At 39.4% G+C, this 56907-nt stretch carries 60 protein-coding genes and 1 tRNA gene (2 of these 61 cut by a window edge); 24 read left to right on the top strand and 37 right to left on the bottom strand.

The features are described from left to right. Positions 1-328, top strand: partial view of a pyridoxal 5'-phosphate synthase lyase subunit PdxS gene (gene pdxS, locus QXI54_01510; protein ID MEM0301831.1) — the 3' portion only. 680 nt of this gene lie to the left of the window's left edge; only the last 328 of its 1008 coding nucleotides appear in the window; its start codon lies off the left edge, out of view; it ends in the stop codon at positions 326-328. After that, positions 325-906 (top strand): pyridoxal 5'-phosphate synthase glutaminase subunit PdxT, encoded by a 582-nt coding sequence (pdxT, locus tag QXI54_01505; protein MEM0301830.1) that lies wholly within the window; start codon positions 325-327, stop codon positions 904-906. The genes pdxS and pdxT overlap by 4 nt, the downstream gene beginning before the upstream one ends. Before the next feature lie 186 nt (positions 907-1092). Here the strand turns inward: pdxT and QXI54_01500 are convergent, their stop codons facing one another. Next, positions 1093-1473, bottom strand: a complete 381-nt coding sequence (locus QXI54_01500; protein ID MEM0301829.1) for a hypothetical protein — start codon at positions 1471-1473, stop codon at positions 1093-1095. Between the two features lie 95 nt (positions 1474-1568). Here QXI54_01500 and QXI54_01495 point away from each other — a divergent pair, with 95 nt between their 5' ends. After that, positions 1569-2639 (top strand): integrase, encoded by a 1071-nt coding sequence (locus QXI54_01495; protein MEM0301828.1) that lies wholly within the window; start codon positions 1569-1571, stop codon positions 2637-2639. Positions 2640-2768: 129 nt separating this feature from the next. On the opposite strand, the gene QXI54_01490 is transcribed toward QXI54_01495, so the two are convergent. From QXI54_01490 to QXI54_01450, 9 genes are all read right to left on the bottom strand, one after another. Continuing rightward, the gene (locus tag QXI54_01490) at positions 2769-2996 is read right to left on the bottom strand and encodes a hypothetical protein (protein ID MEM0301827.1); all 228 of its coding nucleotides are present in this window, start codon (positions 2994-2996) and stop codon (positions 2769-2771) included. A gap of 117 nt (positions 2997-3113) precedes the next feature. Then, positions 3114-3443 (bottom strand): YgjP-like metallopeptidase domain-containing protein, encoded by a 330-nt coding sequence (locus QXI54_01485; protein ID MEM0301826.1) that lies wholly within the window; start codon positions 3441-3443, stop codon positions 3114-3116. Then, complete coding sequence (locus QXI54_01480; protein MEM0301825.1) at positions 3422-6652, bottom strand: HsdR family type I site-specific deoxyribonuclease; 3231 nt, start codon at positions 6650-6652, stop codon at positions 3422-3424. Before QXI54_01480 ends, QXI54_01485 begins: the two co-directional genes overlap by 22 nt. Before the next feature lie 105 nt (positions 6653-6757). Then, positions 6758-7951 carry a hypothetical protein gene (locus tag QXI54_01475; GenBank protein MEM0301824.1) on the bottom strand — a complete coding sequence of 398 codons (1194 nt, stop codon included), beginning with the start codon at positions 7949-7951 and terminating at the stop codon, positions 6758-6760. A 329-nt stretch (positions 7952-8280) separates the two neighbouring features. Then, positions 8281-8904 carry a DUF3800 domain-containing protein gene (locus QXI54_01470; protein MEM0301823.1) on the bottom strand — a complete coding sequence of 208 codons (624 nt, stop codon included), beginning with the start codon at positions 8902-8904 and terminating at the stop codon, positions 8281-8283. Positions 8905-9088: 184 nt separating this feature from the next. Continuing rightward, positions 9089-10372, bottom strand: coding sequence for a restriction endonuclease subunit S (locus tag QXI54_01465; protein MEM0301822.1), 1284 nt, complete (start codon positions 10370-10372; stop codon positions 9089-9091). Continuing rightward, the gene (locus QXI54_01460) at positions 10369-11859 is read right to left on the bottom strand and encodes an N-6 DNA methylase (GenBank protein MEM0301821.1); all 1491 of its coding nucleotides are present in this window, start codon (positions 11857-11859) and stop codon (positions 10369-10371) included. The genes QXI54_01465 and QXI54_01460 overlap by 4 nt, the downstream gene beginning before the upstream one ends. A gap of 58 nt (positions 11860-11917) precedes the next feature. Then, positions 11918-13411 carry an N-6 DNA methylase gene (locus QXI54_01455; protein MEM0301820.1) on the bottom strand — a complete coding sequence of 498 codons (1494 nt, stop codon included), beginning with the start codon at positions 13409-13411 and terminating at the stop codon, positions 11918-11920. A gap of 61 nt (positions 13412-13472) precedes the next feature. Further along, on the bottom strand, positions 13473-14132 hold the full coding sequence (locus QXI54_01450; GenBank protein MEM0301819.1) for a hypothetical protein: 660 nt from the start codon (positions 14130-14132) through the stop codon (positions 13473-13475). A 405-nt stretch (positions 14133-14537) separates the two neighbouring features. Here QXI54_01450 and QXI54_01445 point away from each other — a divergent pair, with 405 nt between their 5' ends. Then, positions 14538-15221 (top strand): winged helix-turn-helix transcriptional regulator, encoded by a 684-nt coding sequence (locus QXI54_01445; GenBank protein MEM0301818.1) that lies wholly within the window; start codon positions 14538-14540, stop codon positions 15219-15221. A gap of 258 nt (positions 15222-15479) precedes the next feature. Here the strand turns inward: QXI54_01445 and QXI54_01440 are convergent, their stop codons facing one another. The 6 genes from QXI54_01440 to moaC all read right to left on the bottom strand — a co-directional run bounded on the left by QXI54_01440 (position 15480) and on the right by moaC (position 19095). Beyond that, positions 15480-15638, bottom strand: a complete 159-nt coding sequence (locus tag QXI54_01440) for a hypothetical protein (GenBank protein MEM0301817.1) — start codon at positions 15636-15638, stop codon at positions 15480-15482. A gap of 456 nt (positions 15639-16094) precedes the next feature. Then, positions 16095-16217 (bottom strand): hypothetical protein, encoded by a 123-nt coding sequence (locus QXI54_01435; protein ID MEM0301816.1) that lies wholly within the window; start codon positions 16215-16217, stop codon positions 16095-16097. Between the two features lie 53 nt (positions 16218-16270). Continuing rightward, positions 16271-16447: a hypothetical protein gene (locus QXI54_01430; GenBank protein ID MEM0301815.1), complete on the bottom strand. Its 177-nt coding sequence runs from the start codon at positions 16445-16447 to the stop codon at positions 16271-16273. A 510-nt stretch (positions 16448-16957) separates the two neighbouring features. Further along, positions 16958-17032 (bottom strand) — tRNA-Gly (locus tag QXI54_01425). Between the two features lie 57 nt (positions 17033-17089). Beyond that, entirely contained in the window at positions 17090-18532 is a 1443-nt protein-coding gene (locus tag QXI54_01420) for an ABC transporter substrate-binding protein (protein MEM0301814.1), read from the bottom strand. 77 nt (positions 18533-18609) lie between these two features. Then, the gene (gene moaC / locus QXI54_01415; protein MEM0301813.1) at positions 18610-19095 is read right to left on the bottom strand and encodes a cyclic pyranopterin monophosphate synthase MoaC; all 486 of its coding nucleotides are present in this window, start codon (positions 19093-19095) and stop codon (positions 18610-18612) included. A 50-nt stretch (positions 19096-19145) separates the two neighbouring features. On the opposite strand from moaC, the gene QXI54_01410 reads away from it, so the two are divergent. From QXI54_01410 to thiC, 3 genes are read left to right on the top strand one after another with little or no spacing between them, the layout of a single operon-like run. Then, on the top strand, positions 19146-19682 hold the full coding sequence (locus QXI54_01410) for an isochorismatase family cysteine hydrolase (GenBank protein MEM0301812.1): 537 nt from the start codon (positions 19146-19148) through the stop codon (positions 19680-19682). A 39-nt stretch (positions 19683-19721) separates the two neighbouring features. Then, positions 19722-20066: a CGGC domain-containing protein gene (locus QXI54_01405; GenBank protein MEM0301811.1), complete on the top strand. Its 345-nt coding sequence runs from the start codon at positions 19722-19724 to the stop codon at positions 20064-20066. Positions 20067-20109: 43 nt separating this feature from the next. Then, a complete protein-coding gene (gene thiC, locus QXI54_01400; GenBank protein ID MEM0301810.1) occupies positions 20110-21384 on the top strand; it encodes a phosphomethylpyrimidine synthase in 1275 nt (424 codons plus the stop codon). Positions 21385-21394: 10 nt separating this feature from the next. Here the strand turns inward: thiC and QXI54_01395 are convergent, their stop codons facing one another. Then, positions 21395-22783: a hypothetical protein gene (locus QXI54_01395; GenBank protein ID MEM0301809.1), complete on the bottom strand. Its 1389-nt coding sequence runs from the start codon at positions 22781-22783 to the stop codon at positions 21395-21397. A 125-nt stretch (positions 22784-22908) separates the two neighbouring features. Between QXI54_01395 and QXI54_01390 the strand changes: the two genes are divergently transcribed. Next, positions 22909-24162, top strand: a complete 1254-nt coding sequence (locus QXI54_01390) for a 3-isopropylmalate dehydratase large subunit (GenBank protein ID MEM0301808.1) — start codon at positions 22909-22911, stop codon at positions 24160-24162. 5 nt (positions 24163-24167) lie between these two features. Here the strand turns inward: QXI54_01390 and ilvD are convergent, their stop codons facing one another. The 6 genes from ilvD to QXI54_01360 form a co-directional block, all read right to left on the bottom strand. Beyond that, a complete protein-coding gene (gene ilvD / locus QXI54_01385; GenBank protein ID MEM0301807.1) occupies positions 24168-25835 on the bottom strand; it encodes a dihydroxy-acid dehydratase in 1668 nt (555 codons plus the stop codon). 29 nt (positions 25836-25864) lie between these two features. Beyond that, a complete protein-coding gene (locus QXI54_01380; GenBank protein ID MEM0301806.1) occupies positions 25865-27109 on the bottom strand; it encodes a zinc-binding dehydrogenase in 1245 nt (414 codons plus the stop codon). Continuing rightward, positions 27066-28808, bottom strand: a complete 1743-nt coding sequence (locus QXI54_01375; GenBank protein MEM0301805.1) for a thiamine pyrophosphate-binding protein — start codon at positions 28806-28808, stop codon at positions 27066-27068. Before QXI54_01375 ends, QXI54_01380 begins: the two co-directional genes overlap by 44 nt. 106 nt (positions 28809-28914) lie before the next feature. Continuing rightward, positions 28915-29499, bottom strand: a complete 585-nt coding sequence (locus QXI54_01370; protein MEM0301804.1) for a pyruvate kinase alpha/beta domain-containing protein — start codon at positions 29497-29499, stop codon at positions 28915-28917. Further along, the gene (locus QXI54_01365) at positions 29487-29747 is read right to left on the bottom strand and encodes a TIGR00304 family protein (protein ID MEM0301803.1); all 261 of its coding nucleotides are present in this window, start codon (positions 29745-29747) and stop codon (positions 29487-29489) included. The genes QXI54_01370 and QXI54_01365 overlap by 13 nt, the downstream gene beginning before the upstream one ends. After that, positions 29744-29959, bottom strand: a complete 216-nt coding sequence (locus QXI54_01360) for a DUF131 domain-containing protein (GenBank protein MEM0301802.1) — start codon at positions 29957-29959, stop codon at positions 29744-29746. Before QXI54_01360 ends, QXI54_01365 begins: the two co-directional genes overlap by 4 nt. An 88-nt stretch (positions 29960-30047) precedes the next feature. Here QXI54_01360 and QXI54_01355 point away from each other — a divergent pair, with 88 nt between their 5' ends. Together QXI54_01355 and tsaA are read left to right on the top strand one after the other, a co-directional pair. Beyond that, positions 30048-31142 (top strand): LLM class flavin-dependent oxidoreductase, encoded by a 1095-nt coding sequence (locus tag QXI54_01355; protein ID MEM0301801.1) that lies wholly within the window; start codon positions 30048-30050, stop codon positions 31140-31142. 6 nt (positions 31143-31148) lie between these two features. Continuing rightward, a complete protein-coding gene (gene tsaA / locus QXI54_01350; GenBank protein ID MEM0301800.1) occupies positions 31149-31586 on the top strand; it encodes a tRNA (N6-threonylcarbamoyladenosine(37)-N6)-methyltransferase TrmO in 438 nt (145 codons plus the stop codon). 5 nt (positions 31587-31591) lie between these two features. Here the strand turns inward: tsaA and QXI54_01345 are convergent, their stop codons facing one another. Genes QXI54_01345 through purQ form a run of 4 tightly spaced genes read right to left on the bottom strand, consistent with a single transcriptional unit; the run spans position 31592 to position 34426 of the window. After that, the gene (locus QXI54_01345) at positions 31592-32545 is read right to left on the bottom strand and encodes a methyltransferase domain-containing protein (GenBank protein ID MEM0301799.1); all 954 of its coding nucleotides are present in this window, start codon (positions 32543-32545) and stop codon (positions 31592-31594) included. Then, entirely contained in the window at positions 32542-32826 is a 285-nt protein-coding gene (locus QXI54_01340) for a signal recognition particle subunit SRP19/SEC65 family protein (protein MEM0301798.1), read from the bottom strand. Before QXI54_01340 ends, QXI54_01345 begins: the two co-directional genes overlap by 4 nt. Before the next feature lie 2 nt (positions 32827-32828). Then, positions 32829-33623, bottom strand: a complete 795-nt coding sequence (locus QXI54_01335; GenBank protein MEM0301797.1) for a CBS domain-containing protein — start codon at positions 33621-33623, stop codon at positions 32829-32831. After that, positions 33620-34426 (bottom strand): phosphoribosylformylglycinamidine synthase subunit PurQ, encoded by an 807-nt coding sequence (gene purQ / locus QXI54_01330; GenBank protein ID MEM0301796.1) that lies wholly within the window; start codon positions 34424-34426, stop codon positions 33620-33622. Before purQ ends, QXI54_01335 begins: the two co-directional genes overlap by 4 nt. Before the next feature lie 89 nt (positions 34427-34515). Between purQ and glyS the strand changes: the two genes are divergently transcribed. Genes glyS through QXI54_01315 form a run of 3 tightly spaced genes read left to right on the top strand, consistent with a single transcriptional unit; the run spans position 34516 to position 37915 of the window. Beyond that, positions 34516-36210, top strand: coding sequence for a glycine--tRNA ligase (gene glyS / locus QXI54_01325; GenBank protein MEM0301795.1), 1695 nt, complete (start codon positions 34516-34518; stop codon positions 36208-36210). Next, positions 36207-37100 (top strand): 2-phospho-L-lactate transferase, encoded by an 894-nt coding sequence (cofD, locus tag QXI54_01320; GenBank protein ID MEM0301794.1) that lies wholly within the window; start codon positions 36207-36209, stop codon positions 37098-37100. The genes glyS and cofD overlap by 4 nt, the downstream gene beginning before the upstream one ends. Beyond that, positions 37097-37915, top strand: a complete 819-nt coding sequence (locus QXI54_01315) for a radical SAM protein (protein ID MEM0301793.1) — start codon at positions 37097-37099, stop codon at positions 37913-37915. The genes cofD and QXI54_01315 overlap by 4 nt, the downstream gene beginning before the upstream one ends. A 7-nt stretch (positions 37916-37922) precedes the next feature. Here the strand turns inward: QXI54_01315 and QXI54_01310 are convergent, their stop codons facing one another. Both QXI54_01310 and QXI54_01305 read right to left on the bottom strand, forming a co-directional pair. After that, positions 37923-39173 (bottom strand): TM1812 family CRISPR-associated protein, encoded by a 1251-nt coding sequence (locus QXI54_01310; protein MEM0301792.1) that lies wholly within the window; start codon positions 39171-39173, stop codon positions 37923-37925. Beyond that, positions 39170-39916: a CRISPR-associated protein Csx14 gene (locus tag QXI54_01305; protein ID MEM0301791.1), complete on the bottom strand. Its 747-nt coding sequence runs from the start codon at positions 39914-39916 to the stop codon at positions 39170-39172. The genes QXI54_01310 and QXI54_01305 overlap by 4 nt, the downstream gene beginning before the upstream one ends. A 132-nt stretch (positions 39917-40048) precedes the next feature. Between QXI54_01305 and QXI54_01300 the strand changes: the two genes are divergently transcribed. The 9 genes from QXI54_01300 (at position 40049) to QXI54_01260 (ending at position 48285) form a co-directional block, all read left to right on the top strand. After that, a complete protein-coding gene (locus QXI54_01300; GenBank protein ID MEM0301790.1) occupies positions 40049-42655 on the top strand; it encodes an HD domain-containing protein in 2607 nt (868 codons plus the stop codon). A gap of 1 nt (position 42656) precedes the next feature. Next, positions 42657-43190, top strand: coding sequence for an RAMP superfamily CRISPR-associated protein (locus QXI54_01295; GenBank protein MEM0301789.1), 534 nt, complete (start codon positions 42657-42659; stop codon positions 43188-43190). Continuing rightward, positions 43187-44308 (top strand): RAMP superfamily CRISPR-associated protein, encoded by a 1122-nt coding sequence (locus QXI54_01290; protein MEM0301788.1) that lies wholly within the window; start codon positions 43187-43189, stop codon positions 44306-44308. The genes QXI54_01295 and QXI54_01290 overlap by 4 nt, the downstream gene beginning before the upstream one ends. After that, positions 44305-44646, top strand: coding sequence for a hypothetical protein (locus QXI54_01285; protein ID MEM0301787.1), 342 nt, complete (start codon positions 44305-44307; stop codon positions 44644-44646). The genes QXI54_01290 and QXI54_01285 overlap by 4 nt, the downstream gene beginning before the upstream one ends. Next, entirely contained in the window at positions 44631-45356 is a 726-nt protein-coding gene (locus QXI54_01280) for an RAMP superfamily CRISPR-associated protein (protein MEM0301786.1), read from the top strand. The genes QXI54_01285 and QXI54_01280 overlap by 16 nt, the downstream gene beginning before the upstream one ends. Beyond that, positions 45357-46169: an RAMP superfamily CRISPR-associated protein gene (locus tag QXI54_01275; protein MEM0301785.1), complete on the top strand. Its 813-nt coding sequence runs from the start codon at positions 45357-45359 to the stop codon at positions 46167-46169. Continuing rightward, positions 46166-46951: an RAMP superfamily CRISPR-associated protein gene (locus QXI54_01270; protein ID MEM0301784.1), complete on the top strand. Its 786-nt coding sequence runs from the start codon at positions 46166-46168 to the stop codon at positions 46949-46951. The genes QXI54_01275 and QXI54_01270 overlap by 4 nt, the downstream gene beginning before the upstream one ends. Before the next feature lies 1 nt (position 46952). Further along, complete coding sequence (locus QXI54_01265; protein MEM0301783.1) at positions 46953-47285, top strand: hypothetical protein; 333 nt, start codon at positions 46953-46955, stop codon at positions 47283-47285. A gap of 343 nt (positions 47286-47628) precedes the next feature. Further along, positions 47629-48285 (top strand): hypothetical protein, encoded by a 657-nt coding sequence (locus QXI54_01260; protein MEM0301782.1) that lies wholly within the window; start codon positions 47629-47631, stop codon positions 48283-48285. 667 nt (positions 48286-48952) lie between these two features. On the opposite strand, the gene QXI54_01255 is transcribed toward QXI54_01260, so the two are convergent. Genes QXI54_01255 through QXI54_01220 form a run of 8 tightly spaced genes read right to left on the bottom strand, consistent with a single transcriptional unit; the run spans position 48953 to position 55357 of the window. Then, a complete protein-coding gene (locus tag QXI54_01255) occupies positions 48953-49468 on the bottom strand; it encodes a DUF1254 domain-containing protein (protein ID MEM0301781.1) in 516 nt (171 codons plus the stop codon). After that, a complete protein-coding gene (locus tag QXI54_01250) occupies positions 49465-50022 on the bottom strand; it encodes a DUF1214 domain-containing protein (GenBank protein MEM0301780.1) in 558 nt (185 codons plus the stop codon). The genes QXI54_01255 and QXI54_01250 overlap by 4 nt, the downstream gene beginning before the upstream one ends. A 42-nt stretch (positions 50023-50064) precedes the next feature. Beyond that, the gene (locus tag QXI54_01245; protein MEM0301779.1) at positions 50065-50394 is read right to left on the bottom strand and encodes a succinate dehydrogenase; all 330 of its coding nucleotides are present in this window, start codon (positions 50392-50394) and stop codon (positions 50065-50067) included. Between the two features lies 1 nt (position 50395). Further along, positions 50396-50758 carry a succinate dehydrogenase gene (locus QXI54_01240; GenBank protein ID MEM0301778.1) on the bottom strand — a complete coding sequence of 121 codons (363 nt, stop codon included), beginning with the start codon at positions 50756-50758 and terminating at the stop codon, positions 50396-50398. A gap of 5 nt (positions 50759-50763) precedes the next feature. Beyond that, positions 50764-51444, bottom strand: a complete 681-nt coding sequence (locus tag QXI54_01235; GenBank protein MEM0301777.1) for a succinate dehydrogenase iron-sulfur subunit — start codon at positions 51442-51444, stop codon at positions 50764-50766. Between the two features lie 9 nt (positions 51445-51453). Further along, positions 51454-53142 (bottom strand): succinate dehydrogenase/fumarate reductase flavoprotein subunit, encoded by a 1689-nt coding sequence (locus QXI54_01230; GenBank protein MEM0301776.1) that lies wholly within the window; start codon positions 53140-53142, stop codon positions 51454-51456. A 47-nt stretch (positions 53143-53189) separates the two neighbouring features. After that, a complete protein-coding gene (locus tag QXI54_01225; GenBank protein ID MEM0301775.1) occupies positions 53190-54566 on the bottom strand; it encodes a hypothetical protein in 1377 nt (458 codons plus the stop codon). 44 nt (positions 54567-54610) lie between these two features. Beyond that, positions 54611-55357: an ABC transporter ATP-binding protein gene (locus QXI54_01220; GenBank protein ID MEM0301774.1), complete on the bottom strand. Its 747-nt coding sequence runs from the start codon at positions 55355-55357 to the stop codon at positions 54611-54613. Between the two features lie 108 nt (positions 55358-55465). Between QXI54_01220 and QXI54_01215 the strand changes: the two genes are divergently transcribed. Further along, positions 55466-56215 (top strand): DUF333 domain-containing protein, encoded by a 750-nt coding sequence (locus QXI54_01215; GenBank protein ID MEM0301773.1) that lies wholly within the window; start codon positions 55466-55468, stop codon positions 56213-56215. Positions 56216-56237: 22 nt separating this feature from the next. Then, a protein-coding gene (locus QXI54_01210) for a thymidylate synthase (GenBank protein ID MEM0301772.1) crosses the window boundary here: on the top strand, positions 56238-56907 show its 5' portion. It continues 593 nt past the right edge of the window; 670 of the gene's 1263 nt are visible here — the first part of the coding sequence; it begins with the start codon at positions 56238-56240; its stop codon lies off the right edge, out of view.

Genomic DNA, 56907 nt, shown 5'->3' with positions numbered 1-56907 from the left:
TGAAATAGTTGACGGTATTCATGAGATTTTGCTCGAAATTCGCGATCTTGGAAGATTACCCGTAGTAAACTTTGCGGCAGGTGGAATCGCCACTCCGGCTGATGCTGCGCTGATGATGAGACTTGGAGCAGATGGTGTTTTTGTTGGCTCTGGCATTTTCAAATCTTCAAATCCCGAAAAATTTGCAAGAGCCATAGTTGAAGCTGTTGAACATTATGATCGGCCAGAGATCGTCGCTGAAGTATCAAAAGAACTTGGAGATGCGATGAAAGGACTTGAAGTCTCAAAATTAAGCGAAGGAGAGCTTCTACAGACGCGTGGAGCATGAAGGTCGCGGTTATTGGAGTTCAAGGAGACGTTGAAGAGCACATAATAGCCACGAGAAATGCAATGAAAAACCTTGGGATAAATGGCGAAGTCTTTGCCGTTAGAAGGTCTGGAATTATTCCCGATTGCGATGCGCTGATAATCCCGGGTGGGGAGAGTACAACAATAAGCAAGCTCATTTTTAAAGACTCAATTGCAGATGAAATCATAGAATTTGCAAAAAATGGAAATCGAATCATGGGGACCTGCGCCGGTCTTATAATTCTTGCCAAATACGGAGATGAGCAGGTTGAAAAGACTAAAACGAGGCTATTAGGATTGCTTGATGTAAAGGTAAAACGGAATGCCTTTGGAAGGCAAAGAGAGAGCTTTCAGACAAAGCTTGAAATGAAAAATGTTGGAGAAGTTGATGCAATCTTTATAAGAGCTCCAATTATTGAAAGCGTAGGAAAGGATGTAGAGATCTTAGCAAAATTTGAGGAAAAGATCGTTGCAGTTAAACAAGGCAAAATCCTTGGGCTTGCATTTCATCCAGAACTCTCTTCTACGAAGGTCCATGAGTATTTTTTGAGTTTTTAATATCAAACCTTAAATCTTTTTGCATGGTATCCAATCTTTTATTTCGAAGTTAAAGAACTTGAAGCATATAAAAACTGAGCACAGCTGCGCAGTTCATTCAATACTTAAAAATTTAGATTTATGCCTTTAAAGCTTCAAAACCCTTTCATTTGGACTAAGATGCAGCTCGAACCGGCTCTTTCGCTTTTAGATCCACCTGTTTTTCTTCGCTATCAATCCGATAATCACCGAGCAAAAAGCATAGCTCAAAAGCCATGCATATCCAATACCGTTTATTCCATAAGCAAGCATTAAAAAGTAACTCAGAGTTATAAGCAATAATGATAGCAGAAAACTCACTGCAATCAGACCCCTGAGATCCTTCTGGACTCTTTTTATGGTGGAATAAATACTGAAGAATGGTGCAAAAAGGCTTGAAACTGCGAAAACTCTTAGCAGAGAAAGCCCAGCTTCGTAGTGTTTTCCGAGGAAAGCCAAAAGATATTCGCCGAGAAAGATTATCACAAGAACGGAAGGTAAAAGCAAAGCATAGATTCCAAATACGGATTTTTTGGTCTTTATTCTCATTGGCTCTCCATGACTTCCTTCCACAAAAAGCGAGGTGCCAAAAGAAGTGGGAATTATAAAAACAAAGGCACCGATTGTGTAGGCGATGTAATAAATTGCATTTTGCTCGCTCCAATACCTCTACCCCTTTTATAGAAGTTTCAAAGACAGAGATGCGCCGACCGGGATTTGAACCCGGGGCAGGGGCTCGGCAAGCATTTGAAGCAAAAGAAGCCATTAAAACCGAGAAACCTGAGACAGAACGTAAGACAACACATAGCAAAGTTAAAGAAGTTGAAGGTATTATTTTGGTTGAAGGGATTGATCTCAAAACTTTGGCAATCGATGAGTTAGGCGCAGAAATAGACAAACTTAAACCAATAACTCAAGAAGAAATCAAAAAGCTTAAAGACTCTGGAAAAGCCCAAGGTTTCTTAAAATACATGTTCAGCAAAGACACAGGTCTTAAAGCTATTCAACAGATGATATCAGCCATGCAAAGACTTTTACCCGATGATATCATAACTCCTGAAGATCTTGAGGATGTTGAAGCCACAAAACACTTAATCCGATTTCTCCAAAACTTCTTTACATATCTTGAAGAAAAGAAAGGAATAGACAAAATTAACGGTTTTAATTTGAAAGCTTGGCGTTCTGGAATTCCTAAAGAAGAAACAGGTATAGAAGAAATTTATCCGTCCGATCAAGATGTAATTGAAGCTTTCAATAAATGCCCAGAGCAGATTAAACCTTACTTTAAGCTTTTGATGTATTCAGGGATGCGATTGGCTCAGGTAGTCAGAGCATTGAATAATTTCGATGAAAGCAGGATAATAATCGATGCCAATGTCGGCAAGTATCCTTTAGGCTACATAAGCAAAGGTAAGAAACTCGGTTATTGGCTCTTTTTCCCTGCAAAATTTGCGGATAAGCTTACAGAAATGGCAAAAAAACCTTATGCTTATGACCATCTTGTTAAGGAGCTAAAAATAGGAAAAATAACCGCAAAGAGATTAAGGAAATGGCATGCGAACTTTTTGATTCGCCATGATATCGATACTGAGATCGTTGATTACATTCAGGGCAGAGCCTCTTTAAAGATAGGTTCAACTCATTATTTTGATATGACTAAAAGGGCAACCGAAAGATATGCCAAAGTTGTGGATAAGTTTCCGATTGAGCCTTAATTTTTTTAATTTTCTTTCTATAAAACCTTTTATTTTTTGAGTTTGGTCTCCTGGAAACGAAAAAGCCTTTAGGATTTTTATCGGATCTTTTATTTTAAGCTATAATCGCATTCTTCAAAGTGGAAAAGGTTAAACTCTTCTCCTATAATAACCCCTTACGTAAACTCTTCTTCCCTTTACTTTTCGGTAATGTGGCTTAATGTAAACCACATCGCTTGTGAAAACAGAAACAAATTCTGCATTCTTGAATTCAGTTTCTTCTCTTGGTTTAAAATCAGCTTTTCCCTTTTCTATCCTCCTCCGAATTTCCTTGTCCATTTTTTCTATCTCTTCATCAGTGTAACGTGGTAGATTCATAAGGTCACTTCTTTCCACTTCTGTAAATCTTTTTTGTATTCTTGCATCTCTTGATGTGATAACGTAATAGGTAATCCCTTATTTTTCCAAGACGATCAAAAGAATTCTCTTAAGAGGTTAAAAGAGTTCTTTTAATTTCAAAGACTTCTTTATCAAGTTTTCTTCGATCTCTTTAATTTCTTTATCCGTGTAGAACCTTTGCAATTCTCTGGCAAATTGATCACCGTGGTTCGCGTCCTTGACTTTAGCATGAACAAGTTCATGCCTTATTATATATCTCAGCTCTTCTTCGCTTATCAAATCGAGCAAATTCTTGTTAAGCCTAAGAGTTTTGGTTTTAAAGGAGAAAGATGCTATCTTACGCTTCATTGGAACTCTTCTCAACTTTATCTTTTCCTTCAAACCGAGTTCTTCCATTACTTCTTTCAGGATTTTTCTCGGATCCATAGCCTTTCTATTTCCTTTTCAAGGAATTCCGAAAGTTCTTCCATTATTTCCTTTGCCGTTTTTTCATCCAGAACCTTGAAAAGATCCTTAAGAAGAGCCTTTCTGATTTCGTTTCTGTCCGAAGGTTTCAATTCTTTGAGCTTCGAACCCATTATTTTTTTAACCGTGTTTAAAGTGTTTCCAAAGTCAACGTTGCAATTGCACTTGGCAAATGTGAACTGCCTAAGCGTTTCAAGAATTCTTTCAACTTCAGATTTTCCTTCCACTTTTTTATCGTATTCGTTCTTCTTCTGGAGCAATTCTTTTAGTCTTGAAAGCAAGATCTTGTTGTTTATTGCTTTATCAATCCATTCAATTCTGAGCTTTTCGATTCTTTCGAAGATCTCCTTGTAAACTGGATCATGCAACCTTTCCATAAGAGAAGCCCTTATCTCAAAGAAAAGATCCGCCACTTCGACAGTTATTATACCCCATTCCTCTTTCAACTCGTTTAGAAGCTCATCCACATCTCTCAGCACAACTTTATCGACTTCTTTTAAATCTTCCACAATTGTTTTGTTGTGAATGAATTCCAAAAGCTCGTTCCAGAACTCTTTGCCAAGCTTCGTTCTTTTTCCTGCGATTATTCTCTTTATCTTGTAGTAAAGCCACGCAAGGGCTTCTATATCCTCAACGTATAGAAGCTTCTTTTCATAAGCACCAAGGGCTTTGTATAGCTTTAAAATTGCTCTTATGTCGTTAACGAGCTTAACGATCTTTGCTGTATCTTCCTTTTCAATGTTCAGCATTGCAATTGTGCTTAATTTAGCCTCAATCGACTCTTTTAATCCACTTTTCAAAGCCTTTTTGACATCTTCGAGTTCTATTCCAAGCTTTAAGCCACTAAATTCAAGAGATCTGAGTTTTTCACAAACGTCTTTGAATTTGGATTTGAATTCCTCGAACTTTGTATCAATCGGTATAGCTATGTTCTCCTTGAGATCTTCTGCGATTTCTTCCTGTGCAAGAAGATTATAGAACGCCATCGTCTTAGCCAAATGCTCAATTAATCCAACCGAGTCAATAACGAGCCCAAATTCTTTGCCTTCGTATGGTCTGTTAACCCTTGCAATCGCCTGCAAAAGCCTGTGCTCGTAAAGTGGTTTGTCAAGATACATGACCTTCAGCTTTGGAGCATCAAAACCCGTGATCAGCATGTCCGTAACTACAAGGATCCTCGGATTTTCCTTTGCTAAAAATTCCTCTCGTATTACTTTGTTTATTTCGTTCATATCTTTCTCTTTTCTTTTATTCATTAGTTCTTCTCTGTATTCGATTATCTCCTTCTCGGTGTCGTTGTGGTTGTAAGTCATCACTACTTCAACCCATTCTTTTGCTTCTTCGCCAAATTTTGCAACGAGATGCTTTTCTAACGCCTTTTTATAGCGAACACATCCAATTCTGTTTACTGCAACAACCATTGCCTTGAATTTGAAATTGTTAGTGTCTTCTTGGATTCTGTTCGCAATGTATTCTGCAACCTTTTCGATTCTCCTCTCGTTGAGCAGGATTACCCTTGCTTTGTTTATGTATCTACTAACTTCAGCTTTGGAAATGTTTCCTTCGAGCAGGTCTTCGATTCTACCTTTCTTTTCCATGTATTCCTCTATGAATCCCTTTATCTCATCTTCCTTCAGCTTTATTTGAATGCCTTCAGCCTTTATTTCCCCTTCTTTTAAAACGTGATAGGAAATTGGCAAAGTGAAGCCATCCCTTACAGCATCGGCGATGAAATAAACGTCGAGGTAAAGTTCTCCTTCTTTTGGATAAGAGAACTCTTCGAACGTATTCTTTTCATGCTTGAATATCGGAGTTCCAGTGAAGCCAAAAGCAATCGAGTTCGGAAAACAGGCTTTCCTCATTGCTCCAAGAATACCGTATTGTGTTCTATGGGCTTCATCTATAAGGAAAAGAACGTTTCTCTTCTTTACCCCTCCAAGCCTTAAAAGCTCTTCTTTTTTGTCATTTTCAAGTCTCAATCCCTTAAGTTTTGCTTCTTCCTCACCAAACTTCAACAGCAATTTATAGATGCTTTTCTCTTCATCTCCACCTTTCTGGAATTTCTGAATCGTTGTTAGATAAATTCCTCTTTCAATTACTTTGTTATCGATTTCGCTTCTCTTTGCCCTTTCGAAGATTTCCAAAAGATCTTCTATCCTTTCAACTTTCTCAAAGTTGTTTTTGAAGTTCTCTTCTTGCACAGCTTTAAAGAACTTATCATGTTGCGTTTCTAAGTCTTCTCTGTCGACAACGAAGAAAACAATTGGATGAGTATGCCAGAATTTATCAATGAAGCAGTTTGCGATGAAGAACATAGTATACGTTTTTCCCGATCCTTGCCAATGCCAGATAAGACCTTTGCTTTTTCCACCATTCAGATGATCCTCAATTCTTTTCATTGCCTTCTTTGTTGCAGAATATTGATTGTATCTTGCTATTAGTTTCGATTTTATCCCCTTATCCTTATCGTAGAGGTAAAAGATGAAATACTTTAGGAATTCAACAATTCTTTCAGGCGTTAGCAAATCGAAGATGTTGTTCTGCTTATTTACTCTCCAGCGAAAAGCTGGAATGTCTTTCTCTTCTCTTCTCCAATTTGGCATCGTTGCTGTGTAAAGCTTCTCGTCTCCGTAAGCTACCGCAAATTGAACAAAATTGAAAAGCTCTGGGCTGAACATTTCGTATCTCCTTATTTGCTTCAAAGCTTCAGTATGAGAATACGGAATAGCTTCAGACTTCGCTTCAATTATCACTACTGGCAAGCCATTGATGAAAAGGGTAAAATCAGGCTTTATGTTCTCAGGTGAACCCTTAAACTTTGCTTCATGAAGGAAGAAGAAAAGATCATCGCCTCCTATGAGCTTTACGGATTTGATTTCATCTCCAATTTTCAAAGGGACGCCATGCCTTAGGAATGCAAGAAATCTTTCTTCTGTTGCGTTTTCAAGCTCGGTCTTCAAATCATCAAGAATTTCCCTTTTCTCGTCTTCTTCAAGATTTTCAAGAAAATCGTTTATTTCTAAAACTTTTTTCTCGAGGATTTCTGAAAAGTAGAATTCAGGAATTAAATCGTTTTCCTTGAATTTCAGGATTTCATGCCCATTTTCCCATCCAAGTTCTTCAAGTTTCTTTTTTATTTCTTCGTGAACTTTAGCTTCTGTTTGGAGCATCGAGATAATTTTGGATTTCTAAAATAAAAATGTTTCGAATTGGAACCATTTTTTCTCTTTAATCTCATTTATCATTTCATGTTCTTCATTCTTTAACTTACCCTTTCAGGGACTTTTCAACCAATTTTTAAACTTTGGATGGGCTTTTACCCTATCTAAAAGTATTCGAACCTCTTTATCACGTTTTATGTCATTTATAGCCTTCTTGATCGTTTTTAGTTTTCTATCATCGGATTTAATGTCTTTAATCGGTTTTAAATGTTTTTCAATCGAGTTGTGCAATGGGAAATATTTTAGTGTAACCGCATTGAGCATATTAATACTATTTTTAATAAATGTTTCCAATATGGAAGCAATCTTCTCAAAGTTTTTTGTTATATTCATCTCAAGATAGTTGATATGCTTCTCTTTTCTTGTGTCGGGATATCTAAGGTTGTAGAGATAAGAAAACAATACTGAAATAAAAGGGAGGGTATAAGCAAAGAATATTATGTTTCCGATGAAAATCTTTTTGGATTCGTCAATTCCTGATGGACTTAGGAAAGATTTCAAGAACTCATAAAATTCAATAGCGGACGGGATAAACATATCCAATAACACTATATCTTCGGTGCCTAATCTTTCAGAAGGCTTTTCAAGAATCTTTACTACGTATTCGAATTTCTGTGAATTAAAATTAATTAGCTGTAAAATTTTTTCTTTATTTGGGCTTTTTCTAATGCGGTCAATTAATAAAGTGTAAATTTTGGATGAAGTATGTCCTATCTTTTCTATTAGCTTTTTTTCTTCGATTATTCCCAGAATCATCCCATAAGCTTTCATCATTTTCTCAACTGCCATCCCCAAATGCTGGATATACCCGTCTGGATCTTTTTCTAAACATTTGTAAAGAATTTTAGCACGTTGAAGTTCTTTTAAGGCGTCATTTAACCAATCTTTGATTATTTCGTCTTGTTTCTCAAATAAATTTATATTTTTGTATTCTTCTATAATTAGGTGAAGGACTTCCTTCGCCGATTGCTCAATTTTGATCTTATCTTTTCCCTTTAATTTTCGTCCTAACTTTATTTCATATTCTTTTATCGTTTTTCTTACTTCCTGTTCAGAATACGTAGAGATCTCTTTTTCAAAATAATCCAGAATTTCATGAATTGTATAGAGCTCATTAAGATGTTTTTCTTCAAAAATTAATGCTGGATAAAGTTCTTCCTCAATATAATTAGCCAATTCTGGTTTTGAGACTTTATCTTCTTCAATTTTCTTTAGAAAGTCAAGGTATTCGTTTAAGGTGTCAACCATCAAATTTATTTTTAGATCTTCTAAGTAAAACTTTCGGTTATATATATTTTGAATTCTCTTTTCAACTCAAATCGAACTTTTACAACCAAAAATCCATGATCTTTCTTCATCCTTTCGATTTTTTCAATATTTTTTGATTTGCTCAACCAAATTCAATTTTAGAAGTTGCTGAATTAAGCATGTGGCTAATTTATTAAATTAAGTTAAAAAGAAAGGATTATATACTTTATTAAGCTACTTTAATTGGGTAAGGTCGGGCAATTTGCCCCCTCCGTCCGAAACGATGAGGCCCGCGTAAGCGGGGTGGGATGGAGTAGGACGGGGCCGATTTAAAACCATTTTCTATCCTCGTATCTAAGCTTCGGTTTGATTATGTCGTAGAAGTCGGTTAAACCTCTTTCATAGCGTCGAAAAATAGCTCCTGCTACAAAATCCGCTATTTGCAATCCGGGATTTTGCTGTGAGTCCTCATGAGTAATATCTACTCTCTTTAGGATTTTGCAGTTGTTGTAAAGTCTTGTCTTGAAATAGTGGTCAAAATCAGCCCTCTGTTCCCTGCTCATTATGAATTTGTCCACTACGATTTTGAAGGCTTTTTCTTGGGCGTAGTATTCCAGAGAATTAGCCAAAAAGCCAGTTAAGTAGTTATGCAATTTATCTTTTTTGTCCCTAAGGTAATCGTAAACTTTTCTTTTCTCAAGAATGATTGCGGAAAATAACATGTCGCTTTCTACCGCTTTATTGAGCAGTTTCTTCCTCAATTCATCGCTTGATCTTGAAAACTTAAACTCAGAAATATCTTTTTTCTTTTTGTGTAAACTCTTCCTAACGCTTTTAATAACGCCTCTTGGAATTCTCAAGTCTTTAACTTCCACGGTTGCGATAACATAAAATTTGCTCGACTTTTCTGTAAAACCAAGATCTCCGCTTTCGTCTATGAAGACATAAATCATTGGTCTTTAAAATGAAAATGACGATTTAAATATTACGTTATAATTTCGAGTAGAGCCTTTCCAATTTTTCTCTTTACGATACAGCTTACTCATTTTTGACAGAACTTTGAAAAGGTAAAATGGAAAAACTATGCTTGGCACTTCTTTAGCACAGTGTTGATAAAGAAACTCGGAATCGAATCCTTCAGGTCTCCTTCAACTTAATCCGAACTTTTCCAGTAAGAAGCAAATCCATCAGTCCTTGCTTGATTCTTTCTAATTTTACCTTTTCGTTTCTTTCAAGTTCGAGTTTTTTATCGACTGTGGAAAGAATTTCAGCGATTTTTTGTTGTTCACTTGAAGGTGGTAATGGTATTCTAAGTCTCTCAACAGAATTTTTAGGAACTCTTTGCCTACCAGTTGTCCCTCTCATAGAAAATTCAAGAATTTTTCGGAACTTACTAAGTTTCAGAATATAAAATAAAAATAGTTTATCAATTCCTCGACAAACAATCGGAAATACTTCTGTTGTTGCAAGTGCAAAACCATTTGGCACGTTCAACGGAACTATGCCTTGTTTCCCATTCTCAAAACAAGGGGTTATCTTTGAAAGCAATAGATCGCCAGCTTCACAATAGGTATAACTTTTTACATCTTTTACATCTCGTATTTCGTATTTCACGAAAATCTCGACATCAGGAATAAGTTCCATTGGTATGAAAGCAACTTTATCAAGCTCGCTTAGTTTTTTTATACCTCTAATTTGAGCAACGTCACTTAGTTTTACAACTTCCCAATCCTTCGGTATCCTCCCAATCTCAGTATCCTTAAACTCCTTGTGCCCTATCCCTTTCGTCAAAAGCTCTTGCATCAAGCCCCTCTTCAAGCGTTCAGTCTTAGCTATGACCTCGTTTGTTTTCTGAATGGCTTCATCAACAGTTGAAAGAATTTCAGCGATTTTTTGTTGTTCTGGAAGGGGTGGAAGAGGTATAAGGGTATTTTTGACTATTTTGATATCTAAATGCTTTAGAGTAATGGTTTTTGCTTGCCTTTTAAACTGGAAGGAATATATTTGGAGAGCATAATAGAGGTATTCTTCATCAACATTTTTCTTATTTAATCTTATAGCTGCTATATTTTGACTAATTGAAACAGGAATTTTATTTATAACAATTTTTCCAATAGTCCCGTACATCGATAAGAGAATAGAATTTTCTGGAATAAGAAGCAAGTTGGAACTTCTCAGCCCCAACTCAGTTATTTTTTCAGAAGTATCATACAAATAGTGATCGACTTTAGTCATATCTTTTTGCGTTACAAATGGTATTTCCCCGTTCCAATATTCTTCTATTTTTTTTAACGGGGTGCTACCCGACTTAACGAGGGTGGAAACTTTCTCATCTCCGAGCTTCACAACTTCCCAATCCTTCGGTATCCTCCCAATCTCAGTATCTTTAAATTCCGTCTCCTTGTAGAACTCTATTTTCATTTAATCGCCTCCTTTATCTGCTGAATGTATCCCTCCAGCTTCGTCATTATTTCAGCTCTCTCCATTTCAAGTGCTTTTAGCTCTTCAAACTCTTTGAATACGTCTATCTCTTCGCTTTTCTCTAATGGGAAAACGTAAAGCGTAACGTTAAGATTGAAATCGTTCTTGGCAATCTCCTCCAAGCTTACGACTTTAGAAAATCCTTCGACATCTTTGAATTCTTTAATTGCATCATATATTTTTTTAATATTCTCAGAAGTCAGAATGTTCAATGCCTTTTCTTCGGGATGCTTTTCGAATTCGTTGCTCGCATTAATAAATATAACTTTACCCTTTTTATATTCGGGTTTATTTTTGTTGAAAATAATAATACAACCTTGTCTTTCTTGCTTATCTTTGAACAACTTTGGCGGAAATAGAACAACAGCTTCGAGCAAATCCTTTTTCACGATCTCTTCTCTGATCTTTTTTTCTCTTCCTCCTCTGAAAAGAGCTCCGTTATCCAAAATTATCCCGACTTTCTTTTTTGCAAAGAAAAGCATCAGCTGAATCCAAGCCCAGTCCATCGAACTACTCGGCGGAAAACCGTCTCTTGCAAAGGTGGTGTAGATCCTCTTCACTTTCGGATCTTTTAAGGCTTCTACGTTGTAATCCTGATTCCATGGCGGATTTGCCAATACGTAGTCGCATTCTCCGAATCTGGGATTTGAAAGACTGTCACCAATGAAGATCTCGTAATCCTTGATTCCGTGCAAAACTAAGTTTAATTTTGCAAATAATGCTGGTTCGGGGTCGATATCTTGACCAAATAAAAGAATTTGTGGAGTTTCTTTTTGCGATAAAAATTTCCAAGCCTCAACGAGTATAGTTCCAGAACCAACAGCAGGATCAAGAACTTTTACTCCGTTTTCTATTTCAACTAATGTTACCAGCAACTTAGCCAGTTCTCTTGGTGTGTAGTTTTTTCCTTTTTTAGATTTTTCTGGTTCATATTTTCTCAGAATGTAGGTATAACCAAGTCCGATTATATCAGAACCTGCATTTGAAAAGTTTAAGGAATTAAACACTTTCAAGATTTCGTTTATGTTTTTTAAGTTCTCATTTGTGTTCAAGAATTGCAACTTAAGAGTATCAATAAAACTTTCAAGTTCATTGAATCGCTCGTTGAGTCTAGATAATCTTTTAATAGAATTGGCGAGTTCCATCATCGTCTCTTTCTTTTTCATCACCTCATGCCAAGTCAATAGCTTCTGCTCTTCTTCATCAAATAGAACGTAGAAATCTTGATTTGCAAGCAAATAGGCTTTAGTTTGCGTATATCCTTCCTTTTTGTAATCTTCAACCGCTTTTAGCCACTTGTCGCTTAAAGCCTTGTAAAATAAGAACAGTAATAAAATTTTGTAACTTATAGCTCCTTGAATGAATTCAAAAGTCTTATCAAGAGATTCTAAGAGTTCCTTTTCACTTAAAGTTTCTCCCAAAGACATCAAAATATCTCGCATTTACAAATTTATATCATTTTCGAGTAATCATGAGTTCCACTTTTCATTTATATGCCTTCAAGATTTCTTCAACAAAGTTTATAGTCTTGTTTAAAACTACTTCCCTCTCAGCCATTAATTTTTTGAGCTCCTCTATCTCTTTACTCAGATCTATTTCCTCAGATTGCTCAATTATGAAAACGTAAAGCGTAACGTTAAGATTGAAATCGTTCTTGGCAATCTCCTCCAAGCTTACGACTTTAGAAAATCCTTCGACATCTTTGAATTCTCTGTAAGCGTTTACGATCCTCTCAATGTTCTTTTCTCCGAGTTGGTTGAGCCTTTTGATTTCAGAATGCTTTTCGAATTCGTTGCTTGCGTTTATGAAAATCACTTTTCCCCTTCTTTCCTCGACTTTTCTCTTGTTGAAGACCATTATGCATCCCGGTGCACCTGTGTTGTAGAACAGCTTTTCAGGAAGTAAAATCACAGCTTCGAGCAAATCCTTTTTCACGATCTCTTCTCTGATCTTTTTTTCTCTTCCTCCTCTGAAAAGAGCTCCGTTATCCAAAATTATCCCGACTTTCTTTTTTGCAAAGAAAAGCATTAGCTGAATCCAAGCCCAGTCCATCGAACTACTCGGCGGAAAACCGTCTCTTGCAAAGGTGGTGTAGATCCTCTTCACTTTCGGATCTCTTAAGGCTTCTACGTTGTAATCCTGATTCCATGGCGGATTTGCCAATACGTAGTCGCATTCTCCGAATCTGGGATTTGAAAGACTGTCACCAATGAAGATCTCGTAGTCTTTGATTCCGTGCAGAATTAAATTCATCTTTGCAATTATCCCCATAAGATCATTCCTTTCCTGTCCGAAAAGCTTTAAATCTGGCTTTTCTTTTTTTGCAACATAGTTCCAAGACTCTATCAGCATGCTTGCAGAACCAAGAGCAGGATCAAGGATTTTTGATCCATTTTCGATGTCGAGCAATCTTACAAGCAGTTTAACAACTTCCTGAGGAGTATAGTTTTCACCTTCCTTAGCTTTCTCAGGTGCAAAGTAGTTCAGGATCCACATGTAGGCATCGCCAAGCACATCATAGGAAATCTCTGAGAAGTTGAATGTGTTGAAGATCTCTGAAATCTTTTGAATGTTGTGAACGTTTTCAGAATTTACAAAACTCTTAAGTCCAAGAACTTCGATGAGCTTTTGCAGATCAGAAAGAGTTGGATTTAGCTTTGATATTCTGATCAAAGCATTTACCAAGTCTATTATCGTTTCCCTCTTTTTCATCACTTCATGCCAAGTCAATAGCTTCTGCTCTTCTTCATCGAATAGAATGTAGTGGGTCTCGTTTGCAAGCAAATAGGCTTTAGTTTGAGTATATCCTTCCTTTTTGTAATCTTCAACCGCTTTTAGCCACTTGTCGCTTAAAACCTTGTAAAATAGGAAGAGAAGAAGAACTTTGTAATCAACCCCACCCCTTATGTAATCCGCACCCGCCTTTAAAGCTCTTATGAGTTCATCTCTTGTAGGAGAACTTCCTAAATTCCATATCATTAACCTAACTCCAAGTTTTCAAATTTTAAGATTTGTGGTCTTTTTTCCTTTGGAGATTTTCTCAGCTACTTCTAATCAAATTTCTAACCTCTTTCTTCGAAATTTTTGTGCCAAATTCTTCAATCTTATCACTAATCTCTTCTATACTATCCCCAGCTTCATACCTTTCTCTGGCATAGATTTTTACGTCAGTAAGATTCATTTTTTGTTCAAATTCTGGAGCTTCTTGATATGGAAGGATTCCAATTCTCGTTAAATCCTCCAATTTAACGTAATTTCTCAAATAATCGTAAATCCTCTTGTAGTCTACTTTGTAAATTATGTTTTTATTCTGAAGAACTTTTTCGAGCTTAAGAAAACCTGAATCTACTAAATATGAAGTATATTTCCTCTTGGTTCTGACATCTATTCCGAAAAGTTTCTCGATCAGACTTTCCAAGTCAAAGTGGGTAACTTCATAGGTAAATTTTTTGACTAACTCTATCAAAAGTTGAATATGTTTTTTGCTTGGATTTTTAACCACCTTTTTTATGTGTTCGTTTTCTTGCGTTTGTGTTTTTTCGACTGAATCAAGATAATGTTTAATGGCGTTGCTTAATTCATATCCTAAAAAACCCTTAAGCTGTCCATATTTTGCTACAACGTATTTTCTAAGCTTTATTATTTCTTCCTTTCTAATATAAAGACTGACTTTGGTAAATTCGTCCTTTTTATCATCCATAGTTCATCCCTTTTTTAGAAATTTTCAAAATAAAACAAACTTGGTTTTTTAATACAATTAGTTACTTCTTCATATCTTGAAAAACTTACAGACTTCAAGACATTTGCAAAAACTAATAAATTATAAAAACTAAGAAATTGTTGTTGTATTGAATTCTGCATAGAAATAAAAATCTCTAAAGCTTCTTTCAATACTTGCCCCTTATCCATCCCAGAATTGCACATACACATAAATTTTGACAGCATCGATTTCATGACTCCTTCGAAAGTTTCAAGTCGTCTACCCTTGTTTAAGCATTCTTCAATTATGGGTTTCATAATTTACTTAAGTCCATAAGATACTTAAATTTTTCTATTTTTGGTATTGAACCTAAAACTTAATATAGCTATTAGTATACTTAGGTTTATGAGTAAACCCAATGTAACTCAGAAAATTATACTGGCATACCTTGCAAGCAAGTTAGGGAATAAAGCAAGATTCCTTGAAATGAATGAAAAGCTGAAAATATCCAAGGCTACTCTTTCAAGGAACCTAAAAGACTTAGTAAATTCGGGTATCCTCGAAAGAAAAGTTGAATCAGAAAGTAAAGAATATCCTCCTCCTGTATATTATAGCATAACCGAGAAGGGATTAGAAATGTTGAAGGAAATTCTACAAAAAAGCGAATTGGAAGTAGAATATAACGATCAGAAGAACGAAATAGTCATCGAAACTTCTGAGGATTTATATGCGATAATAAAAGCTATTTCGGCTTCACAAGATCAACTGCCTGAAGATTTTCTTCGAACGTTATTACATACTGCGGTAAAATATCTTAATTACACAGGGAAAAAAGAATTATCTGAAAAAGAGATGCTTTTAATAAACTTATTTTATAAGCATGGATTTGGAGAATTGATAAGAGACAGTCTCAAAATAGAGGAAATGAGGAAATCTTTAGAGAACTTGCAGAAAATGACACAAGATTCCGAGATACTTGAGGAACTTATTAAAACAAAGGAAGAAATAGAAAAAATGAGGCAAAAGTTAGAAGAATTAATTAGATCAACATTCGAGAAAATTAAGAAATTTGCCGACGAAGAGATTTAGTTTTATAACTAATAAATTTCAAATTTTGAACTTTTCAATTCGTATTCAAATAAATTTGTAACTTAAACTTTTACAAAATGACATAATAGGCAAAGTTGATTTGTTTTAGGCTTCTGTGGTTTCTTTCTATGACTTTTTTAACCCATTCTGTTTTTACATTTCATATCTCTTCCACTTTTTCTTCTGAGATTTTCCCCTGAATTCATTATTTTCCCCTATGTTTTCCAGTTCTTCTTCTTGTTCTGGTGTATTTTCCCCTTATTTCCCTAAATTTTCTACTTGAATTTCTTCTTTTTCTCTTTTTCTCCTATGTTGCCCAGTTTTTCCACTTGAAATTATATACTCCTTACATCTTCTTCTTTTCCTCCTAACTTCCACAAAAAAGCAAAAATGTAAATTTGGAATTTCAAGAATCAATATCTGAACTTCCTTTCTAACTTTCTCCTTAAAGAGATCACGAGAACTGCAACTGTAATCGCTGAAACAACTTGTCCAAGCAAAGTTAAGAAAGGCAAAGACAAATTCTCTTGCTGACGTCTTTAACTGCAAAAAGTGAAAATAAGAACAAAGAATATCAAAAAATCAGTCTTTTAAAGCTATTATCCATTTTTTAAAGTTCTTGCTGTGGATTCTTTTCAGCACAATTTCCTTGAAGAAGAAATTTCCAGTCATAGAGCACGGATTCATTTCTCTTTATAGTTGCCTTTTTCAGTAATCTGAATCAGATAATTGATTACCTTGTCATAGCTTTTCATTCTAATTTCTATTTTTTAACGAATCTAACTTTATCAGAGTTGAACTTTTAACCGAAACTTTCCACCAGCCTTTTAGCATATATTCATGGACTCGTGGAATATTATAAAAGATTGGGTTTTACAACTTGGAAAGTTCCCTAAAAGTATCGTCATATTCTTTAACTACTTCTTTGAAGATTGCCTCATATTCAGGTCTAAGCTTTGGTTTTCTTTCACTTCTTCGATTTACTTTTCTTTTCATACTTTTTACTATGTTTTTTCAGCCATATAATTATTTCGTCAATAGACTTGCCCTTATCCGCAAGTTCGATTAGGAATCTTATAGCCTCTTCTCTTTACCCATGAAACAGCGAAATCGAGGACACCATAATTCAAAATGCCTTTTTCTCCACCGTATTTCTTGATTAATTTGTTGTGAATAGCTATTACTTCCTCAACCGTTATAATTTTCTTTGCTTCTCTTTTAGCCATAGCTTCGTCCTCCTAACGATTTCAAAGACTTAGTTGCCATAAATTCGTATTTCATGCTTTTTAACTTGGATTCAATTCCTTGAAATTCGGAATCATTTGCGAAATTTTAAACCAGTCATGGTATCAGGATTTTAAAAAATTAAGTAGATTAAGTCAAAATAGCAATTATCCGAGATTCTTTTGGGATTATTTTAAACCATTACAGATGTTCTGTCCTATCTCTTTATAAACAAAGAAAACAACAAAAAATCATGGAACGTTCAAAAACGTCTGTGGACGTCCACAAGAAGAAGGAAGAAAGGAGCACGGAGAAGGCTCAGACAAGGGATTGGAAAAATATAAACAGAACGAAAAAAAGAATGACTATTTGGTTCAGCTATGAAGTCCACGACTGGCTAAAACAAAACGTCTCCAATGCCTCAGCCTTCATCGATCAGCTCGTTAAAAGCTTCAGAGATCAAGTCGAGCCTGCCTTCATTCTCGTTTCTCGAATAGAACCAGAAACAAAAATGCGCCGACCGGGATTTGAACCCGGGGCAGGGGCTCGGCAAGCCCCTGTGTTAGACCAGGCTACACCATCGGCGCTCCTAATTTGTTGGAATTAGATAGTTTAATAAGGTTTTCGAAAAAATAAAAAAGAGTTTAACCCCAGATAACCTTTCCTTCCCAATCAGTATAGGCGTATTCCTGCCCCCAGAATTTTGGTGTAATGCCAGGAGTAGCTGTTATAACTCCTCCCTCGCAGATCATCGCATTTCCGGGAGTATTAAATGCCCCAATGGTGCCATATGGGTAAATGCGCATGAATGCAGAGTAAATAAACTTTGGAAATCCCTTGTAACCATCAGCAGGGAAAGTTTCCTTCTCCAAAGCGTCTATTATTTTCTGAGGATCTGTGCTTCCCGCTTTTTCCATGGCCTTGGCCAAAACAAACATGGCTTGATAGCTCAAAACGTGTTCCCATGTAACTGGTGTATCACCAAGCCTTTTTGAAAGGCGCTTGCAAGCTTCTGCATATCCGGGAGTGTTTGGATCAACACTCGCTATTGGTGTCAACGGTAGACTGCATGGAGACGTGGTTGCCACAACATTATCGAGAAGACTCATGTTACCTTTCACAACCGTTTCATTTGTGAAATCGTATACTATATCGAGATAATACATTAATTCCTCAATCTTGGCCTGTTCTGCAATGATGAACCCACCAGTATAGCCCATGCCTCTTGCAATTTTGATCACACTTGCAAGTGGCTTTGATGGTCCAACAAGGAGAATAACATCTGGTTTCTTGGCTAAAACTTTGGCAACAATTTGAGTATAATCTGTTGGCATGTAATAATTTACTGGCTCCTCAGCCACAATTTCCCCTCCTTTGAGCGTCCAGTATTCCTTAAAAGCTTTTCCCCAAGTTACTGCATATTCGTGGGTTCCATTTAACATTGCCGCCTTCTTCATACCCTTAAACAAGAAGTAGTCGGAGAAGAACGGAACATAGATCAATTCAAAGTTCGGGGGATACATTATCACCATCTTGTTTCCAGTCTTGATGACGCTTGGGTCAGAAGTGTAGGCACCAACTATAAAGCCGAGCTTCTCGTTTATCTTCTCAATCTCAAGAATACCGCCAGCATGTGGACAGAACACTATTGGGGTATTTTTCTCTTTGAACAATTTTTGCGCATTTTGGGCAGAGATAGAGGGCATATACATGTCGTCTAAGCCTATAACTTTCAGCTTGTAGACTTTATCTCCTACAATGATTCCACCCGCCTCATTTATATCTTCGGCTGCGAAGCTCAGTCCGGCAAGAACGCTCTCACCATAGGGGGCTGCAACTCCGCTCAATGGTCCCGTATATCCGATGTTTATTATGCCTCCAAATTCTACGGGCTTGGTTTCAGGAGTAGTAGTCGGTGGCGGAGTGGTGGTAACTTCTGGAGTTTTCACTTCTGCTGGAGTTGTGGTAGGAGTGGTGACCACTGGAGTTGTAATCTCGGGCTTTTCTTCAGGCGCTGTGGGCTGAAGACATCCCAAGAGTCCAGCTGAAATCGACAATATCAGCAACACCCATACCCAAGTCTTCATAATCTCACCTTTCTCTGCATGAACCGATCCCTTTATAAGTTTTATGTTTGTTGATGATAATACTTTTCAGTTAGATTTCATTTATCATTTGAGGCAATAAAATCTAACTTCTTTTTCTCCAGAACTCTCACATTTTCTATGGATGTCAGAGGATAATTGCCGGTCTCATCTTTTTCGAGCGATTTAACCATGTCCCAGATTGTCAAAAGAGCTGCAGTTACACCAGTAAGAGCTTCCATTTCGACCCCTGTTTTTCCAATGGATTTTACAACACACCGAACCCTTATACCGGTTTCTTCGATATTAAAATCGAACGAAATGGAAGTTAGAGGAATTGGATGACACATAGGAATGATTTCAGGCGTTTTTTTTACAGCTAAAACTCCTGCAATATTGGCAGTGGCTATCACATTCCCCTTGGTAACTTTGTTGGTAACAATCGCCTCAATTGTTTCTTTTTTCAGCCTGATAAATCCCTCCGCAATTGCAATTCTTAAAACATCATTTTTCTCTGAGATATCAACCATTCTAGCCTTGCCATCTTTAATGTGTGTGAACTCCATAGATTGTGTTGTTCGTTAAAAATATATTTTGATTCAACCAATTAAGACTTATGAAGGCGCTCCTGATAGTTGACATGCAGAAGGATTTTTGCTACAAAAGCGGTTCCCTATATATACAGAGTGCAGAGAGCATTTTTGAAGCGACGAAAAAAGTTGTTGAGTATGCAAGGGGCAAGATGCCCATCATATTCACCCAAGACTGGCACAGAGATGATGATGAAGAATTCAAGATCTGGCCAAAACACTGCATAATGAATACTGAGGGTGCTGAAATCATTGAAGAACTTGAACCAAAGCAAAAGGATTACTTTATCAGAAAAAGAAGGTATTCTGCATTTTTTGGCACCGATCTCGATTTGCTTCTAAGAGAACTTAAAGTAGAGAAACTATACATCTGCGGAGTTGCAACGAACATTTGCGTTCTTCATACCGCTGGCGATGCAGCGATTCGCGGCTACAGAGTTTCGATCATAAAGGATTGCACAAAGGCTTTAAGTGATTACGATTATGAATACGCTCTCAAGCATATGAGAAACGTTTTCAACGCCGAAATTATAAGCTCGGAAGATTTTTGCAAGTTGTTCTGATTAAGTAAAATATAAATTCTAAAAATTTCTTTAGAAGTTATGAAAAATGTTATCATCATCGGCTGTGGGAGCTACATGGATTCCACATACGGCTGTCCGGGAGAGTGGAGATGCTTAAAGGCTTCAGCTTTTGGAGAGGGAGAATTCAAAGAGCCTGTAAGAGTGATAGGTTTTGTTCGTTGCGAATGCCCGGGAAGAACACTGATTCCAACGATAAAGATGACCATAAAACTATCGGGAATAAATCCAGAAGAGATTTACCTGAGCAATTGTCTTTACAAGCCAAAGCCTCCATGCCCGTATTTTAATGCTGAACAACTTGCAAAAACAATTGAAGAGACTTTTGGTATAAAGGTGCACTTTGGAACCCATCCATATGTTTAAGTGCTCTCTAAAAAACTTTTATTAAGCAGGGATACATTACTTAATGACTCTAATCCAAGAGGCACGAAAAGGTATTACCCCTGAAATCATATGTAAAGCTGCGAATTATGAGGGTATTGAAGCTGATAAATTGGTCAGATTAATTGCAAAAGGCTATGTTGTGATTCCCAAGAATGTCCTTAGAGATATAGAACCAAGAGCAATAGGAATGCTTGTTTCTACAAAGGTAAACGCTAATGTTGGAACTTCTCAGGAATACGTTAATGTCGAGGAGGAGATCGAAAAAGCAATAGTTGCCCAAAAGTTTGGTGCTGATGCAGTAATGGATCTGTCTACTGGGGGAGACCTGAGAGAGATAAGAAAAAGAATAATGGAAGTCGTTAAAGTTCCTTTTGGAACAGTCCCGATTTATGAGGCTGCAAGAGATTGCAGAAAAATTGTGGATATGAGCGAAGACGATTTTATTAAGGCGGTTGAGCGACAGGCAAAAGAAGGCGTAGATTTCATGACAATTCACGCTGGTGTGAACTGGATAAGCGTTGAAAGGTTCAAAAATTCCAAAAGACTGCTTGGAGTTGTCAGCAGAGGGGGCGCAATAACGATAGGCTGGATGATACATAACGAGAAGGAGAACCCCTACTATGAGAACTTCGACTACCTTCTCGACATCTTGAAAGAATACGATGTAACTATAAGCCTTGGAGACGCTTTTCGCCCAGGATGCATTCACGATGCGGGAGACAGAGCAAAATACACTGAATTCATAATCCTCGGAGAACTCGTAGAGAGATGCAGGGCCAAAGGGGTTCAATGCATGGTCGAAGGCCCGGGGCATGTTCCGTTAGATGGAATCTTTCCTGCTGTAAAGGCTATGAAGAGCGTTACAGATAATGCGCCACTTTACCTGCTCGGACCTCTTGTTACCGATATCTCGGCGGGCTACGATCACATATCCTCAGCAATAGGTGCTGCAATCGCCGGAATGGCGGGGGCGGATTTTATTTGCTATGTTACCCCTTCAGAGCATCTTGGATTGCCGACCGTGGAAGACGTTAAAGAGGGCGTAATTGCTGCAAAGATCGCCGCACATGCAGTTGATTTGATAAAAGAAGGACAGAAGGAGAGGGCAAGATTAAAAGATTACGAAATGTCCTTGGCAAGGAAAAAATTTGATTGGGAAAAGCAGTTTAGCCTTTCTCCAGACCCGGAGAAAGCAAAAAAAATTTGGGAACGAAGAAAAGCGAAAGGAGACTACTGTAGCATGTGCGGGGATTTATGTGCAATAAAGCTTGTTGAAAAATATGCTCAAAAAGAATAAAATAAAATTTTTAGTGCGGGGTAACAGTGTAGCCTTTTTGTGCTTGTAAATCATCAAGCCAATGCCCGATGAACGGGAACATGTGTGTTGGTGCATTCAAGCCAAAAGGCAGATCGACATGCCCTGTGTTTGGAACTATGTAGTATCTATCGAGCGGATGTGGTGTCTTTGCCTGCATTAAATCCTTAATGATCTGATCCGCTTTTACAAGTCCGTCAAGCTCTGAAAGAACAGTGACGAATGGAACTTTGACCTTCTTCATGTTGTGGATATAATAGTAATACCCATCCATGCCCGGAGACGGATTTGGTGGCTCGATCAGATGGCTCTTTCCACCGTTTTCGAAGTATTCTCTTGCAGTATACTTTAGTCCAAAATCTGCGTATTGTGCAAAAGTTGGCGTATATGCGCTGTCGAAGATGTATCTTAACAGGAAGTCTTGCAAATAGGGGTTCAGGTTTTTCGGATTCGTAAAAGTGAGTGCAGTTATTATTTCTGAATAACTTCCATAAATGCTGTTCACTTTATAAAGCACCCTAAATAGAATTTCCTCAGTAAGCAAAGTAACGCGCCACAGAGGTTCGATTTGGGCCATCGTTTCCAGAAAGCTTCTTATATCTATGTATAGGGGAGTATCGAGCAGGGTCCACGTGAAAAGATTATCGATTATCTTTGGTAAAGGTGGGATCATCGCGGGATCAATAGCTATAACCCCTATGACCGTTTCTTCGTTCTTTAAATCTCCATTTCGATACTTGGCCAACACTTCATCGCTCACAACCTTTTTGCACCAGATCTGCCCAACCATGCATGCGGGAGTATTAACAAATTTTGTTCCCTGGAGATATACATAAGAAACAAGTCCTCCTGTGCTGTGCCCTCCAATGATTGGATTCTTGCCCGTGACTTCGTATACCTTAGTGATTGCTGCCTTGACATCGTAAATGGCCCAAACATCTAAGCTCGTGTATTTAGAACCGATTTCACTCTTCAAGTCTCCACATCCGGTTCCGCGATAATTAACAAGCCAAACATCGTAGCCTTTTTTCCATAGATAGTAGGCCAGACTGTAGTATAGCATCGGATCTTTCTGTATTCTCGGATCATCCTTTGCCCAGTCTGCTAAGTTAGCTGGGGGTTTGAATCTATAAACCCCTTTTAAGTTTTCAGGAGTATGCAATAGAAATTCAGCCATGTTTTCCACCAGCCCAGAGAATAAAATAATGGGCTGGGAACCGTAGTTTGGTCTTTCGCCAGGAGGAGCATACCTGAGTAATTTTATCTTAACGTTATCTTCTGTTTTTGCAACATGTATTTCTCCCAATTTCTCAAAAGGGCAGCTTGCTGAGGCAATTCCGATAACAGTCAACAATAAAACGATCTTAATCTCAAATTGCATCATGAAATATGAAGGTAATTTAGATTATTTAAAATTTTTCATTTTTATTTATATAGCAATTATCACCACCATGATAATGCAAAGCTTACAGCAAGTGTGAAATACTCTGCGTAAATCAAGGTGGCATGGGTAGCACAATCGTAGAAAAGATATTCTCAAAGGCTTGCGGAAAAAAGGTAAAAGCTGGAGACTTTGTATTTGCAAACATAGATCTTGCGATGATACACGACATTACCGCGCCTCTCGCTATAAAGGCATTCAAAGAAATAGCGGGTGAAAAAGCAAAAGTCTGGGATTCAAAAAAAGTCATAATGGCATTTGACCATCAGGCTCCAGCAGACAGCGTAAAGTCAGCAGAGAATCAAAAACTGCTAAGAATTTTTGCTCAAGAACAGGGGATTCTGAACTACGATGTCTGCCATGGAATTGCACATCAGATCATGGTAGAGAACCACGTCCTGCCCGGGATGCTTGTTGTTGGCGCGGATAGCCATACATGCATGTATGGAGCGCTTGGAGCCTTTGCAACTGGTATAGGCTCAACAGACATGGGCTGTGTTCTTGCGACTGGCAAGCTCTGGTTTAAGGTTCCCGAAAGCATCAGGTTCAACATCCATGGAAAGCTTGAAAAGCATGTTTACGGGAAAGATATTGTTCTCAGGATCATTGGAAATGTTGGAGCTGAAGGAGCCAATTACAAAGCCTGCATCTTCAGCGGAGAAGTAGTTAAGAAACTTCCAATGGCTGATAGGCTCACGATGTGTAACATGGCGATAGAGATGGGCGGAAAAGCCGGCATAGTTGAGCCTGACGAAATAACGCTTCGATACCTCAAGGAAATGGGGCGGGAATTCGATGGAGAACTGCTGACGAGCGATGAAGATGCAAAATTCGAAGAAGTCGAACTTAACGTTTCTGGGATGGAGCCACAGGTTGCGGTTCCGCACAGAGTTGACAATGTTGTTGGCATATCCGAAGTAAAGGGCGTAAAGGTTGATCAGGTATTCATTGGCTCATGCACCAACGGAAGATACGAAGATCTGAAAATTGCTGCAGAGATTCTCAAAGGTGAAAAGGTTGCAAAAGGAGTTAGACTACTTGTTATTCCAGCGAGCAGAAGAGAATACACGAGAGCCTTAAAAGATGGGCTCATAGAGATCTTTGTAGACGCTGGGGCGATTGTTGAATTCCCATCGTGCGGACCATGTATGGGTGGAAGCTTTGGTTTGATTGCGAGTGGAGAAGTGAGCGTTTCGACTTCTAACAGAAACTTCATAGGCAGACAGGGAAGTCCAGAAGGAAAAATATACCTTGTTAATCCTGCTGTTGCCGCTGCAAGTGCAATATACGGTGTTTTAACAGATCCAAGAGAAATATAAAATTTTTATTTTAAAACTCCACCTTCATCTGCACTCGCTGCATTCCTTGAGTATCTGTAAAGGCACCCCTTCTTTACCTTTGGCTCAAAATCTGGAATTTTTCTAAGCCTTTTATCGATTTCTTTCTCTTCAAGTGCCACGCTAAGTCTTCTTGATGGAATATCGATCTCGATCTCATCTCCATCTCTTAGCACTGCAATTGGACCCTTTTCCGCAGCTTCAGGAGAAACATGCCCAATGCAAGGCCCTTTTGTTGCACCACTGAATCTGCCATCGGTAACAAGAGCCACAGTCTCTCCAAGTCCAGAAAGCATTAATACTGTTGTCGCAGTGAGCATTTCTCTCATTCCCGGCCCTCCTTTCGGACCCTCGTATCTTATTACGATCACTTCCCCATCATTTATTTCTCTGCCGAGTATTGCAGCCACAGCATCTTCTTCGCTGTCGAAAACCCTTGCTTTTCCCCTGAATTTCATCATCTTATCACTTATCGCAGAAGTCTTAACAACCGCCCCTTTTGGGGCAATATTTCCGTAAAGAATCGCTATTCCGCCCTCTCTATGAATTGGGTTGTTAAGGGGCCTTATGACTTCCTCGTCATGTATTTGAGCATTTTCTATGATTTCGCCGATTCTTTTACCAGTAACGGTCAGACAATCTTTATTTATAAAGCCTTCAATTCTCTTGAGTAAAGCTGGAACCCCTCCTGCGTTGTGAAAATCGAAGATAGTGTATTCTCCGCTAGGCGCTATTCCGCAGAGATGTGGGACCTTTCTGCTTATCTTATCAAAGTTTTCGAGAGAAATCTTTATTCCGAGTTCTCTTGCAATTGCTGGAAGGTGCAGGACTGTGTTTGTTGATCCGCCAAGAGCCATGTCCACCGCTATTGCATTCTCAAATGCCTTTTCAGTCAAGATATCTGATGGCTTTATATCCTTTCTAAAAGCATCCATCACAACCCTTCCCGCCTCAAGAGCGAGCCTGAGCTTTGCAGAGTAAACCGCTGGAGTTGTTGCCATCATCGGCAAAGTTAGTCCGAGGGCTTCAGTAAGGCACTGCATCGTGTTGGCTGTAAACATTCCCGCACAAGCTCCAGCGGTTGTGCAAATGTTCTCTTCGATGTATTTTGAGTATTCAGCATCTATTTCGCCCCTTTGCATCATTTCAAAGACTTCCGCAACGTCTATGGCAGTCATTTTTCTGCCCTTGAAAATTCCGTAAGTCGGCAAGAAAGGAAGCATAGATCCGCCAAGAACGAACACAGTTGGAATATCAAGCCTTGCAGAAGCCATTAGCATTCCCGGGACTATTTTATCGCAAGTTGCAATGCAAACCATCGCATCAAAGCCGTGAGCTTCAATCATTAGCTCTATGGAGTCGGCTATAACTTCCCTGCTGGGAAGCGAAGCCCTCATGCCTTTGTGCCCCATCGCAATTCCATCGCATATTGCAATCGTGTTAAATTCAAGCGGAACTCCACCACGTTCTCTTATTCCCATTTTAACGAATTGGGCGATTTTATCCAGATGAACGTGTCCAGGAACTACTTCATTCCATGAATTAACAACTGCAACAACAGGCTTTCCAAAATCCTCCTCCGTAAAGCCCAGACATCTCGCCAGAGCCCTGTGACCAACTCTAAGCGGACCTCCAAAAACAACTTCGCTTCGCATAAATCCTCTCGATTTTAGATTAATTAAATTTAAGACTGGGACTTTTCGAATTTGAAGGCAACCTTTATCGCTCCCGACTTTTTCTTGTTTATTGCAGTCCATAAAGCTTTTTTGTAGTCTTTGAGGCTAAAAGTGTGCGTAAGAAGTTCTGAGAAGTCTTTATTTTTTAGCATTTCAATTGCTATGTCAAAAGTTCTCTTTCTTTCTCCATCAATCTCCTCATAACCACATCCAAAGGTTCCAATAACTTCAAGCTCCTTCGAAAAAATTGGTGCAAGATCAAGACAAACGTTTGAAACAGTCCCAGCAATAACAACCTTTCCAAGAGGTTTTGCGATCCTTAAGGCAGTATCGACAGCCTCAGCTGTGCCTACGCATTCAAAAACTACATCCACGCCTCCACCAACGAATAACTTCTTGCCCCGAGGTGGCCTGTAAACTCTACCACCAATTCGATTTGCAATCTCATCCACAGGATCGCCAACTATAACTTCATCTGCTCCAAAGCGTTTTGCAATATCAACAAGCTTTGAATTCTTCTCTATTCCCAATATCTCTCCAGAGAAGCCAAGATGTCTTAGAGCGCTTATTGTCATGAGCCCAATAATTCCACAGCCGACTACAGCGACTTTCTGATCTTCTTCAGGAAAGGCTCTTAAAGCAGAGTGAATGCCAACCGCCAATGGCTCAGCAAAAACTGCATTTTCATCGCTTATGCTTTTGGGCACTTTAACAAGCTGAGATTCATGAGCAACCAGATATTCTGCCCATCCTCCTGCAGTGTCTCTGCATATTCCTGTAAAGATCCCGGGGGATATGATGCCTCTATCGGTGTTTTGGCACACAGCCAAATGCCCTTTTTTGCAGGATTCGCACAATTCAAGCTTTCTTACTTTGCAAGAAAGAGCGGGGTCTATTACAACTCTATCTCCCGGCTGAAAATCTCTCACTTCTTTCCCAACTTCCTCAACGATTCCAACAACCTCGTGCCCAGGAATCAGCGGAAATGATGTTAGAGGAAATAAATAAAAACTCTCTGAGAGAGTGATCAATCTAATGTCGGATCCACAGATCCCGCATAGCCTTGTTTTAACTTTTAACCAGTTTTCTGCGGGAAGCCTTGGTTCTGGATAATCTTCGTGGTATTTGACTATTGAAAGTGGTCCATAGTAAGCACTCTTCGAGAATTTTGCAAGCATCAATGTTAGCCCTGCTTTGAGTAAACTGAGCTCAAGAACGACCGCCTGCATATCGCTGGAGATTACAGCCTTCAAGCCATACTATGCCAAGGGTTATAAGATCAGGTGGACTTAGATTTATCTCCTGAGAAACTTTTACATCAAGTAAGGCTGGTTTTTCCGTGCTCTCCGCCTTATCAAGCGAATAGGCAATATCTTCAGGTTCTTCAACCCTTATCCCAAGCCAGCCCATCGCTTCCGCAACTTTGTCGTATCTAACATCGCCAAAGTCCACGCCAATGTATCTTTCACTGCAAAGTGCCTTCTGTGCTCCCTTGATCATCCCCCATGCACAGTCGTTCATAACAACGGCGGTTATCTTCACGTTCTCTCTGCTTGCGGTCTCCAGTTCATGCATTGTGCACCCAAAAGCTCCATCGCCTGTTAAAAGGTAAACAGGCTTATCTGGATTTGCAAGCTTTGCTCCTATGGCATATGGAAGCCCTGTGCCAAGATGCCCGGAATCAGCTGCCCACAAGAACGTGTTTGGCTCGTATATGCGATTCAGATAGTATGCCCAGACTGCAGTGTTTCCACCGTCGATGCAGGCGATCGCGTTTCTCGGGTAGAAGTCCCTGACTTCTTTTATTACCCTGAGCGGATGAATTGGCTTCTCATTGGATTCCGCCTGCCTTAAAAACTCTGCAAGCCATTCTTCCTGAGCTTTTCTGTATTCTTTTAATTTCTCGTTGGGTTCTTTCCTGTCTCCAAGCTTTTTGATCTCGTCCAAGAGTAACTTTAGGGTTTCTTTTGCATCACCAAGAATCGCAACGTCTACAGGGCGATTCAAAGCTATCATTTCCGCTTCAATGTCTATCTGGATCGTTTTCTGAACATCAGGATCTCCCCATGCGGGTGGTCTTCCCCAGAAATCCGTGTCGCCAAGCTTGCTTCCGACAACAAGCACAACGTCAGCTTCGCTCTGTGCAGAAAGCGCTGCCGGGCTTGAGGGAATCAATGAAAGTGGGTGATCTTCGGGAAAAGCTCCACGGGCGGACATGCTTGTCGTAACGACTGCACCAAGATATTCCGCAAGCTCTCTCAGCTCTTTCCATGCCTTAGCCCTTAAAACTCCACCACCCGCATGTATCAGCGGTCTTTCAGCATTGTAAAGCATTTTTGCAGCTTTTCTCACGAGTTCTAAATCGCCTACGGGATTCTTCATTGCCCTATACCTTTCTGGAGGATAAATTCCCGCATATTCTTCCTCAGCATCATTGAAGATCACATCTGCAGGTAAATCGAGATGCACTGGACCAGGTCTTCCAGATAATGCGACCCTGATCGCTCTCTGCAGTAATTCTGGAATTCTCTGCCAGCTATACACAACTGCACTCCATTTGGTTATAGGCTTTAGCAGATGGAACTGATCCAGTGCCTGCATTGAGCCACGATCAGGGTAGCTTCTCCATGTCTGATTCTGAGCTGTAAGCACAAGCATCGGAATTCCATCTGCAAAAGCCGGATAAACTCCCGGAACAAGATCTGCTCCACCCGGGCCAACGGTGCCCATGCATACACCTATTTCTCCGCTAACTCTTGCATAAGCATCCGCCATGCTCGCAGCTGATTGCTCGTGTCTGCAATTAACGAATTTCATTCCCTCCTTTTCACCAATTCTCTTAATCGCATCCAGAATTGGAATCAGCTGTGCCCCCGGAACGCCGAAGATATATTTGATTTTTTCTTTAAGAAGGCACTTAACGAGCAACTCTCCCCCTGAGATTGCCATCATGCATCACCAAGAAAAATGGCAACTAAAAATTTTATTAATTTTTTTCCGTATCCTTAACTGCAAGTTAATTGAAATTAATTTTAATTACAAAACAAAAAGGGTATAATTATCTTTTCTCTCTTGGCATGCAGATTATCTCCTTTATCTGCATTTCAAAGAAATTGTTCATGTGCGCTGGCTTCAGAATCACAGCAGTATCTGCCCCTCTTACTCTTCCTCCGATTGCAACAACTTCTTCAAGCGGTATGGCTCCGCTATCAGCAGCCATCACTGCGATCTCGACACAAACTTTAAGCCCATGACCAAATAGAGAGCGGAGTGCTTCAGCAATAACTTCAACTCTGCTAATTCCTCCAAACTTTCTGGTTATGCTTCTCTCGATGCCTGAAAGCACATGGGATTGCCTCACAATAGTAACTCCTTTGCTCCTCAGAAAATTCTCGGTTTCGGGATCCATCGTGTTTTTCCCCTCTTCAAGGAATCCAGTGTGATAGGTCACGACAACAAGCTTCATGCCATCGCTTAAATACTTGAGAGCCTTCTTGGCAGTCTCTCCGTAAGAAGATGCCAGAACTACGTGTTTTATTCCCAGCTCGTTAGCCCTTTCGAATGCAAGTCTCAAAGTAGCCTCAGTATTCTCTTCTCCGGGCTTTTCAAAGTAAACAATCTTTTTCTCGATCAAACGAACCACCCCAGAATTAAGATTAGCGATAGTAACATTAATGTTATTGCAAGCACCATGGCAACGATTGCGAGTTTCGCATCGCCAAAGACTATGGGGATTGGACCAATAAGCACAACTCCCCCGTATTTTTTACCTTCACTTTGCTCCAAAAATTCAGCTAATTTTTCATTTTTAGACTCTTCTTGAGCTAAAAATGCTGATATGATCAAAATTATACCCAGAAAAACCAAAAGGAGTCCCATAAGCCAGATCATCCTAACCACCTCAATAAATAAATCGCGAAAATAAATGCAACAGCGATCAGCATCAAAAAAATCGCGATACTGCTTTCTGAAGCCACTACTATCGGAATCGGACCGATCATCACGAGTGCCCCATAGGAAACGTTCGGAAACGCCGATAACGACATCAGCCCCAAACCGATAAGTATCATAGCAAATCCCAGCATCAACCTACCAGCGTCCATGCTAAATGTATGAATCGGTTTATAAGTTTGTTATGGAATGCATCAAAATCTGGATTAAGTTCAAATACTGCGAAAAAATTTAAAGTTTATGGAGTTCGGAACTGTAGGCCCAACTTTTCCACCAATTAGTGAAGCACAAAAAACTGCTAAGAGACTCGAAGATAAAGGATACGATGCCTTATGGTTCGCAGATCACCTTCTTGGCTGGTATCCGCATGAAATTTGGAAGGAAACGATATTCGCAATGCGATATCCGTCATGTCACATGTTCTATGATCCATTCTGTTCGATCTGCTATACTGCCCCAGCAACGAATAAGATAAAGTTCGGTGTGTCGGTTACCGAAGTAATCCGAAGGCATCCCGCGGTAATGCTTCAGCAGGCGGTGACTGCGGATCATGCAACAAATGGGAGATTCATTTTGGGCATTGGAGCTGGAGAAGCTGAAAACATTGTGCCCTTTGGGATGAACTTCGACAACCCAGTAGGAAAGCTTGAAGAAGCTCTTAAACTAATAAAAATAATGCTTTCTGCAGACTATGGAGAGAAAATAAACTTTCAGGGAAAATTTTTCAAATTCGAGGATGCGGTATTTGATCTTAAACCAATTGGAAAGCTTCCGATCTGGCTTGGAGCCCATGGAAACAAGATGCTCAAGCTGACAGCAAAATATGGCGATGGGTGGCTACCATCAACGCTACCGCCCGAGGTGTATGCGGAGAGAATGGAGAAGCTCAATAAATTCGCAAAAGAAGAAAAAAGAGACCCAGATGAGATTAAAAAGGGAATTTTCGTGAGCCTTGTGGTCGATGAGAAAAAAGAAGAAGTAGAAAGGCTCCTCAGAACTCCGATTCTTAAGATACATGCTTTGCTCCTGCCTTCAGAATTCTACGAAGCTCTTGGCTTCAAGCATCCCTTTGGCAAGTTCTATGGGCTCTTAGACTACATACCGACAAAGTATACAAAGGAACAAATAATGGACGCGATTAGCAAAGTTCCAGATGAAGTTTCAAGACTTGCCTTCGTCTGTGGAACGCCAGATGAAATCGTCAAAACCTTTGAGAAATTTGAAAAAATAGGCGTTGAGCACATCGTAATCTGGAACCTCACATACTTTGGAGATGTGACGAAGATAAAAAGCTCTTACGCACTTGTTGACGAAATAATTGAGAAATTCAAATAATTTTTTATGGAGTTCAATTTAAAACCAATAGGCGTAATCCATTCACCCTTCAAAGACAAGAATTCCGCTCCACACCAAGGAAGATTCTCCGAGGATATTTCTGAAATTGAGATATTTCCAGAATTTGAGGAAGGCTTGAGAGATATCGAATCTTGCCCTTACCTTATCGTGCTTTACTGGCTTCACGAAGCAAATAGAAATTCATTGATCGCAATTCCACCAAGTAGCAAACAAGAACACGGAGTTTTTGCCACAAGGTCGCCGAACAGACCCAATCCAATTGGTTTTTCAGTTGTAAAACTTATCGAACGAAAAGGAAGATTTTTGAAGGTAAAATGGCTTGATGCAATCGACAAAACGCCAGTAATAGACATAAAGCCGTATTCTTCAGCATTAGACAGTGTTGAGAACGCAAAAATCGGATGGTTCGAAGCTGAAAAGTGACATCGTCACTTTTCAAGGACGTAGATTCTTCTCGTGAGAGATCCATGAACTCGCTGGTTAATCTTGAACAAGAGTTTTAAAGGTATCTCATTGAGATCAATGTTTGTTACAACTACTGCCCTCGCCCCTGTCTTTAGAACTCTTGCAATCTCATTTAAACTTCTGCTGTAAAGCTCATCTCTGGTTCCGCTTCTCGTTGCCCTGAAGTAGGGATAGTCAGTTACAATGCCATCGAAGGAATCGTCCTTGAAGGGCATCTCTCTCGCATCTCCCTGTAAAACGTCTCCCTGAACTTTAAAGAATTCAAGATTTTTCCTGCAACCCTCAACAATGTCTTCATAGTAGTCCATACCGCAAAAGTCAAGACCCATTAGCCCAGCTTCAATCAAAAATGAACCGGTTCCACACATTGGATCCAAGATTACTCCCTTTCTGAGAGAAACCAAATTAACAATCGCCCTTGAAAGCTTTGGCAGTATTACGACTGGCATGAAAAAAGGTCTCTTATTTGGCATTCTTTCACGAAACTGCTTTTTGTTTTGCTTAAATCTTAGCAAACCGATATGGCATGCCTTTGGTGTGAAATAAACCCTTATCAGGTTATCAGGATTTTTTAAATCGATTTTGTATCCTTTTTTCCATAAAATTGCTCCAAGCTTTTTCTCAAGTTCAGGATCCGATTTCATGCCAATTCCACTCACCCGAACGCAACAAGAACCTTCTAAGTTTATAGCTTCAAACTGATTTCGAAGCTCATTAAAAGAACATGAAGCAACCGATTCGCAGACCTCATGAGTCATTGCGAGACGTTCAAAAAATTTTTCTCCTTTGTAGTCAAGCAAAAGTATGCGTTCGTCAAGTTCGTAGTGCAATATTTTACCAAAGGCTTTTGCAAGGCTCAAAACCTCAGCTTTTGCCAATTCGAGACTCTCTCCAGAAAGTAAGAAGAAATATCTCATTTCTTTTTCCTTCTTTCTCTGATCTCGAGAATTTTATTCGCAATCTCAACCATCAGCCTATTTTTATTGTCAGAGCTTTCCACTATAACCCTCCCACCTTCTTCCCACCAGCTTCTCGGATACTTCTTGTTTTCAACCTGAAAATTCAATCCAAGCTCCTTACACGCCTGTGCCAATTCCTGTAATCTAACATTAGGGACCGCAAACCGTTTTGGTATTTTCCTTCCCTCTGCCCTCGTCTTCTTTGCCTCGAGATTTGCAACCCAGATTACACGCTTCATCTCTATCCCATATTCCTAAAGGTTATCTCAACAAGAGGATGTGGAACATCCTCAATTATTTCAACGTCCTTCAGCGAGTTCAAACCTTTTTTCTTTGCCATTTTTTCAATTCCAAGCTCAAAATCACCATTTACTTCGATAATATAGGCATCTAACTTGTCTATTCCCAATTTTAGGGCTGCAATCGCTCTGTGATGTCCATCCACGAGAAAGAACCGGGAATCTTTTTTTATTACAATTACGGGTTCCGCAAGACCTCGCTTGATTTCGTGAATTCTTCCCTTCAACTCGTCTGCATAAACCTTGCTCTGAGTTGGAATTAGCTTCAAAACTTCAACTTTACCCGCATAAACCTCTGTTTTTGCACCATGGACTTTTTCAATTGTCTTTCGTAGTTTTTCAACCTTATCCGGGTCTGCCCTTTCGATCTGACTTCTGATAACATCTGCGTTCGAAATTATTCCGACAAGCCTATCAGACTCGTCAACAACTGGAAGCTTGGAATGCCCTGTTCGGAACATTACTCTCGCTGCGTCACGCAAATCCATGAACTCTCTTGCCACGTATAGCTGTTTTGACATCACATTTTCAACTTTTAAGTTTGGATCGAGTCCGACAATGTCTACAGCTGAAACGTAGCCTATAACCCTCATATTCGAATCCACCACAGGAAAGCTATCGTGACCGGTTTTCTTTATCAGATCGATCACATCTGCTACGGTGTTATCTGGCCTGAGTGTGTATACATTTCTTGTCATGTAATCTGCAACCTTTAACTTCGTCGGCTCAACGGTCATAGCTTCTCAAGATAATCAACCACACTCTTAAATATATAATACCCATCTCCCCACTCACCGGTTCTGTGATCAATGAATACTCTCTCGGGATGCGGCATGAGACCAAAAACTGTCGCGGTAACATTACAGATTCCAGCAATATTATAAAAACTTCCATTCGGATTCCATGGGTAACCGGCGTAGTTTCCTTTTTCATCAACATATCTAAAAACTATCTGCTTGTTGTCGATCAATCTCTCCAGAAACTCATTCTCTCTGTCTTTGGGAAAAACAACCTTGCCCTCAGCATGGGCTACTGGAATTTTTAATATCTCTTTCCTTACCTGTTTTACAAATATGCACCTATCACTTTCCTTTCTTAAGAAAGTCGTTCTACATTCAAATTTTCCAGAATCGTTTATCGCGAGAGCCATTTCAGGCTTATCTGCAATTGGTTTATCTTCGTCGAAACCTGGCAAGGCTCCGAGTTCTGCAAGAATCTGAAATCCATTACAAATGCCAAGAACAGGATATTCCATTTTGATAAATTCCTCAAGATCTCTTCTCAAAATACTCTTAACTCTCGCAGAAAAGATTGCTCCAGCCCGAACGTAATCACCAGCAGAAAAACCACCAGGGAATACTATGCAGTGGTAATCAAAAATACTTCTTTGCTCTTCAAATCTTATCATGTCGCTGTAAAACTGCTTCAAGTGAACGAGTTCAGCCTGAAAACCAAAATTCCTAAAGGCATTTGCTGTCTCTTCCTCGCAATTTGTCCCTTCGATTCTGAGAACTGCAACCCTGATCTCGTTCGGATCCATAAGAACTTTGACTTGGTTGGGGTTATTAGGATTGCGTTGTCCACTTCTTAAATCCTAAAAACTTTTAAGTTGAATGCATTCGTTCTTGCATGAGCGATCTAATGGAGATGCTTATTCGAAGAGGTTTCCTCTGGCAATCCTTCGAAATCTATGGGGGAATGGCAGGATTCATAGATTACGCTCCTTTAGGAAACAATTTAAGGAGAAAAATCGAGAATATCTGGCGTGAGTTCTTTGTAATTGACGAAAGAGTTGCGGAGATAGACACCCCGCTGATAGGTGTTGAAGAAGTTTTCATCGCCTCCGGACATGCGACTTCCTTCGTTGATACAGCCATAGAATGTCAGAAATGTGGAAAAGTTTATCGAGCTGATCATTACATTAAGGAAAAGCTAAATCTTGAGGTTGATACATCCATAGAGACCATTAAAGAGGCAATAGAAGTTTATGGTCTTAAATGTGAGTGCGGTGGAAATTTTGGAGAACCTTTTCTGATGAATCTAATGTTCTCAACAAAGATTGGGGCAGGAAAAGGTAAGCTTGGATATCTCCGCCCCGAAACCGCTCAGGGAATCTTTGTCGCATTTAGAAGGCTTTCGAACTACTTCCGAGACAAGCTTCCATTCGGGGTTGCTCAAATTGGAAGAGCATTCAGGAATGAAATTAGCCCAAGACAGGGAGTCATAAGACTTAGAGAATTCAATCAGGCTGAATTGGAGTTTTTTGTTCATCCAGCAGAGAAAAGACATCCCAAATTCAGGGAACTGGAAAATGATTTAGTGACACTTGTTGATAAGTTCGACAAAACCCACAAAATAACTCTGAGAGATGCTGTGAATAAAGGTATAATAGCTAACGAAGTTCTCGCATACTTTATTGGCAAAACAAGGAGATTTTTGATTGCAATCGGCATAAAGGATGATAAACTCCGCTTTAGACAGCATAAAGATGATGAAAAAGCACACTACGCAACAGACTGCTGGGATGCAGAAGTCTTGATGAGCTATGGGTGGATTGAAGTCGTCGGAATTGCAGACAGAACAAATTACGACTTATCAAGACATGCGAGTTTTAGTAAAACAGAGATGAGTATATTTGTTCCATACCCCGAACCTATCGTTGTTAAGAAAAAGAAAGCCATTCCAAAGATGAGTGCACTCGGCCCTGTTTTTAAATCCAAGGCTAAAAAGATTGCCGAAGCGCTCGAAAAAATTGAAATAAACTCCGATGAGATTGAAATTGAGATTGATGGTGAGAAGATAAAGCTTGGAAAGGAGTTTTACACTATTCAGGAAGTCGAAGAAGAAGTTACAGGAGAGAGAGTTATCCCTCATGTAATCGAACCGTCTTTTGGGCTTGACAGAATAACCTACGCCGTTCTTGAGCACTCCTTTGACAAGGACATTGTTGAAGGGGAAGAGAGAAAAGTTCTAAGGCTTAAAAGAAGACTTGCTCCAATTGAGGTTGCTGTTTTGCCTCTTTTATCAAGAGAACCCTTCATAACAAAAGCACTCGAGATTGTGGACTTATTGCGTAAGAGTGGTTTCTACACTGACTATGACGACTCGGGGAGCATTGGCAGGCGTTATAGGCGATTTGATGAAATTGGGACCCCATTTTGCATTACAATAGATCATCAGACCTTTGAAGACGAAACTGTAACTATAAGGGACAGGGACACCACAAAGCAGATCAGGGTTAAGATTTCAGAACTTGAAAAAGTTTTAAAGGAGTTAATCCGCAGTGAAAAGAACATAGAGGGATTCGGAGAGATATTCAGATGATCGTTCTCTCTGGAGGCACAGGGACTCCTAAGTTGCTCAGAGGACTAAAAGAACTGGTAGATTTTTGTGTAATTGTTAATACTGCAGAAGACATCTGGATATCTGGAAACAAAATATGCCCCGATATCGATTCGGTTGTTTACGCTCTCGCGGAAATCATTGACGACGAAAAATGGTGGGGGATTAGGGGAGATAGCTTTAGAACCCATGAAAAACTGAAGGAACTCGGATATGATGAAATGATGGCAGTTGGAGATCTCGACAGAGCAACGCACATTTTAAGGAGTGAGGTGCTTAGAAGAGGCGGAAGTCTTGTAGAGGCTACGAAAGTTGTGGCAAAAGCCTATGGAGTTAGCCATGACATTTTTCCGATGTGCAATGAAGAGGTTGCAACGACAATAGTCACTCCTGAGGGAGAGATGCACTTTCAGGAGTTCTGGGTTAAAAGAAAAGGAGTTCCAGAAGTTGTAGATATTTATTTTAAGGGAATTGAAAAAGCCCGAATACCAGAAGAAGTTTTAAAAGTGCTTGAAAAAGATGATGAAGTGCTTATAGGTCCAAGTAATCCCATAACAAGCATAACGCCGATTTTGAGTGTAGAGGGTTTCAGAAAAAGGCTTTCGGGAAAAAAGGTAATTGCTATCTCTCCAATCATTGGCAGCAATCCTGTAAGCGGTCCTGCCGGAAAGTTTATGAGGGCTAAAGGTTTTGAAGTCTCGCCAAAGGGGGTTTTCGAAGTTTATAGGGATTTTCTTTCTGCACTTGTTGTGGATGAAGCAGACAGTAAAATTGTATCCGAGAAGATATTTGCAACAAATACGATCATGAAAAGCAAAGAAGATGCGATAAGGTTATCAGACTTCGTTTTGAAGCTTTTTGATAAGCTATGAAAGATTTTATAAAAAAATTAAAATATCCACTTCATTGTGAGCATTGCGAAGGCATAAGTGAGATTGAAAATCCAAGGCACCATCCCAGCTATGAGATCACAAATGAATGCAATCTGGACTGCATTTTCTGCTATTCAAGAATTGCAAAGGCAAAAGGTTTGCCAAAACCCGGATACTACGGAGATTTGAAGCCGAAAGCCATAACAATTTCGCAGTTTGGTGAGCCACTACTTGCTGGAGAGAGAGAAGTTCTTAGAATCGTAAAGACCCTACGGGAGATGTTTGGAGAAATAAGACTTGATCTCCAGACTAACGGAGTTCTTCTAACTCCAAAGATCTGCGAAGAGTTCGACATCGCGATGATCAGCCTCGACGCTGGAAGCAGAGAAGGCTACTGCGAGATAACGAAACGGGACTTTTTTGAGAGAGTTGTTGAAAACGTAAAAATGAGTTCTGGAATAACCCATACTACCATCAGAACAGTTTTCATGCCCGGAATAAACGATAGGGAACTGCAAAAGATTGCAGAAATTGCAAGCGTTGCGGATGAGCTATTTCTACAGCCCGTTTCGATTTATAAAGAGAATAAGGAGCTAATCGAAAAAATAGATCTCGAGAGAGCAGAAAGCATTGGAGAATTTCTAAAGATTAGCATAGAACTTTCTGAGATCGCTGAGCTCCGACTTCCTGGATGCTTTTTGCTAAATCTCAATAGAACTCTGAAAAATTACAGCTTTGAAGAAATCATGTTGTTCAGCAGAAATGCATTTGCAGAATTTCCAGAAATAAGCAGAGAGTGGCGTTTTAAGGTATAATTCGGATTTATGGATTAAGAAGCCAATTTTCGATATCTTTATGCTTACTTTTGTCCCATTCAAGGCAAAAATCGCCATTAGCAATTGTAACAAAAGTATATTCCTTCAGGAATCCACTGTGAGCAAAAAAGTTTCTTTTGATATCCTTACTCCCAAACTTTTCGTCACCCTCACAAGTTTCTCTTTTGTAAAGTTCCAAAAGTGAAACTCGCCTTTTTTGTTCTATTTCCATTCTTCTTTTTTCCGCTCTCGTTTTTATTTCTTCAAGTTCTCTTGTCAAAAAGTTGCAGTTTACATCTAAGTCCGCTTTTGTATATACTCTTTGAAATTTTAAGCCAATTTCATTAATGCTCGGCATATTGAGTGTTGATTTAAATTCTCTGAAACTTCTGAACATCGCAATTGAAAACAAAATGTTGGAAAATACTTTCAAATCCATTGGAATTTCGTTTTCAAGGAATTCGTGTGCAAGTTTTGAAAATCCTATTTCTATTTCATCTGCATTTGCGTCAAATTTAAGGAGCTCATAAAAAGCTAATGGCGTGTTATAACGGACGGCGTTAAAGCCAATCGTGACCTCTTTTTGGAGGAGTCTGAAAGCTGATTTGAGGGTATGGTATTTCTTTCCGATTTCTCCTGCTTCTCTCTTTACTTCCCTATCTCCAGTTTTGCATAACTTATCTGGATCCGCTTGGGGTAGAGAAAAGAAAGGTCTCGTGGGAAAATCACCTATTTCGATTTTTACTTCTTTAATATTTCTTAAAATTGGCTGATAAGTGGCAATTCTCGGAATAAAATCTGAACCTTGAAGGATTTTCTCAAGCTGTCTGTAAGTAGCGTATCTGCGAACTGCTTCGATTAAAGCGAAAACATAAACATTTTGTCCGGTGCTTACATCCATCAAGACTCTCTCGGGGTTCTTTTTAAGCAAATGCAATAAGATTGCTATAACTATATTATCAAAGTTGTTTTTGTATTCCACCTTTCGATCTTTAAACTCGTATTCTCCAATCGATGGGATGATGGCTAACTCGAAATGATCAAAATTATTTTTCTTTTCTCTGATTTTATCTTCTAAAAGCTTTGGATCATTTTCATAGTATTCCTCAATCAAACTTTTCGGAGCGAAAATTAAAACTTCCTCACCAAAGTGTTGTTGAAGTGCATGTGAAGAAAAAGGAGTTTTGTAAAGAGAGTCCTGGATTCTATAGTTTACTTCATTATAAGGTGCTAGATAACCGATCACTTGCAGAATCATTTCCCCAACAACACCTCCATGAACCTCTTCCCATACTCTGTGACTCTAAATTTTCCGCCTAACTTTTCAACAATACCGTGAGCTTCGAGCATTTGCTTTTCTTCGTTCGACAAAATATTTAGATCCTGAAGGGTTGCATTCACGAGCTTTGCAAGGTATTCTCTTGGGTAAGGCAGAGTTGGAATCCTTATTATGTCATATTCTTTCCTTTCGGGAAAAAGAAGGCTGTTGAAGTGTCTTTCTCTTTCTTTGTAAATTTTGAGCTTCTCTTCATCAGTTCTTGCTTTATAAATTCTCTTTATATCTTCCCTAAGGTTTTCGAGTAGCTGATTCACGATCTTCACATCTCTGCTAACAACATGGTAGACTCCGTCAACAGCCATGAGCTGACCGAGCAAAGATAGTGTTATGCACATGTTCTTTCTACCGCCTGCGACGTTTAGCAAGATCTTATCGCACTTATAACGTTCTCGTTCTTCTCTTATTATCTTTGCACAGATCGACATGAAGCGTAGGTTTTCTTCAGTAGTATTTACGTCTTCAAATGGCAGAGTTACTTCATGAAGCCTTGTTTTGGGATATTTTTGTCTCAATCCAATTCTAACCAATTCGTAGCCTGCCTTTACGTCTTCATTTTCAGTGGTTAGCACGACAAGGTCGCTGATATTTTCACCGATCCCTTCAACAAAAGTTGTTATCACTGGCGGGCTTAAGCCTAAAGGTGAAATGATTGCGGTTTTCATTTTTTCACCAAACTAAAGATTAATTTGAAATAATAAACTTTTTTACTTACTATTTACTCTACATAGGAATACATTTGTTAGCAAAAGAAAAATTTATTAAGGTATTTTTCAATAGAGATTTGAGGGGATTGGATGTTAAGAGTTGATCCAATTACTCTGGAAGTTTTAAGATCTAACTATGCGGCTTTCCAGAGAATTAAGCAAGTGCTTCTAAATTCCAAAAGACGTTTTGAAGGTCTTAAAGAGTTCAACAACTGGCTTCTGGATGCTATGAGTGAATTCTATGACTTGCCTGCAGATACAAGATTTCCAGGGTTTTTCTCAAGCCTTTACGACCATGCTTTGCTGAGTTCCGCAATTGCGGTTGCGATTGCACTGGATTTAAAAAGAAAAGGTATTGATTTCAGCGCAGAATACAATGGAAAAATTTCAGAGATGCTTAAAGACGAAAAAGGGCTTGTAGAAGTGGTTAGATGTGCATCACTCTTGCACGACATAGGGAAGCATCCTCCCGAGGGGCATTACAAGAGAACCCGTGAAAGTGCTGAAGAACTACTGAAAAATGCGGGCTTTGAGGAAGTTGCAAAAGACATTGCAGAATGTGCATCAAGACACCATTACAGAGAAAGTTTGGATGATGAATACAAACCGAAAACAAAACTGGAATGGGTAGTTGCGTTAGCAGATAAAGTTTCGGTTGTAGATAGGGCTATCCTTATTGAAAGAAATGAAGAGTCTGCTCTGTGCTGTGAATGGCTTTTAAGTAAACTCAACCAAGTTCTGAGTGAAGATGATAAAAGGAATCTGGGAGAACTTATAGACTACTTAAAGGGAAAGAGAGATAAAGTCAGTGAAATTCGAATTATCCCTGTAGACGTGGAGAAAATCCAGCAAGAGATTGACAGAATAGTTTTCAATCCTAAAGAAGTTTTTGGTGTTGAGCCCAAGATCGGGCTTTTATGCTTAGAAACTGCAGGAATTCAGAAATTCGTTACCGCTTCTGACTTCAGAAAATACGTTTCTGGAGCAAGTTCTTTACTTGAAAACGTTCTTATCGAAGTTCGAGATTATTTAAAGGATACTTTTTGTCCTGAGTGCGTGATCTATGCAAAAGGCGGTTCGCTACTTGCAATCGTTCCCGCCAGCTATTATAGAGAGCTCAAGAATGAAATTAACCGCAAATTCAAGGGAAGGACTCGAGTAGCAAGCCCAAAAATTCCGCCTAAGGAGTTCTTTGAATATGAGTTAAACGAATTAAAATACGGTCCCCAAGTTCTTCAAGAGTCAAATTTAGTTCACAAAAGGAACTTTGGTTCTTGTGTATCGAGAACATTGTGTTTTCTTGAAGCAGAAGAGATTTTTGGAGAAACGGTTTCGATACCGGTCGGAGAAATTTGTCGATGCTGTTATGAGTATCCAAGCACTCAAATCTGGAAAGAATTTGATGAAGAATTTCAAATTTGCGAACGATGTAAAATTGTTCTCGAAGAGCAAAAGAGAACAAGAGAAGCTCTTTTATTCTACTTGGATTTGGAAAGTCAGAAAATAGAACCTCGTCCTGAAAACGAATTCTGGAAAAAACTGACCAAAAAACTCGAAGATAGAGTTAAGAATGCAAATGTATTATCTGAACTGTATTACAAAGGTGTGAAGGGGATAACTTTTAAGCTTGTTGAAACTTGGGACTACTTAGGGAGACAGCATTTTTCACCGACTGGAGAGGATAATGAGGGAAATTATGATATTGCATTTATTAAAGGAGATGGTGATAACTTTGGAAAGATAAAAGAAAGCGCGTCTTCTCCCGCCATTTTCAGAGAGATCTCAGAACTGTTCGAAAAGGTGATAGAAGACTCAATTGTTGAAGGATTTATCGAGATTTTGCTGAAAGAAATGGAGATCTTGGGCGTCATTGTAGGAGAAAAAAGTGAGAAAAGCAAATATCAGCTTGAAATACCATTTGACGTAGTCTTTATTGGTGGGGATGACTTCTTAGTATTAATGGACTCCGCATTTGTTTTCATATTCCTTAAAAAATTCAGAGAGAGCGTTCAAAAATTGCTCGGAGAGAGAAAGGAGAGATATGAAAAAGAGGATAACCAAAGATTATCCATTTTCCCTTTGGGTGTTTCGATGGGTGTTGTGATCTGTAAGAACAGAATTCCGATCAAGTCTACTATAGACGTTATCAATGAGATGGTAAAGAAGGCAAAGGAGAAGTCAAAGGAAGAGGCAACTTTAAAGAAGTTTGGCTCTGAAATTTACATCTACTTGCAGAAGTTCAATCAAATACCCACAAAAGGGGAGATCGAAGCTTTAGAGAGAAAACCAGAGCAAAAATCATGTGAAGAAGGATCTGAGTCCCATGAAAAGTTCACTTCTTTTCCAATGAATGGAAAAGAGTTCATTTGTTATATGGAGCATCTCAAATTCTTCGTCGAAAAAGGTATTTCGCCAAATTGGATAAAAAGAGTCTTTGGAAAAGAGAAACCGCGTTCGATTACAGATGCCTGTATAAACCTTCTCTTCAAAATGGCTAGAACAGACAAAGAAAGTGATGAATTCAAAGCTTTGGAGAGACTATACGAGATTCATGAAAAATTCGAGATAAAAGATAAGTTCAGCTATAAACACTTGGACATCGCTGAAAGTGTTAGAGTTCTGACAGAGAAAATTGAGAAGAACGTAAGAGACGAGAATTTAAGAAAAAAGATTAAGAAAATTTTATTAGGTGATTAAAATGGATTTCTGGGTAAAAGATATCAATGTTTCGTTAAAAGTTAGAAAGTTCAGAGTTGGAGGCATACAAGAGGACGTGGATCTCGGTTCTGTTCCTTTAAAATACACCGCAAGTAGTATTAGGGGGTTGTTAAGAAAGGCAGTAAAAAAAGCTCTCAATTCCCTTAACTTGAAAAATGCTGAGGAAAGTGAGATATTTGGTAAAGATGACTTTGAGGGCAAGGTTCAAGTGTTGCTATTAAACCAGAACGAGAAATCTGAGAAAAACGTTAGACATGGGATAAAGATAGATCCATTACTGGGTTCTGTAAAGCACGGACATCTTTTCTCCTACAGCTTTTTAGAAATCGAAGAAATAAAGTTCATCTTACGCCCTTTGATAAAGATAACAAGAGAAGAGGCAAAAATCCTTTACTATGGACTAAATTATTTGAGATATGACACAATTGGCGGATTTGGCTCGAAAGGAATGGGTTTAATAGAGGACGTGGAGATTGATGAGAATTTTAAGAAATTTGTGGAGGTAAAAGTATGAAAGGTGTTTTTTTGGTTGAACTCGAGACCCTCGAACCAGTTGTTATAGTTGCAAAAAAAGGAAAAACGAAATTTTTCGAGACCGCTAAATATATACCCGCTTCATCCATAGCGGGAGCTCTTGCAAGAAAGTCCATTTTCGAAAATGTGAGAAACAACCTTGGAAACTGTAAAAACTTAGAAAGTCCAAACAAAATACCTGAATGTTCAAATTGTCCAGAGAATTGCGATTACAGAAAAATCTGGATAAATAAAGAACTAAAGTTAACGAATGCTGTTGTTGGGGAATGGGATTCAAAATCCCCGGGAATCCCTGAACTACAAAGCGCATGTGAGTCGAGACAAAAAGCTGGGAAAGAAGCAAAGAAAGATCAACTCCTTTATTTGTTTCTGGAGAGGCTATTCTGGAGCGGAAAAGCAAATCTGGAAAAGATTGAAGAAGTTAGAAAGGAGAGATATAAAAAGAGTTTGGCGACTTTTAACGGAAAAGAATTCAAGAATGTTACCCTGATGCAATTTACAAGGGTAGCAATAGATGAGAAACTGAAGTCTTCGAAAGAAAATATGCTTTATGGTTTCACTGCAATAAAAGACGAACAAAAATTCAGGTTTCTCGTATTCTGTGAGAAAGACCTCGCTGACATATTTAATGGAGAAATAAAGATTGGAGCATGGAAATCACGTGGAATGGGGTTAGTAAGGCTAAAAATAGTGGAAAAATACGACGAAAATAAGTTCATCGAAAAAAGAGCAAAAGAGATAAGAGAGGGGTTCGAAAAAATTTACAAACTTTTTGGTGAGAAAATAAACGAATACTACGGCACTTACACCTATCTGACGGATGGGACTCAAAAGCTGGACCTCGAGATCGTTTTCAGGTTAGAGCGGATTAGAAGAAGCTTGAGATATGAGAGAAAAGACAAAGGATACTTCATAATAGCAGACACAATTAGTTCGGGCTCAGCAGGAGTTTTCTATGCAAGAGATCCAGAGAAGATGGCTGAGGAGCTTGCTAAACAGGAGTTAAAGATTTTAAGCCAGCCATGGTTTGACTGGCTTTATTTCAACCATCCTGTGCATTATGAGTTTAGCGTTTTGAATGGAGGTGGGAGATCGTGAGTGGGATTGATAAAGTTAAGGAAGCTTGTAAACTTTTGGAGGGTATAGAAGTGGTCGAAAAAGAAGAAGAAGGGGGAAAGGTTACAAGGAGTTTTTTGAGAAAAGCTCTCGAGATGTTGGATGAAGTAAATAGCAAGGACGAATACTTGATCTCCGTCGGATATGTGGTTGCGAGGAAGGAAGGAGAAGACAATATAAAGTTTTTCAAAAAGCTGAGAGAGCTCACTGAAGGGCTTGGCGATAACTGGAAAGATACGTTGAAAGGTGTTTTTGAGTATACAATCAAGCTCTACCACATTAAGCTTAAGCTGGGTGAAGATCTATGCACGAAGCTCTAAAGGCGAGAAACGTGCTCGAATGCAGTTTGAAAACTCTTTCTCCGCTCCATGTCGGTTCGGAAAAGACCTTGGGGTTTGGAGTGGATAATCCGATTGTGAAGGTTAAAAGAAAAGAAAATGGAGAAGAGAGGGAGATCCCCGTGATACCGGGTTCGAGCATAAGGGGTGTTCTAAGGGCGCACTTCTACAGACTTGCAAGATCTGGAGCATTAAGTAAGTTCGAATGGTTCAAAGTTCTCCAAGAAGAGCTTGAAAAGTTCGAAAGAGATTTTGCAAAGTGCTCTGAAGTTGAAAAAATAAGGAACGTTAAAGAAAAGCTTGGAACTCTCGAAAAATTCTTTGGAATATCTGGACTTGCCTCGCCTTTGAAAATAACCGATGCAGAACCAATAGACTTCAAAACCGGAAGTAGAACACATGTTAGGATAAATCCAAAAAAGGACAGGGCTGAGAAGGGGAAGCTTTTTACTGTTGAATTTGTTGAAGGAATATTCAAGTTCAAAATCGTCTTTGATGAGCTTTCAGAAGATTACGAAGATGTGAACAGGTTTTTCAACGAGGTTTTTTGCAAAACTCTAAAGAATGGGCTCGAAATTCACGTTGGCGGAATGAGATCGAGGGGCTACGGGTTGTGCGAGCTTAAAATTGAAAAGATTTTGCGCTACACGGCTGAGGGGCTTGCAATAGGGCAGGCAGAGGAGGTGAAATAAATGGGAGACTTCAGCAATTATTCTTTAATAACAACCGCAGTGGGGAAGCTAAAAGCGGTAAGCCCCATTAGAGTCGGAGCGGGAAAGGAGTTCAGTGTTGTAACCTCGGATCTACCTGTTATAAAGAATTCAAAAGGTGAGCCCATAATTCCGGGTTCGAGTATCAAGGGATTTTTTAGGGGGAATTTAGAGAAGATACTTCTTGCAAAGATGAAAGAAAGAGAGGCGAATGAATTGCTGAATGAAATTTTTGGAGGGGCTGAGGAAAGAGACCATGCCTCTGCAATACTGTTCCACGAGATTCCAGTAAAAGATAAAACTGGGAAGGTCATCGAGAGAAAGCACATAGCGATAAATCCCGAGACTGGAGGGGTTAGAAATCTATTTGACGTTGAATGCGTAACGGACGGAACGATCTTCGAGGGTAAGATATTCTCTGCAAGAAATCTACATCCAAAGGCTTTGGCTCTGTTAAAGCCGGTAATGGATCTTATGAACCTTGGAATTGCAAGACTCGGTGGTTTTAAGAGTCGTGGCTATGGAGAGGTTGCAATTGAGCTTGATGAACTTCGCCTCATCTTTCCCGGAAGGGATCTGAAGGATCTTAGTCAGGAATTCGAAGTTAAAAATCTCATTCCAGAAAAATTCGATTCATTAAGAGTTAAGAAAGTGAACTCAGACGTTGAAATTGCGAAAAATGTTTTCAAAGCAGATATAATTGAGAACAGCACTTTCTTTGGAGTTGAAATCCGTCTCAAAGGAGAGGAGGTTGCTAAATTCTTTGATTCAATGCTTAGAATGGTGAAACTATGAGCTACTGCGACTTCGTGCCAGTAGATTCAACCCTCCGCACTGTAGTTTCGCCAGATAGTAGGAAGAAGTTTGAGAACGTCTTTTTGCTTGAGCCAGCTTTCAAGCTCAAAACAAATCTGCATATCTCCAGCGGGTTGAAAAAAGTTATTAAAAAAGAGAAAGGGCTCGAAATTTTGCTTCTGCATTACAGGGATTCTAAAGGCAAAGCGGTTATCCCGGGATCGAGCTTCAAGGGAGCGATATCGAGAAATTTCTTAGCCTTATGTGGAAGTGCTGAGATGACATCAAATTTATTCGGGGCGACAAGAGTAAAGGCTGCAATTTCCAAGGTATTCTTTTCCGATCTGCTTCCAGAAAAATTAGAGCTTAGAGAGGTTGAGGTTCTAAGGCAATGGAGACCACAAAAGGGGAGAAGGGGGCAAATCAAGTTTTACACCCGAAGGGCTCCACCAACAAATAGATATGGGCTCATGGAATGCATACCCGCTGGAACACCGCTTAAGGGCAAAGTTGTTGGCTACAATCTAAAACCTATAGAGCTTGGCGGACTAATAATGGCTATGGGGTTTGGAATTGAAAATGCTGTTCTTAAATTAGGTTACGCTAAACCGCAAGGCTTTGGACAAATGTTTCCAGTTGAAATCAAACTTTATGAGCTTTCTTTTGATGGACTTGAACTGAAAAAGAGAGAACTAAACGCTAAAGACTTCATAGGGGAGTTTAGTAAGAAGTTTAGCGATCGAATTGCGAAGTTCAGCAAAGTTATTTTTGCAGGTGTCTGATATGCTCGAGGAAGTTAGGAGATTTCATAAGAATTTACCAAGAATGACGAAAGATCAGGAGATTGCAAAAAGATTGCAGAAAGCTGTTGAGACTGCGATTAGAAACGCTTACTACGATTTGATTTACAACGAGGATAAAAAAGTTGTGTTAAAGGAGCACCTGATCTCTGCAATGATCGATGAAAGAGCCTTTGAGAGAGCAAAGAACAAGAATGAGTGTATCCAGATCGCCGAAAGAATTGCTGAAGAGATAATAAAAGTTGGTGGCAAAGATTTGAAGAAGTTTTGCGATCTTTATGTGAAATGGAACAACGCAAAGCATTTGCTCGAATAAAAGCGGACGATAGGGATTTTTCTATCGAAGATGGAAAAATAATTGATTCGAGCAATATAGATTAAAATCGAAGAAATCAATTCAAAAGAATTTAGTAAAGTCGAAATTCTTGTTCTTGAGCCAAAGAGGCTAACCTGGATCGAAAATATACCAGTTCTTGATTTTATTTCTTCCCTTAAGGCTGATGAAATTCATCTGAATGAACTTATTATTGATAATGAGAAGGTCAGAAAACTCAAAACACTTCTTAAATGTTTCCTAAATGCAGAATTCTTTGGAAAAAGGCCAGAAAAGATTTTTGAGGAGTTTTGAGTATTGAAAGAGGTCGCTGAAAAGCTGAAGAATGCTAAGATGGGGCGAATTTTCTCAGACCTTTTTAGAAGAAATAGCCAGAATCTCGGGGTCTTTAAGTCAGTTTCGTAATATATTTTCAGATATCGAATACATCGAAAATTCGAAGCTTAGAGAGATCTTAGAGGAAATTTTAAAAGCTATTTGGCTCTATTTACATTCTGCAATCAGGTTTGGAGCCAATGAGAAACTTCTCGCACTAAACCTGCTATCTTCTACAATTGATCGAATAGAGACTACGGGGGTTAAAACTTTCAAGATCCTGATCGAGAGTTTAGCAGATAAACAAATGGAAGACGAGAAGGCTAAAAAATTTGCAAAATCATTCTTTTTGGGGGATCAAGACGTTACAAAAATAAAAAATCTCAGAAACAAATCTCCCCTCTCACATGGTGGAACTGAAGTAGATTTAAAAGCATTTATATGGGAGGACTTTATTAGAGTTTACAAAAGGATATCCGAAATTTTGAAGTATCTGAGTTCAATCAAATTCACTGAGAAAGAGGAATCAGACGAAAATTCGTCGGAAAATTCAATAATTGAGCAGATTCTTGAAGTCTTTAACGAAAAACTGATAGAAGATGTAAAAACTTTGGGTTCTCTAATAAAGAACCTTTCAATTCTGCTCTATCTTTCAACGAGTCGATAATAGCAAAAAAGCTCTTTTAAAATGCAAATAAGTTTAACAGAATGAACGGGTTTGCCCGATTTGTGCTGAGAAGCATCTTTCAATACCCGTTTTCAGGGTTTAGGGATTGTTACCCTACCTAAAAATACTGCAAATTCAAAAAATATAAGCTTTTCTGTTCACTATCAGTAACACCAACTGCAGACCTCAAAATTGCATGGGGGTTTAAAAAGGGGATGCAGTGATCATATAAGATTGTTGATTTCTGCTAACGACAATTGAAAACAAAAAATTTCGAATAAAAATCAATTCAGCCAGAATTTTGTTCTATAAAAATCTTAGTCTATGCTGAAGCCTTATTACTGTGCAGTGTATATGATGAATTCTGAATATAAATCGAGTAAATTTTAAGGATGCGGATTTTTATTTTTGGCTTTTGATTGAGTTTGCAAATCTTCTGTGGATTTTGATTGGCTAAAGTTATGATAAAAGTTCTTTGCTGAAAAGAAAAATTTAATAGAATTTAAAGCTGAAATCGGGATTTTTATAAGGCTCCACAGGCTCTTTGACTGCTACTTGGTGTTAAGTGGCAATTTGGTCTTACTTAGTATGAAATTCAAATAAGCTCATATTACCAGATACTCTGTAATATAAAATTAAACACTAAAAAATCAAGAAATCAAAAGGACTACTCAGCCACGAAAGATCTGCACTTTATCGACTTCTGATACTCTTCAAGCTCGCTTAGAAGAGACTTATCTGGAATGAAAATGCGGAAGATTACTATGCCCCTATCACTTGGCGAAATAACGCAGTTTTCTTTCTTACAGCTTTTGTTGGTCGTAAGAATCAGAGTGATATTATCGCTCACCATTCTGTCGTTGATCGTGAAGTAGTTGTCCGTGCTCATTGCATAAAATGAAGCAGACCAGTAGGTAAAATTCGGAACTCTTGCCTCGATGAGCAAATCGGATTTGCTGATGTCGTAAACACATGCAGAATAAAGTATATCGGGGCTCGGCATTACAACTTTCTTAAAGTTCTCATCTACGGGTTGCTGATAGTAAACTTCGTTAACTTTTACCTCTCCTTTGCTGGCAAAATAGTTCGATGTTACGACGATGTAAGGATAAGCATAGATGAAAGCGATGTGGCTGAGGACTGCAAAGACAGCCAATATGGCAAATCCCTTTACTTTGCTCATCTGCACACCTCCTTCATTATTTTTGGAAGCTCGATTTCTGCAATCTTATCATAAACGATCTTTTCGGGATTGTAAAGTCTTAAAGTTATGTAAAAATTCCCCTCTCCCCGTAGCGGGATCCAGTTTTTGCCCTTAGGATCCTTTGAAATGTAAACTTCCCATAAATCTCCGTTTTTTACAACGTTTGCAGATGTTATAGAGTAAATTTTGTGCTCGTTCGGTATCAGAAAGTTATCTTCTCCATAAACTGTAATGCTCCACCATCTTGCTGGCAGATCTTTGCCGACAATTTTGTAATCACAGCTTCTATCAAGCTTCCGCTCACCATCGCTGTCCGCTATGAAGTAAATAGCTTCAGATTTGTTTAGAACATAAAGATAATTCTTTGCCACTATCGCCTTCGTATATGGATCCGCTTTCTCACTGCCAGCCACAAGGGAAGTTTTCCAAACTCCATTGTGAACCCAGAGAAATTCTGGCGCCAAGCTAATCATAATATAAGCAGAAATCACGCCCAACGCAATTCCGAGAAGGGCGTGGATGATCAATTTCATGAATTAAGATTAAGGTCCTTGTTTATAAATTTTTATATAAGATTAAAATCTCATGAGCAAAAAGAGCCCGTAAGCTATGGCTAAGATTGCCAGCATCGCTATTGAGACGTTAACAAGCCTTTTTCTTTTCATTCCCCCTTCTGTGTCCAAAATTACCGCTCTCAAGCCGTTGAAGGCGTGGAATGAGACAACAATAAGCAGTAACGCATAGAAGAGCTTGTAATCAAAGCTCTTAAGCCTCTCTACCGCACTTTCGTAGCTTAGCAAGTCGTGTGCTGAGTGAGTTGCAAAGAAGTGCACAGTGATCAGAAAGACCATCGCAATCCCAGTTATCGCCTGCAAAACCCAAGCTATTGGCTCAAAGCCACGCATTTCAATCACCTATTGCAAGGAACATTATATAGCTTCCATAAAGCCATGCAACCACTGCCAAGAGTCCAGTGATTATGAGCACAACTCTTCTGTGTTCATGAGCAAAGCCAAGCTCGTGAATTATTATTCGAAGCCCATTCAGCCCGTGGAAGACACCGCATAGGATCAGCAATGAGTCGAATATGAAGAACTGCTTAGACACGGTAATGCTCGTGAAGAACTCGTAAAGCTCTTTTTCCTGAAGCGAGGTAAGGTAAGCCAAATGCAGACAGAGATAGAATAGCAGAATTAGCCCAGTTATTCGCTGGAACATGAAGGTCATCCCGAATGGGGAGCGATATTTGAACCAGCCAAGTATTCGCATTTTTCTCACCTCAGCGTTGCCCTTCTTAGCAACTGAATGGCTTTTGCGGGCTCAATTTGCTTCGGGCAAACTTCACTGCACTCCATCGCTGAGTGACATCGCCAAACGCCATTAGGCTGAGAAACTATTTTCAAACGCTCCTCTTTGCCATGGTCTCTGCTGTCCGCATTGAATCTGTATGCAGAAGCGAGTGCCGCTGGACCAAGATAGCTCTCGAGAGTTGCTCCCGCAGGGCAAACGGAGTAGCAGGCTCCGCATTTTATGCAGAGAGTGAAATCGTAATAAGCTTTTAACTGCTTTGGAGTCTGAATCTGCTCCACGGGATTCTCGTAGCTGATCTTCGGGTTAATAAGATAGGGCTTCACCTTCTTGTGCTTTGCAAAGAAGCCCTCGAATTCGGTAACCAGATCTTTTATAACCGCAAAGTTGTCAAGTGGCTCAATCTTAACTTCTTTGAACTTTGAAAGCTGGGTTTCGCACGCAAGCCTTGGTTTGCCGTTGATTTTCACCGCACAGCTCCCGCAGATTCCCATTCTGCATGAAGCTCTGAAAGCAAGGCTGTTGTCAAGATTTTCTCTTATGTAAAATAGCCCATCGAGAACGGTCATTGCAGTCCTCACAGGCACTTCAAAAGTTTGCCAGTAGCTTCCATTTTTTTCATTAAATCTTTTTATTTTAAACTTCATGCTTTCACCTCAATACTTCCTCTCCACAGGCTTCCACTTCGTGATCGTGACTGGCAGATATTCGAATCTTGGCTCCTTGCCAGTGTAGTAAGCAAGGGTGTGCTTTAACCAGTGCTCATCGTCTCTCGCTGGATGATCCAAGCGGTAATGCGCACCTCTGCTCTCAGTCCTTAGCAAAGCGCCCATTGCAACCACTTCAGCCAGATCAAGCAGATAGCCGACTTCAAGCGTTGAAAGCAGGGCGACATTGAACTTTCTTGAGCTGTCTGAAATCGCTACCCGCTCATATCTTCTTTTAAGCTCTCTTATTTCCCGCAAAGCCTCCTTTAAGCCCTCACCTGTTCTGAAGATCCACAGATGGGTGTCCATTACTTCGTTCAGCCTCTTCTTGATCGCATGCGGATTCTCATCACCCTTGCCAATTTTATCGTATATTCTGCTCTCTTCCTCTTTTATAAAATTCTTTGGGATCTCTGGTTCTTTGGCATTTTCGGCAAACTTCAAAGCCATCTCTCCAGCAACTCTGCCGAAAACAAGGCATTCAACTGTCGAGTTGCTCCCCAGTCTGTTTGCTCCGTGAATGCTTATGCAGGCACATTCCCCGACTGCAAACAAGCCCTTTACTGGAGTTTCCGTGAACATATTTGTATGAATGCCCCCCATCGTGTAGTGCTGGACTGGCTTAACTGGAATTGGCTCTTCAACTGGATCAACGCCAGCAAACTTGATCGCAGCCTCTCTTATCATCGGTAGCCTTTCTTCGATCTTCTCCTCACCAAGATGGGTTAGATCGAGAGCGATGTATGGACCATGCTCGCTTTCAAATCCCCGTCCCTCTATTATTTCTTTCCACATTGCCCTTGCAACCACGTCTCTGGGAGCCAATTCCATCTTCTCCGGGGCGTATTTCTGCATGAAGCGCTCTCCAAGTCGATTTCTCAAATAGCCCCCTTCTCCTCTGCAAGCCTCGGTCATTAGTATTCCCGACGGAATTAAGCCTGTTGGATGAAACTGCATGAACTCCATGTCCTTTAATGGAATTCCACAACGATAGGCAATTGCAATCCCATCTCCAGTAACCTGATGGCTGTAAGTCGTAAATCCGTAAAGCCTTCCCGCCCCACCTGTTGCAAGGATCACCGCTTTGGCTTTGAAAAACTCAAGATCTCCATTTTTGAGATCTATTGCTGAGATCCCCTGAATTCTGCCATCTGCTATTGCCAAATTTGTCAAAAAGAACTCGTTGAAGAATTCAACATTTTCGTAGCTCAGCAGTCTTTCGTAAAGCGTATGGACTTCATGAAAACCAGTTCTGTCCGCAGCGAAAACAGTTCTTGGAAAACTCTGCCCACCAAAGGCTCTCTGAGCGATTTTTCCGTCCGCAGTTCTGCTCCAAGGACATCCCCAGTTTTCAAGTCTTATAATTTCTTTGGGGCATTCCCTCACAAAGAACTCAACCGCATCCTGATCTGCCAAGAAGTCGCTTCCCTTTACCGTGTCCCACTCATGAAGCTCAAAGCTGTCGCCTTCTCTTAGCACTGCTGCACTTCCGCCTTCAGCACATACGCTGTGACATCTGATCGGATAAGTTTTAGATATAAGAGCAACATAGACCTTTCTGCTTTTCTCAGCTATTGCAACTCCCGCCCGCATACCCGCAAGCCCAGTGCCGACAATGGCGATGTCGCACTCGATCACATTATCACCTTTTACCTGCCCAGCTACGTTTTAAAATATAGGTTTTTCTAATTTCTCATCTTACGAAACATAATCACCAAAAGTATCAATGAAAAGAAAAATGTCATCGCATATCCAACAGGGTTCGTTAAGATCTGCATTGGTGTCATCAGGAGAGCCATAAGGATTATGCATAGAATAAACAGAACTGCCATTCTTCGAAGTCCCATCTCGGGAATTCCTACCTCATCGCCCTTATAGTTGAATAGATACAGTGCGCTAAAGGCAGAAATTGTTAAAGGAATCGAGAATGCAATTGTAAAAGCCATAAGGGATGCTCCAAAGATGTATGAAATAGACATAAGCACCATTGAAGCTGTGCAGATTATTAGGCTTGTTGTTAAAAACTTTCCGAGCATGAAATCCTTCTTGGAAAGCGGAAGGGTTCGCAGAAAATCGATTTCTTTGCCTTCGCCCCTCGTTATAAGTCCAAGGATTATAGGTGCGAATAGGGAAACTGTTGCTACAGCCTGAATTACTACAGAATTTCCACCGCTTATACTGCCCATTACGAAAACTTGTGGAGCGGTAATCAGAAAGGGGAGAAGAATCCCCAATAGTCCAGAAGGGTGCCGATAGATGAGCTTTAAATCCTTCATAACCAATGTAAAGGTTTTTCCACCTCTTAAAACTTTAAATTTTGTCTTTGAAGTCTTCTCGAACTTTGGTTCAAACAGCGCATTGACTCCTTTTTTAGAGATTTTAACGTTGATTGGAATCAGAATTGCTGAGTATAGCACTAAAAAAATAAAGCTCTTAAATGAGTCGCAAAGAACCGTAAAGGGATACAAGAAATAATAATCGCCTGATAGTTCCAAAATCTCCCCAAAAATCCCAGATCCCATAAATTCAGGTATCATTATCAGGATCAGAACCAATATGAACGCCCCAAAAAGTGCTTTGGAAATGAATCCTCTTCTTCGGGCAAGTGTAACACCAAAAATAGCCAAGAAAGCCATTCCAACCGTGTGCCCGAATAAAATGGCAAAAATTAGCCAGAAGAAGTAAACGATAGAGTATAACGCGTCTTGAAACGCCATAAAAACTACAGATGGGACCGCAATCCCCAAGATCGCAAGCGAATCGATAAGAAAAAGTATTGAGATATGCTTTTCAATTCCAGAAACTGGTAAAACTCTTAAAGGTTCGAAAACTCCCGCAGCGGTTGTTTGTTGTAAGCTTACTGAAGTCATAAAGATCGAAGATAAAAACAAGAATAGAGCAAAAGATAGCTTCAGAGAACTAATATCTGGATAAGAAAAGACTATGAGGATCCCAAGGAATAAAAAGACAGAAAAAAGCATTATAAAGCTCCTTTTAATGTTAAACTTCCTTATTCTCTTCAGTAAAGCTTCTTCAGAAATTCCAGGGTTCCTTTTCATCATCTGAAAGTGAGCTTCTTTGTAAAGTGCAGAAACAAGGCTTTGAGTTACATCAAGGCGGAAATTAGCTCTGATACGTCTTCACCTCTCGTAAGTTTTAAGAAGACATCTTCAAGGTCTTTAACCCGTGCAAAATCCTTTAATTCGCTTACTTTCCCTTCAGCGACTATTCTGCCTTCATGTATTACCCCAACACGGTCGCAAAGTATTTCTGCGAATGGCATTATGTGTGTAGAGAACAGAATGCTTTTTCCCTCATTTCGAAATCTGAAAAGTAGCTCTCTGAGAATTTTGGCTGATTTAACGTCAAGTCCGTTCATGACCTCGTCGAGAATCAAAACTCTCGGATTGTGAAGCAAAGCAGAGATTATTGCAACTTTTTGCCTGTTTCCGAAGCTAAGCGTTGCGATCAGCGAGTCCATGAATTCTTCGATCTCAAATGCTTTTGCAAAATTGGCGACTCTTTCCTCTAATTCCTCTTTCTTCAAGCCCCTTATCTTTCCCACGAGATTCAAGAGTTCCGAGACTGTAAGACTCTCATATAAAACAGGAGTTTCCGGGACAAAGCCAATTATTTCCTTAACCTTTATCGGGTTTTTTACAACATCAATCCCCTCAACAAAAACACTTCCGCCTGATGGCTTTAGAATTCCACCAACGATTTTCATTAAAGTAGTTTTACCGCTCCCATTCGGACCGAGAAGCCCGTAGATTTCTCCATGAACCTTTAAGCTGATGCCTTTTATCACTTCTGCATTTCCAAAACTCTTTCTGACATCGTAAAGTTCTATCACATTTGAAGATATGCTTCGAGTTTTGAAAATTTTTCTAAATTCATCTTTATAATTTATTTTATATTCCAAATAAAATAGGCATAAATATCTTTTTAGCAAGCAAATTTCATGAACAGGGTGTTATTGAGTCTGGTGATTCTGATTGTAGCAATTTCGAGCGCTACAATATTGAAGCTGAGTTTTGAAAGTAAAGAAAGCTCCCCGGATGCCTTAGGAACCCCCAACCCTGCAGCGGTTTACTGCAAGGATCTGGGCTATAGCTATAGAATCGAATCAACACCCCAAGGGCAGGCTGGAATCTGTATTTTTCCAGATGGAACTGAATGCGACGAATGGGCTTTCTTTAGAGGAGAATGCGGTCAGAAATGGGCTAAGTTGCAGTTTGAAGTTGGTAATTGCTCAGATTTAACCCGCGGGTATCAGAACTACTACGTTTATGACTCCCAAGCAAGAATGATCAGAGCCTACGTCACAGTAAACTGCGGAAGCGATGAGGTTAAGGTTGAAAGGGGAGAAGTTTACAGAGTGATCGAAAAAGACTACGATGGACAGTTGCTAAGATGTCTTTGCCAGAAGGAAGTGAAGATCTTCAACGCCACAGATCTTGGAGTTGAATTCGTCAGCCTTTCGGGAGAAGCTGTTAAGCTTGAAAAGAAGGGTGTTGAATTCTGTGGCTGGTCTACGTTTGGCAAATGCAACAGCGATAAAGATTGCACTCAAGACAGCTGTTCAGGGCAGGTTTGCAGATCCATTTTTGAGCAACCGATCGTCACCACTTGCGAGTGGAGGGAATGCTATGAGCACAGCCAGATGAGATGTGCATGCGTAAACAATGCCTGTCAGTGGATAAAGATTTAAATCAATTTTTTTACTTAATTGGATGATTGTTTCTAAGGATTGGGAAGGAGCGAGAAGTGCTATTATCGCAAAAATAATTGAAAATGGGTCTCTATGCAAATCAAGATTCGGGAACTACTTAAGTGCAGGTCCAAGCTTTTTGGTTGTTGAAAATTCTGATAATCCTGAAGTTTCAAGGGATTACTTTGGAGAAACATACTTGAGCAGGTTTTTGGAAGTAATTGAACTTGCAGGCAGAAAGCTAAAAGAAAAAAGATTCACAAGAAGGGTCTCAATCCCAATCTGGAGACCACAAGACTCTTTCTCTCCAAATCCCCCAGCAATTACTGAAATATCATTCCTATTCGATGAAAAATTGCATCTTACTGCTTATATCCGTTCACTTGACTGTTTTAATTACTTTGAACCAAACTTCCGATTTCTATGCTACGCTTTAAAATCTGTTGCGGATAGGGCTGAGTTACCCTCAGGGAGTATTGGAATGCTTATAGGTATTCCACATATTTACGAGAGGGATCTCAACAAAGCAAAATTGATTTCAGAACAAAAAGAGGAAATCTTCGGTTATACTGAGCTCGGAACACATTTGGTTGAGGACTACATTTCCTCAGCATGGCATTCCGCTCTCGAAGTCATTTACAACCATGGAAAAACCAAAGAGACTGAGTGGGACATGTTTGAAGGGCAGAAGA

This window comes from Archaeoglobaceae archaeon, assembly GCA_038734275.1.
In the GTDB taxonomy this organism is placed as follows: Archaea; Halobacteriota; Archaeoglobi; order Archaeoglobales; family Archaeoglobaceae; genus WYZ-LMO2.
This window is presented reverse-complemented; position numbering and strand designations above follow the sequence as displayed.

Excerpts from the sequence above, each read along its gene's own strand:
- QXI54_01255 (MEM0301781.1), bottom strand. The coding sequence starts at position 49,468 with ATGAGCAAAGTAAAGGGATTTGCCATATTGGCTGTCTTTGCAGTCCTC.
- QXI54_01450 (MEM0301819.1), bottom strand. The coding sequence starts at position 14,132 with ATGGATGATAAAAAGGACGAATTTACCAAAGTCAGTCTTTATATTAGA.
- QXI54_01270 (MEM0301784.1), top strand. The coding sequence starts at position 46,166 with ATGAGCTACTGCGACTTCGTGCCAGTAGATTCAACCCTCCGCACTGTA.
- QXI54_01245 (MEM0301779.1), bottom strand. The coding sequence starts at position 50,394 with ATGCGTGGCTTTGAGCCAATAGCTTGGGTTTTGCAGGCGATAACTGGG.
- QXI54_01250 (MEM0301780.1), bottom strand. The coding sequence starts at position 50,022 with ATGAAATTGATCATCCACGCCCTTCTCGGAATTGCGTTGGGCGTGATT.
- QXI54_01420 (MEM0301814.1), bottom strand. The coding sequence starts at position 18,532 with ATGAAGACTTGGGTATGGGTGTTGCTGATATTGTCGATTTCAGCTGGA.
- QXI54_01300 (MEM0301790.1), top strand. The coding sequence starts at position 40,049 with ATGTTAAGAGTTGATCCAATTACTCTGGAAGTTTTAAGATCTAACTAT.
- QXI54_01405 (MEM0301811.1), top strand. The coding sequence starts at position 19,722 with ATGAAAAATGTTATCATCATCGGCTGTGGGAGCTACATGGATTCCACA.
- cofD (MEM0301794.1), top strand. The coding sequence starts at position 36,207 with ATGATCGTTCTCTCTGGAGGCACAGGGACTCCTAAGTTGCTCAGAGGA.
- ilvD (MEM0301807.1), bottom strand. The coding sequence starts at position 25,835 with ATGCGAAGCGAAGTTGTTTTTGGAGGTCCGCTTAGAGTTGGTCACAGG.
- QXI54_01290 (MEM0301788.1), top strand. The coding sequence starts at position 43,187 with ATGAAAGGTGTTTTTTTGGTTGAACTCGAGACCCTCGAACCAGTTGTT.
- QXI54_01360 (MEM0301802.1), bottom strand. The coding sequence starts at position 29,959 with ATGGACGCTGGTAGGTTGATGCTGGGATTTGCTATGATACTTATCGGT.
- QXI54_01480 (MEM0301825.1), bottom strand. The coding sequence starts at position 6,652 with ATGCTCCAAACAGAAGCTAAAGTTCACGAAGAAATAAAAAAGAAACTT.
- QXI54_01390 (MEM0301808.1), top strand. The coding sequence starts at position 22,909 with ATGGGTAGCACAATCGTAGAAAAGATATTCTCAAAGGCTTGCGGAAAA.
- QXI54_01465 (MEM0301822.1), bottom strand. The coding sequence starts at position 10,372 with ATGAAAATAGAGTTCTACAAGGAGACGGAATTTAAAGATACTGAGATT.
- QXI54_01275 (MEM0301785.1), top strand. The coding sequence starts at position 45,357 with ATGGGAGACTTCAGCAATTATTCTTTAATAACAACCGCAGTGGGGAAG.
- glyS (MEM0301795.1), top strand. The coding sequence starts at position 34,516 with ATGAGCGATCTAATGGAGATGCTTATTCGAAGAGGTTTCCTCTGGCAA.
- QXI54_01435 (MEM0301816.1), bottom strand. The coding sequence starts at position 16,217 with ATGAAAAGAAAAGTAAATCGAAGAAGTGAAAGAAAACCAAAGCTTAGA.
- tsaA (MEM0301800.1), top strand. The coding sequence starts at position 31,149 with ATGGAGTTCAATTTAAAACCAATAGGCGTAATCCATTCACCCTTCAAA.
- QXI54_01365 (MEM0301803.1), bottom strand. The coding sequence starts at position 29,747 with ATGATCTGGCTTATGGGACTCCTTTTGGTTTTTCTGGGTATAATTTTG.
- QXI54_01355 (MEM0301801.1), top strand. The coding sequence starts at position 30,048 with ATGGAGTTCGGAACTGTAGGCCCAACTTTTCCACCAATTAGTGAAGCA.
- QXI54_01215 (MEM0301773.1), top strand. The coding sequence starts at position 55,466 with ATGAACAGGGTGTTATTGAGTCTGGTGATTCTGATTGTAGCAATTTCG.
- QXI54_01235 (MEM0301777.1), bottom strand. The coding sequence starts at position 51,444 with ATGAAGTTTAAAATAAAAAGATTTAATGAAAAAAATGGAAGCTACTGG.
- QXI54_01455 (MEM0301820.1), bottom strand. The coding sequence starts at position 13,411 with ATGATATGGAATTTAGGAAGTTCTCCTACAAGAGATGAACTCATAAGA.
- QXI54_01315 (MEM0301793.1), top strand. The coding sequence starts at position 37,097 with ATGAAAGATTTTATAAAAAAATTAAAATATCCACTTCATTGTGAGCAT.
- QXI54_01445 (MEM0301818.1), top strand. The coding sequence starts at position 14,538 with ATGAGTAAACCCAATGTAACTCAGAAAATTATACTGGCATACCTTGCA.
- QXI54_01260 (MEM0301782.1), top strand. The coding sequence starts at position 47,629 with ATGCTAAGATGGGGCGAATTTTCTCAGACCTTTTTAGAAGAAATAGCC.
- QXI54_01340 (MEM0301798.1), bottom strand. The coding sequence starts at position 32,826 with ATGAAGCGTGTAATCTGGGTTGCAAATCTCGAGGCAAAGAAGACGAGG.
- QXI54_01375 (MEM0301805.1), bottom strand. The coding sequence starts at position 28,808 with ATGATGGCAATCTCAGGGGGAGAGTTGCTCGTTAAGTGCCTTCTTAAA.
- QXI54_01305 (MEM0301791.1), bottom strand. The coding sequence starts at position 39,916 with ATGAAAACCGCAATCATTTCACCTTTAGGCTTAAGCCCGCCAGTGATA.
- QXI54_01345 (MEM0301799.1), bottom strand. The coding sequence starts at position 32,545 with ATGAGATATTTCTTCTTACTTTCTGGAGAGAGTCTCGAATTGGCAAAA.
- QXI54_01430 (MEM0301815.1), bottom strand. The coding sequence starts at position 16,447 with ATGGCTAAAAGAGAAGCAAAGAAAATTATAACGGTTGAGGAAGTAATA.
- QXI54_01470 (MEM0301823.1), bottom strand. The coding sequence starts at position 8,904 with ATGATTTATGTCTTCATAGACGAAAGCGGAGATCTTGGTTTTACAGAA.
- QXI54_01225 (MEM0301775.1), bottom strand. The coding sequence starts at position 54,566 with ATGATGAAAAGGAACCCTGGAATTTCTGAAGAAGCTTTACTGAAGAGA.
- QXI54_01295 (MEM0301789.1), top strand. The coding sequence starts at position 42,657 with ATGGATTTCTGGGTAAAAGATATCAATGTTTCGTTAAAAGTTAGAAAG.
- QXI54_01395 (MEM0301809.1), bottom strand. The coding sequence starts at position 22,783 with ATGCAATTTGAGATTAAGATCGTTTTATTGTTGACTGTTATCGGAATT.
- QXI54_01265 (MEM0301783.1), top strand. The coding sequence starts at position 46,953 with ATGCTCGAGGAAGTTAGGAGATTTCATAAGAATTTACCAAGAATGACG.
- QXI54_01280 (MEM0301786.1), top strand. The coding sequence starts at position 44,631 with ATGCACGAAGCTCTAAAGGCGAGAAACGTGCTCGAATGCAGTTTGAAA.
- thiC (MEM0301810.1), top strand. The coding sequence starts at position 20,110 with ATGACTCTAATCCAAGAGGCACGAAAAGGTATTACCCCTGAAATCATA.
- QXI54_01500 (MEM0301829.1), bottom strand. The coding sequence starts at position 1,473 with ATGAGAATAAAGACCAAAAAATCCGTATTTGGAATCTATGCTTTGCTT.
- QXI54_01240 (MEM0301778.1), bottom strand. The coding sequence starts at position 50,758 with ATGCGAATACTTGGCTGGTTCAAATATCGCTCCCCATTCGGGATGACC.
- QXI54_01485 (MEM0301826.1), bottom strand. The coding sequence starts at position 3,443 with ATGGATCCGAGAAAAATCCTGAAAGAAGTAATGGAAGAACTCGGTTTG.
- pdxT (MEM0301830.1), top strand. The coding sequence starts at position 325 with ATGAAGGTCGCGGTTATTGGAGTTCAAGGAGACGTTGAAGAGCACATA.
- purQ (MEM0301796.1), bottom strand. The coding sequence starts at position 34,426 with ATGGATCCGAACGAGATCAGGGTTGCAGTTCTCAGAATCGAAGGGACA.
- QXI54_01310 (MEM0301792.1), bottom strand. The coding sequence starts at position 39,173 with ATGATTCTGCAAGTGATCGGTTATCTAGCACCTTATAATGAAGTAAAC.
- QXI54_01410 (MEM0301812.1), top strand. The coding sequence starts at position 19,146 with ATGAAGGCGCTCCTGATAGTTGACATGCAGAAGGATTTTTGCTACAAA.
- QXI54_01490 (MEM0301827.1), bottom strand. The coding sequence starts at position 2,996 with ATGAATCTACCACGTTACACTGATGAAGAGATAGAAAAAATGGACAAG.
- QXI54_01335 (MEM0301797.1), bottom strand. The coding sequence starts at position 33,623 with ATGACCGTTGAGCCGACGAAGTTAAAGGTTGCAGATTACATGACAAGA.
- moaC (MEM0301813.1), bottom strand. The coding sequence starts at position 19,095 with ATGGAGTTCACACACATTAAAGATGGCAAGGCTAGAATGGTTGATATC.
- QXI54_01475 (MEM0301824.1), bottom strand. The coding sequence starts at position 7,951 with ATGGTTGACACCTTAAACGAATACCTTGACTTTCTAAAGAAAATTGAA.
- QXI54_01460 (MEM0301821.1), bottom strand. The coding sequence starts at position 11,859 with ATGTCTTTGGGAGAAACTTTAAGTGAAAAGGAACTCTTAGAATCTCTT.